General features: G+C 42.0%; 44 protein-coding genes and 1 pseudogene (2 of these 45 cut by a window edge). 35 read left to right on the top strand and 10 right to left on the bottom strand.

The window, feature by feature from the left end; all coding sequences use genetic code 11:
- From B4G81_RS11620 to B4G81_RS11655, 8 genes are all read left to right on the top strand, one after another.
- Positions 1–677, top strand: the 3' portion of a protein-coding gene (locus B4G81_RS11620; RefSeq protein WP_294082692.1) for a FecR family protein. The gene continues 580 nt to the left of window position 1, outside the view; the window shows 677 of its 1,257 coding nt (coding positions 581–1,257); its start codon lies beyond the left edge, outside the window; the stop codon is at positions 675–677.
- A 308-nt stretch (positions 678–985) separates the two neighbouring features.
- On the top strand, positions 986–4,468 hold the full coding sequence (locus B4G81_RS11625; RefSeq protein ID WP_294082694.1) for a TonB-dependent receptor: 3,483 nt from the start codon (positions 986–988) through the stop codon (positions 4,466–4,468).
- A gap of 9 nt (positions 4,469–4,477) precedes the next feature.
- Positions 4,478–6,499: a RagB/SusD family nutrient uptake outer membrane protein gene (locus B4G81_RS11630; protein WP_294082696.1), complete on the top strand. Its 2,022-nt coding sequence runs from the start codon at positions 4,478–4,480 to the stop codon at positions 6,497–6,499.
- 32 nt (positions 6,500–6,531) lie between these two features.
- Positions 6,532–7,887, top strand: a complete 1,356-nt coding sequence (locus B4G81_RS11635; RefSeq protein WP_294082699.1) for a DUF5126 domain-containing protein — start codon at positions 6,532–6,534, stop codon at positions 7,885–7,887.
- 20 nt (positions 7,888–7,907) lie between these two features.
- A complete protein-coding gene (locus tag B4G81_RS11640) occupies positions 7,908–9,533 on the top strand; it encodes a DUF4998 domain-containing protein (RefSeq protein WP_294082701.1) in 1,626 nt (541 codons plus the stop codon).
- A gap of 81 nt (positions 9,534–9,614) precedes the next feature.
- Positions 9,615–10,652 carry an MBL fold metallo-hydrolase gene (locus B4G81_RS11645; protein ID WP_294082702.1) on the top strand — a complete coding sequence of 346 codons (1,038 nt, stop codon included), beginning with the start codon at positions 9,615–9,617 and terminating at the stop codon, positions 10,650–10,652.
- A gap of 38 nt (positions 10,653–10,690) precedes the next feature.
- Positions 10,691–10,918, top strand: coding sequence for a hypothetical protein (locus B4G81_RS11650; protein ID WP_294082703.1), 228 nt, complete (start codon positions 10,691–10,693; stop codon positions 10,916–10,918).
- Positions 10,919–10,945: 27 nt separating this feature from the next.
- Positions 10,946–11,200, top strand: a complete 255-nt coding sequence (locus B4G81_RS11655) for a hypothetical protein (RefSeq protein ID WP_294082704.1) — start codon at positions 10,946–10,948, stop codon at positions 11,198–11,200.
- 93 nt (positions 11,201–11,293) lie between these two features.
- Here B4G81_RS11655 and B4G81_RS11660 read toward each other — a convergent pair whose 3' ends face one another.
- The 3 genes and pseudogenes from B4G81_RS11660 to B4G81_RS11670 all read right to left on the bottom strand — a co-directional run.
- A complete protein-coding gene (locus B4G81_RS11660; RefSeq protein ID WP_294082705.1) occupies positions 11,294–12,163 on the bottom strand; it encodes a nucleotidyl transferase AbiEii/AbiGii toxin family protein in 870 nt (289 codons plus the stop codon).
- Positions 12,154–12,723, bottom strand: coding sequence for a type IV toxin-antitoxin system AbiEi family antitoxin domain-containing protein (locus B4G81_RS11665; RefSeq protein ID WP_294082706.1), 570 nt, complete (start codon positions 12,721–12,723; stop codon positions 12,154–12,156). Before B4G81_RS11665 ends, B4G81_RS11660 begins: the two co-directional genes overlap by 10 nt.
- 57 nt (positions 12,724–12,780) lie before the next feature.
- Positions 12,781–12,882: pseudogene (locus B4G81_RS11670) on the bottom strand (recombinase family protein); the annotation flags it as partial.
- Positions 12,883–12,993: 111 nt separating this feature from the next.
- On the opposite strand from B4G81_RS11670, the gene B4G81_RS11675 reads away from it, so the two are divergent.
- Genes B4G81_RS11675 through B4G81_RS11685 form a run of 4 tightly spaced genes read left to right on the top strand, consistent with a single transcriptional unit; the run spans position 12,994 to position 15,015 of the window.
- Entirely contained in the window at positions 12,994–13,125 is a 132-nt protein-coding gene (locus B4G81_RS11675; RefSeq protein ID WP_294082707.1) for a hypothetical protein, read from the top strand.
- A complete protein-coding gene (locus tag B4G81_RS15355; protein ID WP_414703197.1) occupies positions 13,125–13,241 on the top strand; it encodes a type II toxin-antitoxin system PemK/MazF family toxin in 117 nt (38 codons plus the stop codon). Before B4G81_RS11675 ends, B4G81_RS15355 begins: the two co-directional genes overlap by 1 nt.
- A 16-nt stretch (positions 13,242–13,257) precedes the next feature.
- Positions 13,258–14,127: a phosphodiester glycosidase family protein gene (locus B4G81_RS11680; protein WP_294082708.1), complete on the top strand. Its 870-nt coding sequence runs from the start codon at positions 13,258–13,260 to the stop codon at positions 14,125–14,127.
- 27 nt (positions 14,128–14,154) lie between these two features.
- Positions 14,155–15,015 (top strand): DUF4886 domain-containing protein, encoded by an 861-nt coding sequence (locus B4G81_RS11685; protein ID WP_294082709.1) that lies wholly within the window; start codon positions 14,155–14,157, stop codon positions 15,013–15,015.
- A gap of 159 nt (positions 15,016–15,174) precedes the next feature.
- Here the strand turns inward: B4G81_RS11685 and B4G81_RS11690 are convergent, their stop codons facing one another.
- Positions 15,175–16,233, bottom strand: a complete 1,059-nt coding sequence (locus B4G81_RS11690) for a class I fructose-bisphosphate aldolase (RefSeq protein ID WP_294082710.1) — start codon at positions 16,231–16,233, stop codon at positions 15,175–15,177.
- A gap of 106 nt (positions 16,234–16,339) precedes the next feature.
- Positions 16,340–17,395 carry a hypothetical protein gene (locus B4G81_RS11695; protein WP_294082711.1) on the bottom strand — a complete coding sequence of 352 codons (1,056 nt, stop codon included), beginning with the start codon at positions 17,393–17,395 and terminating at the stop codon, positions 16,340–16,342.
- A gap of 281 nt (positions 17,396–17,676) precedes the next feature.
- Between B4G81_RS11695 and B4G81_RS11700 the strand changes: the two genes are divergently transcribed.
- The 15 genes from B4G81_RS11700 (at position 17,677) to B4G81_RS11770 (ending at position 40,843) form a co-directional block, all read left to right on the top strand.
- On the top strand, positions 17,677–18,240 hold the full coding sequence (locus B4G81_RS11700) for an RNA polymerase sigma-70 factor (protein WP_294082712.1): 564 nt from the start codon (positions 17,677–17,679) through the stop codon (positions 18,238–18,240).
- A 127-nt stretch (positions 18,241–18,367) separates the two neighbouring features.
- Positions 18,368–19,351, top strand: a complete 984-nt coding sequence (locus B4G81_RS11705) for a FecR family protein (RefSeq protein ID WP_294082713.1) — start codon at positions 18,368–18,370, stop codon at positions 19,349–19,351.
- Between the two features lie 158 nt (positions 19,352–19,509).
- Positions 19,510–22,869 carry a SusC/RagA family TonB-linked outer membrane protein gene (locus tag B4G81_RS11710; protein WP_294082714.1) on the top strand — a complete coding sequence of 1,120 codons (3,360 nt, stop codon included), beginning with the start codon at positions 19,510–19,512 and terminating at the stop codon, positions 22,867–22,869.
- 15 nt (positions 22,870–22,884) lie between these two features.
- Positions 22,885–24,471: a RagB/SusD family nutrient uptake outer membrane protein gene (locus B4G81_RS11715; RefSeq protein ID WP_294082791.1), complete on the top strand. Its 1,587-nt coding sequence runs from the start codon at positions 22,885–22,887 to the stop codon at positions 24,469–24,471.
- Positions 24,472–24,490: 19 nt separating this feature from the next.
- Complete coding sequence (locus tag B4G81_RS11720; protein ID WP_294082715.1) at positions 24,491–25,546, top strand: glycoside hydrolase family 18; 1,056 nt, start codon at positions 24,491–24,493, stop codon at positions 25,544–25,546.
- A gap of 4 nt (positions 25,547–25,550) precedes the next feature.
- Positions 25,551–26,684 (top strand): DUF1735 and LamG domain-containing protein, encoded by a 1,134-nt coding sequence (locus B4G81_RS11725; protein ID WP_294082717.1) that lies wholly within the window; start codon positions 25,551–25,553, stop codon positions 26,682–26,684.
- 92 nt (positions 26,685–26,776) lie between these two features.
- The gene (locus B4G81_RS11730) at positions 26,777–28,177 is read left to right on the top strand and encodes a BT_3987 domain-containing protein (protein ID WP_294082718.1); all 1,401 of its coding nucleotides are present in this window, start codon (positions 26,777–26,779) and stop codon (positions 28,175–28,177) included.
- A 47-nt stretch (positions 28,178–28,224) separates the two neighbouring features.
- Positions 28,225–29,202, top strand: coding sequence for a hypothetical protein (locus B4G81_RS11735; RefSeq protein ID WP_294082720.1), 978 nt, complete (start codon positions 28,225–28,227; stop codon positions 29,200–29,202).
- Between the two features lie 275 nt (positions 29,203–29,477).
- Positions 29,478–30,014, top strand: coding sequence for an RNA polymerase sigma-70 factor (locus tag B4G81_RS11740; RefSeq protein WP_294082722.1), 537 nt, complete (start codon positions 29,478–29,480; stop codon positions 30,012–30,014).
- 87 nt (positions 30,015–30,101) lie between these two features.
- Positions 30,102–31,091: a FecR family protein gene (locus B4G81_RS11745; protein ID WP_294082724.1), complete on the top strand. Its 990-nt coding sequence runs from the start codon at positions 30,102–30,104 to the stop codon at positions 31,089–31,091.
- Positions 31,092–31,275: 184 nt separating this feature from the next.
- The gene (locus tag B4G81_RS11750) at positions 31,276–34,554 is read left to right on the top strand and encodes a SusC/RagA family TonB-linked outer membrane protein (protein WP_294082726.1); all 3,279 of its coding nucleotides are present in this window, start codon (positions 31,276–31,278) and stop codon (positions 34,552–34,554) included.
- Positions 34,555–34,568: 14 nt separating this feature from the next.
- The gene (locus tag B4G81_RS11755; RefSeq protein WP_294082728.1) at positions 34,569–36,152 is read left to right on the top strand and encodes a SusD/RagB family nutrient-binding outer membrane lipoprotein; all 1,584 of its coding nucleotides are present in this window, start codon (positions 34,569–34,571) and stop codon (positions 36,150–36,152) included.
- A gap of 26 nt (positions 36,153–36,178) precedes the next feature.
- A complete protein-coding gene (locus B4G81_RS11760) occupies positions 36,179–37,315 on the top strand; it encodes a glycoside hydrolase family 18 (RefSeq protein ID WP_294082730.1) in 1,137 nt (378 codons plus the stop codon).
- Between the two features lie 47 nt (positions 37,316–37,362).
- Positions 37,363–38,502 carry a DUF1735 and LamG domain-containing protein gene (locus B4G81_RS11765; protein WP_294082732.1) on the top strand — a complete coding sequence of 380 codons (1,140 nt, stop codon included), beginning with the start codon at positions 37,363–37,365 and terminating at the stop codon, positions 38,500–38,502.
- Positions 38,503–38,617: 115 nt separating this feature from the next.
- Positions 38,618–40,843 (top strand): DUF4838 domain-containing protein, encoded by a 2,226-nt coding sequence (locus B4G81_RS11770; protein ID WP_294082734.1) that lies wholly within the window; start codon positions 38,618–38,620, stop codon positions 40,841–40,843.
- Positions 40,844–40,976: 133 nt separating this feature from the next.
- Here B4G81_RS11770 and gdhA read toward each other — a convergent pair whose 3' ends face one another.
- The gene (gene gdhA / locus B4G81_RS11775) at positions 40,977–42,314 is read right to left on the bottom strand and encodes an NADP-specific glutamate dehydrogenase (protein WP_294082736.1); all 1,338 of its coding nucleotides are present in this window, start codon (positions 42,312–42,314) and stop codon (positions 40,977–40,979) included.
- Between the two features lie 207 nt (positions 42,315–42,521).
- Here gdhA and trmB point away from each other — a divergent pair, with 207 nt between their 5' ends.
- The 6 genes from trmB to B4G81_RS11805 all read left to right on the top strand — a co-directional run bounded on the left by trmB (position 42,522) and on the right by B4G81_RS11805 (position 52,203).
- Complete coding sequence (gene trmB / locus B4G81_RS11780) at positions 42,522–43,265, top strand: tRNA (guanosine(46)-N7)-methyltransferase TrmB (RefSeq protein WP_294082738.1); 744 nt, start codon at positions 42,522–42,524, stop codon at positions 43,263–43,265.
- A 12-nt stretch (positions 43,266–43,277) separates the two neighbouring features.
- Positions 43,278–44,387, top strand: coding sequence for an Mrp/NBP35 family ATP-binding protein (locus B4G81_RS11785; RefSeq protein WP_294082740.1), 1,110 nt, complete (start codon positions 43,278–43,280; stop codon positions 44,385–44,387).
- Position 44,388: 1 nt separating this feature from the next.
- Positions 44,389–44,922, top strand: a complete 534-nt coding sequence (locus tag B4G81_RS11790) for an NUDIX domain-containing protein (RefSeq protein ID WP_294082742.1) — start codon at positions 44,389–44,391, stop codon at positions 44,920–44,922.
- A 1-nt stretch (position 44,923) separates the two neighbouring features.
- Positions 44,924–47,911 carry a tetratricopeptide repeat protein gene (locus B4G81_RS11795; protein WP_294082744.1) on the top strand — a complete coding sequence of 996 codons (2,988 nt, stop codon included), beginning with the start codon at positions 44,924–44,926 and terminating at the stop codon, positions 47,909–47,911.
- Positions 47,912–47,957: 46 nt separating this feature from the next.
- Positions 47,958–49,664, top strand: a complete 1,707-nt coding sequence (locus B4G81_RS11800; RefSeq protein ID WP_294082746.1) for a hypothetical protein — start codon at positions 47,958–47,960, stop codon at positions 49,662–49,664.
- A gap of 220 nt (positions 49,665–49,884) precedes the next feature.
- Positions 49,885–52,203, top strand: coding sequence for a transglycosylase domain-containing protein (locus B4G81_RS11805; protein WP_294082793.1), 2,319 nt, complete (start codon positions 49,885–49,887; stop codon positions 52,201–52,203).
- Here the strand turns inward: B4G81_RS11805 and B4G81_RS11810 are convergent.
- From B4G81_RS11810 to B4G81_RS11825, 4 genes are all read right to left on the bottom strand, one after another.
- On the bottom strand, positions 52,196–53,887 hold the full coding sequence (locus tag B4G81_RS11810) for a M56 family metallopeptidase (RefSeq protein WP_294082748.1): 1,692 nt from the start codon (positions 53,885–53,887) through the stop codon (positions 52,196–52,198). The genes B4G81_RS11805 and B4G81_RS11810 overlap by 8 nt on opposite strands.
- 34 nt (positions 53,888–53,921) lie before the next feature.
- A complete protein-coding gene (locus B4G81_RS11815) occupies positions 53,922–54,284 on the bottom strand; it encodes a BlaI/MecI/CopY family transcriptional regulator (protein ID WP_294082749.1) in 363 nt (120 codons plus the stop codon).
- A gap of 143 nt (positions 54,285–54,427) precedes the next feature.
- On the bottom strand, positions 54,428–55,507 hold the full coding sequence (gene serC, locus B4G81_RS11820) for a 3-phosphoserine/phosphohydroxythreonine transaminase (RefSeq protein WP_294082751.1): 1,080 nt from the start codon (positions 55,505–55,507) through the stop codon (positions 54,428–54,430).
- 57 nt (positions 55,508–55,564) lie between these two features.
- Entirely contained in the window at positions 55,565–56,494 is a 930-nt protein-coding gene (locus tag B4G81_RS11825) for an NAD(P)-dependent oxidoreductase (protein ID WP_294082752.1), read from the bottom strand.
- 238 nt (positions 56,495–56,732) lie between these two features.
- On the opposite strand from B4G81_RS11825, the gene recR reads away from it, so the two are divergent.
- Together recR and B4G81_RS11835 are read left to right on the top strand one after the other, a co-directional pair.
- Positions 56,733–57,365, top strand: coding sequence for a recombination mediator RecR (gene recR, locus B4G81_RS11830; protein WP_294082753.1), 633 nt, complete (start codon positions 56,733–56,735; stop codon positions 57,363–57,365).
- Positions 57,362–57,671: the 5' portion of a hypothetical protein gene (locus B4G81_RS11835; RefSeq protein WP_294082755.1), read on the top strand. It continues 269 nt past the right edge of the window; 310 of the gene's 579 nt are visible here — the first part of the coding sequence; the start codon lies at positions 57,362–57,364; the stop codon falls past the right edge of the window. Before recR ends, B4G81_RS11835 begins: the two co-directional genes overlap by 4 nt.

A 57,671-nucleotide genomic window follows, 5' to 3' on the forward strand; every position in this document is an offset into this window, starting at 1 on the left:
TTGTCTTGTCTGACGGAACACAAGTATGGTTAAACTCCGGATCTTCCCTTGAGTTTCCTTCTCCTTTTACGCAGGATTCCAGAAAAATCTTCCTGTCAGGAGAAATTTATATTGAAGTGCTCCCCGATAAAAATAAACCGTTTTATGTGCACACTTCTGATTATGATATAAAAGTATACGGAACAAAATTCAATGTATCATCCTATTCCGATGTACCTTCGGCTGTAGTACTGATAGAAGGAAGTGTGAGCCTCCAATCTCCTGATAAAGAAGAGTTATTCCTGTTGCCCAACGAACAGGCGGTTTACTCCGAAACGACCGGAACTTTCTACAAGAAGGAAGTAGATGTGGATCCTTTTATCAGTTGGAAAGAGGGTTACCTCACTTTTGAAGATACCCCTGTAACCGAAGCGCTCAGGCAAATAGAGAGATACTATAACCTTTCATTTAATTACGAAGACGATATTTCTTTCCAAGGGCTTACCTGTACAGGAAAAATTATCCTATCGGACAATCTGGATAACGTAATGATGGCTTTGGCACTTATTTCAGGTACAAAATACAAGAAAGAGGAGAAACTATATACATTTATAAGTAAAAGTAGTCATCTTAAACGAGTTAAGTTAATTTCATATGCTCTCTGTAATCATTTCTTCATAAAATTGAAATCAATTTGAAACATTAATTCTATTTCTTTGCACAAAAAATGAGAATTATAGTATAAATTTTGCGAAATAACTAATTAACAGAAGATAGCATCTAAATATTTTATAATCAAATAAAAAAGATATGCCTATGGGAAAAATATAAAGTTAAAACTAAAAGCCATCTGCCAACTATAAAGTCGAACGGTACTGTGAATACCGTCCGACCAGACAATTCTAATTACCTCATATATCAATAATTAAAATCATACAAAAATATGAATAAATATTCTATTGAAAGGGAAAAACCTGACAATAAATTCAAACATGTTATAAAAATAATGAGAATAACCTTATTCCTACTATTTTTCGGTGTCCTCTTTTCACACGCCGCGACCGGTTATTCACAAGAAGTTGAATTGACTCTCAATTTGAAATCTACATCAATTAAAGAAATCTGTGAAAAGGTTGAAAGCAAAAGTGAATTCCGATTTATATTTGCAGGAAATGCAAAAAAAAGCATTCGAAGAAAAGTAGATCTAAATGTCAATTCACAAAATATTGAAGAGATACTTGACAAGATTCTAACCGATACAGATCTCAAATACAACATATTAGAGAATCAAATAGTAATTTATCGAGATGAAAAAATAATTTCCAAAGAAATAGAAAGTATCCTTTCAGAACAGATTGCACAACCTTCAAATCGTGTAAATATCACAGGAAAAGTTACAGATGCGTTTAATGATGATCCTATTCCGGGAGTCAATGTGGTGATATCCGGCACATCCATTGGAACCACAACAGACCTGGACGGTGTATATGAACTTTTGGTCAATGAGGGAGATACGTTGGTATATTCTTTTATCGGTTTTGAAACACAAAGAATTGAGGTAGGGAAAGTAAGAATAATCAATGTCAGGCTTTCCGAACATTCCGAAATGTTGGAAGAGGCGGTGGTAGTGGCCTTTGGAAAACAATCAAAAGAAAGTGTCGTATCATCTATCACAACCGTTAATACAAAAGATTTAAAAGTGCCCTCAAGTAATTTAACTACTGCCCTTGCGGGTAAGATGGCCGGTTTGGTAGCCTATCAGAGTACCGGTGCGCCGGGGGAGGAAGATGCACAATTCTTCGTAAGAAGTGTCACTTCTTTTGGTAGCGGGCTTACTTCGCCACTTATATTGATTGATAATATTGAGATGACATCAAAGGATCTCTCCAGACTTCACCCTGACGATATAGCCAGCTTCTCCATATTAAAGGATGCGTCGGCTACGGCGCTCTATGGAGCGAGAGGAGCCAATGGAGTAGTTTTGGTGACCACGAAAGAAGGAAAGAAAGGCGAAGTGAAAGTACAAGCCAGAGTAGAATCATCCCTTTCTACTCCAACAACCAAAGTAGATATAGCAGATCCGGTCACTTTTATGGAATATTCCAATATTGCAAGTATGACCCGTCATGGTGAACTCACCTATCCTCAAAGTAAAATTCAAAACACAAAGGATCCCAATAGAAATCCTTATGTGTATCCTGCTGTGGATTGGAAAGATATGTTGACAAGAAATCACTCCTGGAACCATCGGGCTAATCTTAATATTACAGGAGGAGGGAATGCGGCAGCTTATTTCTTGGCTGGGTCCTTTTCGCAAGACAATGGAATATTGGAAGTGGATAAACGCAATCCATTCAACACCAATATAAATTTAAAAAAATACTCGGTACGGTCTAATGTAAATCTCTTTCTTACCAAAACATTAGAAGCAAAAGTGAGAGTGAGCGCCAATTTTGAAGATTACACGGGTCCTATCGGAGAATCCGGGAGTGGAGGTGCCAATACTTATGGGAAAACCCTGCTGGCCAATCCGGTACTATTTCCAGCTTACTATGCACCGGATGCTGCCACTCAACATTTGAACCGTGTCCTTTTTGGTAATTACTCAGGAGATGATTATGGACAGGGTTCCCCCGACTATCTCAATCCATATGCCGAAATAATGAAAGGCTATGAGGACATGAAAAACAGCACTCTCTTGGCACAGATAGAACTGCATCAAGATTTAAAAATGATTACGCAAGGGTTGAAAGCCCGTTTTATTGGTAGTATTACCCGCTACTCAGGTTTTAATATCCAACGTAGCTACAAACCGTTCTATTATCAATACATAAAAGGATCCTACGACCCTCATGCAAGTTATCCTTACGATTTAGCGTCATTAAATCCTGAGGGGGGTGCTGATTTTATTGATTATACAGCAGGAGATAAATTTGTAAAATCCACTTCTTACGCAGAAGGTGCCATTCTTTATAATCGAAAATTTAATCAGATTCACGATGTGGGTGCGCTTTTAGTGGGGTCATTTAAAGAAAACATGAATGGCAGCCCTGTAAATTTAGATTCCTCCTTACCATCAAGAAATGTATCTCTAGCCGGTCGCTTTACGTATGGTTTGGATCAAACTTATTTTGCCGAATTTAATTTTGGGTTAAATGGTTCAGAACGTTTTGACCCTTCTCATCGTTGGGGATTCTTCCCATCTGTAGGTACCGGTTGGCAACTTTCGAATGAAAAATTTTGGGACGGATTAAAAAGAGTGGTTCCTACACTTAAATTAAGAGCCTCTTATGGATTGGTAGGGAATGATGTAATTGTAGATGATTCAGATCGATTTTTTTTCACTTCAAATGTCAACTTGAATGGATCAAGTGCGGGTTATTTTGGGAACAATCCCTATCAGACTTTCACCCGTCCTACAATTAATATTTCAAGATATGCAAATCCAAATATTACCTGGGAAGTGTCTTATAAAACCAATCTGGCGCTGGAATTAGGTCTATTGAATGACGATTTATCTCTGATTGCCGAATTTTATCACGAAAAACGAACAAATATTGTACAGCCTCGCCCGGACGTACCTTCAACCATGGGACTTACCGCCGGTATTAAAACCAACTATGGTGAAGCTGTCGGGAAAGGAATTGATTTGACGCTTGATTATAACAAAGCGCTTAGAAATGGGATGTGGTATATCGTAAGAGGTAATTTCACTTATGGTAAAGCCAAAATCACTAAATACGATGAATTGGATTATTCAGGAATTGCACCTTGGAGATCTATGGTGGGACAAAAAGTGGGTCAAACACGTGGATATGTAGCGGAAAGATTATTTATTGACGACAATGAAGTATTGAACTCGCCGGTACAACAAGTGACTACCGGTAGTGGAATATATCAAGCGGGTGACATTAAATATCGCGATATAAATGGTGATGGCGTTATCAATGAGTTCGATATCGTTCCGATGGGATATCCCAAGAATCCGGAAATACAATATGGCTTTGGAGGCTCGTTTGGATATAAGTCGTTTGATATCTCAGCCTTTTTCCAGGGACAGGCTCGATACTCTTTTTTCTTAAATGCGAGTGCAATGGCGCCTTTTGTTGAAGTTACTTCAGGAGGTCAGAAAGGGAATAGGGCGATGTTGAATTTCATTGCCGAGAGTGTATGGACAGAAACCGACAGAGATGTGTATGCAAAATGGCCCCGATTGTCTCCGGACAAAGGATCTACCGCGTATGGCAATGAGAACAATTTCGTTAACAGCAATTATTGGATGCGTACTCCTTATTTCTTACGTTTAAAATCGCTCGAGGTAGGTTACACCATTCCTCAGTTTAAAGGCGTTATTCCCAGAGTATATTTAAGTGGTACTAACTTATTTACAATATCCAACTTTAAATTATGGGATCCCGAAATGGGAGGTAATGGTCTTTCTTATCCTATACAGCGAGTATTTAATCTAGGCATTCAAGTTAATTTTTAATAGAAGAAGATGATGAAAAAGATATACTTATTATTCATTTTTATTTTTTTGTTTACAATCACCGGGTGTAATGATCTTTTAGATATATTACCTGATGACAAACCTGAATTGAAAGATGCGTTTAAAGACAGGTATAACGCTGAAAAATATCTGTTTACATGTTATAATAATCTTCCCAAGTATGTAGATCCGGCCAACACACTGGGGCTTGGAGCCGGAGGAGACATCATTTATAATGAAAGAAATACAGGTGGAGGATTAGGATCCGGCCCCCCAGCGACTATGATGATTTTCCTAAAAGGGAATAACGCAGCCAATCCTTATATGAACTTCTGGGATGGCTCTAATGGTGCTCCCAAAAATCTCTGGCAAGGGATCAGGCATTGTAATGTGTTCTTGGAAAATATCCAAATAGAAGATGGCGGTCCCCTTGACTTGGATGAAATGCTCAGAGACCAATGGGTAGCTGAGGCAAAAGCGATAAAAGCATATTTGCATTTCTACTTGTTCCAACTTTACGGTCCCATTCCTATTATGGATAAATCAACTCCTATTTCTGCAAAAGGTGATGAGGTGAATGTATATCGTGAACCGGTGGATAAAGTAGTGGATTATATTGTGAATACATTGGACGAAGCTATTGAACATCTACCCTCACTAGACCAATTGGATGTAGTGAGTGAGTATGGGAGAATGACTAAGACAATAGCAAAAAGCATCAAAGCCAAAACTTTAGTATTGGCAGCCAGCCCTCTATTTAACAATAATAATTATTATTCCGGCATCAAGGATAATCGCGGAGTTGAACTTTTTCCAACGGGGGACAGCAAGGCCAGATGGGAGAGAGCTTTAGAAGCATGCGATGAAGCTTGTCGTGCTGCTGAGGCTGATGGCGGAGTTATCCTGATTACCACGGATGGGGGTAATAACGCTATTTTCGGAACAAATATCACCAATATCAATGATACAACGAAAGCAATGGTGAGTATTCGTCAAGCTGTTACAGAACCCTGGAATCATGAAGTAATTTGGGCTACAAATGAAAGTGATACGAAATTGCAAAGATGGAGTACCATGTTGAGTAATGATGAGTGGTTTAACCTGGCAGGTTCAGGAGGGTCAGACCTAGGACAACGCCATGCCCCGACTTTAAACGTGGTTGAAATGTTTTATTCATCTAATGGGATACCAATCGATGAAGATGAAGAATGGGATAGTAAGGGATGGTATAAAAATAGATATAAGACAGAGCTTCCTGATGAAGAACATCAAAAATATTTTATCAAAAAAGGACAAGAAACTGCTATTCTACATTTCAATCGTTCATTGCGATTTTATGCTTCCGTGGGTTTTGATGGTGGAATCTGGGAAGGGAGAGGAAATAGCTTAGCGGAGTCGTCATATCCTAATATGATAAGGCATTTTGGCAGTGGAATGAAACATACTGAAACATATGGAGGATATCCATTTTCAGGTTATTTGGCAAAAAAGTTAAGTCATTTAAAAACAACTTATACCGAGACAAGAGCTACATTAGTAGCCGAACGATATTCGTTTCCTATTATTCGGTTGGCTGATATGTACTTGCTATTGGCTGAATGTTTGAATGAAGTGGGTGGACCGGATCAAACAGATTCTACAGGGCATAATGCGTATTATTACTTGGATCTCATAAGAGCCAGATCCGGCATGGAGGGAATTGTTGAAAGTTGGGAAAAACATGCAATTGTTAGGTATAAGAATAAGCCAAAAGAGGTAAACGGATTAAGAGAAATTATTCAAAGAGAACGTTTGAATGAGTTGGCGTTTGAGGGGCATTTTTATTATGATGTGAGGAGATGGTTGATAGCGGAAGATATGTTTAACAAACCTATCTTGGGATGGAACAAAGATGGTGAGAACAAGCAAGATTTTTATAATATAAGAGTGCTATTACAGCCTCGATTCTCAATGAAGGATTATCTTATGCCCATAAGAGTGAACACCCTGTTGCAAAATAAAAATCTTGTGCAGAATCCAGGATGGAATTAATTTTTAATACCCACCAAAAAAAGTAATAAAAAATGAAGAAATATATCAAATCCCTTTTGATTACATTGACAATCTCCCTATTAATTGTAGGATGTAACGACTCGTATATGGGAGTAGAGCAAGTTAAAACAGATTCAACAAAACCGGAAAAGATTACAGTGAACGAAGTGACACCTATATCCGGAGCCCTTAAAATAATGTTTTCACTGCCAAAAGGCAATCAGAATATCTCTAAAGTGGAAGCTTGGTATTACACTAAAGATAGAGAAAAACGGGAATTTAGCGTATCAAGGTACAGTTCTTTTATTTTGGTTGAAGGTTTTATCGGGACTGATGAAGTAACGGTTGAATTGAGATGCGTAGACAATAGTGGAAATGAATCGGACATAACGGAAGTTCAGGCGACTCCTCTAAAATCACCTTTAGAACTGGCGATGGAAAGTATGAGGCCGGAAGCTGCTTTTGGGGGAGTCAAAATAGAGTGGGAAAATGCAAATGCCAATCCAATTGCCATTCATGTCCTTACAGAAGACACATTGCAGAAAGGAACGGTGACGCTCGCAGAAGATCCTACAAAAACAATTTATACAAGTGATTCTTTAAATACATTTGCTTATATTCGTCAATATCCGGCACTAGAGCAGAAATTCGGCTTTGTTTTATCGGATAAATGGGGAAACAGAACGGATACCTTAATTGCTTCTTTAATTCCTTATAAGGAAGAAAGGATTGATTACAATTTAGTGAAAGAAGTTACCTTTTTTAACCCCACAACCTATGGTGGCAGTAGAGATTATGACACTTGGGCTATTAATAAATCAACAGGAATTCAAAATGATGCCAATGCCCATGGGGCAGCTTATCGAGCACAAGGCCTGTTTGATGGCGTTAAATCCGGGAATGGACCATACCTCTATAAATTTGTGAAAAACCTCTCAGATCCTGATCCAAGTAATAGGATTTTAGTGAATGATGTGTATGCTACATTTGATTTAAATATGCTTGTGCGATTAAGCAGAGTAAAGCTCTTCCCCCGTACTAATATAACATATACATATAATAGATCCAGCCCAAAACGTTTCAGGATATGGGGAACCAACGATGATAATAACGCAAGATGGTCAAAATTTCCAGAAGGCTGGACTTTAATAGGAGAGTACGTAGGTGTAGAACCTGCAAATAGGGATAATCTAACTCCCGAAGAGATTGACTATTTTAACTTAGAGCAAGAGTACACTATCAGCGAAGGAAATGTCAATCCTGAGGCCCATCCTACTGAAGCTTTCCGGTATATGCGGATCCAGTTTATGGAAACATACAATCCTCAGTTAGAATATTACACTGTGAATCAGTTCGAAATGTATGGGGATGTTGTGGAGTATTATTAATCTAACACTTTATTGAAATTATGAAAAGATATATATGTATAATACCTTTTTTGGTGGGGTTATATTTTGTAAGTTGCGACAATGCCAATGATTTATTGAACCAATACATAAAGGATGGTCCAATTATCTATGCGGCAAAAGTGGATACACTGGAAACCCAATCCGGATATAATCGCTTTAGAGTGAATATTTATCCTGCAGAGGATGTCAACCGCTCTCATTGTATATTGAGTTGGAATATTAGTGAAGGAGTCAAAGACTCTGTCCGGATAGATTATATCCAGGATAACTACGATAATGAACGGAAGTGTTATTATTATCTGATAGAATTCCCGTCAGATTCGGAAATTCAAGGGAATGTACCCATCATGGCTCAAAATGTAGATAACTTTGGGAATAAGTCATTAATAGTAGATGGAAGTGCTTATGTGTATGGATTAAAATACACCTCTTTCTTAGTCAATGCTCCTATAAATATTTCTCCTCAAGTGGATAAAGTGACATTTGAAGAAAGAATAGGTATGTTAGGGAACATCATAAGCTATGAACAAAATAATGGAGCTTTCACCGAAGAAGTGTACACCACTGAAAGAAGTTTTCCTCTTGTAGATGCAAAAAGGGGAGGTATTGTTCGTACCAAAACAAAGTATTTAATCAATGAAACAGATATTGATATTCTCGAGGTAGCTGATTTTACAGAAACAACCATACCCACGAACGAAGGTATTGATGTTATGTTACAATTGAATAGCACTTCTCCTTTTGTATTGGATGAGGAAAGATTACAACTATTAAAAAAGATTGAAATCTTATCAGATGAATTTAATAACCCTTCTTATTTCGGCCAATATTTAAATAGTTCGGAAGAAGCCGCCATTGATATGGAATATTCATCTCCGCTTCTATTTTGCTATCGCAATGCATTTGATAAAGTGATTGATGAAGTAAAAAATACGCAAGTCGAAAGTGGATCCGTGGCTATTTGGTTACTCTATAATATGGGTTTTATAGTAAAAACGCCATCAGGTGCTTTTGGTGTGGATGTTGATCATCGTCTGGCAAGTCAATTAGAGCCTTACTTGGATTTTATTTGTGTTACCCACAATCATGTAGATCATGCCAACGTTAAATTGATGGACGCAATGAACAGTAAAGGAAAGCCTGTATTGTCTAACTTTTACACAAAAAGTGCACAATTTTATTCCAAAGTGCCGGCAAATTATACGATTGGAAATTTCACAATTAAAACTGATATTACAGATCATCTCAGGGATCCGGCTTTGCCTGATTTTGTAACGGTATTCAAAATTGATTGTGGACCTGATGCCGGTCATTTCACCATGTTGAATTGTGGGGATTCCGGCTTTAATCCGATTCATTTTACGAATGTGGAAGGTCCGATTGATTTAGCCGTTTTTCGGTGGGGAGCCGCCAGAGAGAATGACATCCTTGGCACCGGTAGTGGACAAGTTCAAACAGACTATATTGTTTTATCTCATCTGATTGAGCAGCGGCATAAACCATACCCTGAAGGACAGGCATCCATTACGCAAACTCTTAAACACCTCCCCGGTGTAAAATGCGACAATACAGTAATTCCTTTTTGGGGTGAAAAAATGATCTGGAAGAATGGACAAATGTCCTAATTTGTATTAGATAAATCATAAAGAAAGGCTCTTATAGGGGGTATCCTTTATAAGAGTTTTTCTTCTAAACTTAGAAATAATATGAAACGAATCAATTTATTCGCTCTAACATTGATATTGCTGGCTGCTATATCTTGTCAGCAAAATTTTCACAAAAAAAGCAATCAGAAAAATATCACCAGTGAAGCTGTTCAAGAAGCCATCCAGGTAATGCAAGAGTTCAGGAAAACATCCCCACTTTTATTAGACGATAAAAGACTGGCGTTTTTAAATGAATTCCAGACATATTCCGATAGCTTGGAGAACACTACATTCAAAAAATATCTTGATAGTCCTAAAGAAGAAGCGTACAGAATGGAAAATACAATACCCATGCTGTACTTTTATCGAGAAGCTTTCGACAAAGTCCTTTATGAAGTAAAGAACACCAAGGTAAAAGATGGAACCGCGCTTGTTTGGTTGCTCTATAATATGGGATTTGTGGTCAAAACACCTTCCGGCTGTTTTGGAATCGACATAGAACATCGTCTGGCAGAGCAATTGGAACCTTACCTGGACTTCCTCGTTGTCACACATAACCACAGAGACCATTATGATCCCAAATTACTGGAAGCTTTGAATAGGAATGGCAAGCCAATTTTATCAAATTTCTATGAGAAAGACCAGAGATACCTGTCAACCACTCCGACGAGTCATATAATTGGAAATTTTACAATCCGTACTGATATCTCAGATCATCTTACTGACCCGAAGTTACCGGACTTTGTGACTCTGTTCCGAATCGATTGTGGTGAAGATTCAGGGAATTTTTCTATACTACACTGTGGGGATTCGGGATTCAATCCCGAGCGTTTCAAAAATGTACAAGGCCCCGTAAGCATGGCTGTTATCAGATGGGGTGCACCCAGGGAAAGCAATATATTCGGCACGGGGGAAGGACAAATTCAAACTGACTATGCCATTCTATCTCATCTGATAGAATTAAGGCATAAGCCGTATCCACATGGACAAGCCTCAATCACCAAAACGCTGGAACACCTGCCTACGGTTAAATGTAAAAACACCCTTCTTCCTTTTTGGGGCGAGAAGTTGACATGGGGAAATGGGGAACTGCATTGATAGATTGATTGTTTAAACAATAATATAATATTAATCGGATGAAAATCTATAAATATATCCTAATATTGGCTCTATTTGTTGCCTGTGGCAATAATTCTGATGATCCGCTCGAACCGGAAAATGGAAATGGTAATGTAAATCCGAAACCGATAGAAGTTATAAGCATAAATTTGAATATAAGCAAAATCACCCTTTACAAAGGAGAAGAATTGTCTCTTGTGGCCACTGTCTTTCCTGCGAATGCAAGTGATAAAAACTTAATATAGGAAAGTAACGCCCCCGAGACAGCCAAAGTGGATGAATCGGGTAAGATTACGGCACAAAAAGGCGGTGAGGCTCTTATCATGGCTAAAACTGTAGATGAAGAGAAGTTTGCATCTTGTATTGTGTATGTTACTGAAACCTATAACGTTTTGCATATCGGAAATAGTTTTACTCAAGATGCTGTAGATAATCATTATGCCGACCTGATTGGCGAATCAGGCTTTGTGGATAAAGTCTCGGTATCGTGTCTACATTATGGAGTAAAAACACTCAACTTCCTGTAGTTGTGCAAATTATAAGAACTTATTTTGCTGTTTTTTAGCATAAAAACCATTTATTCAGCAGCTCCTAAATAAAACAGAGCTTTATATTACATCCTATATAAGATTTTCCCAATAAGGTTTAAGCTCGGTTTGAATGTAGCTCACAACCTTGGGAAATGTCAGTTCTTGTAAAATTCTAAGATTCTTGACAAACGAACTCCACCGTGTATTCAAGTCGGGATTGCTGGTAAAATCAGGACTGAACATAGCATGATTATCCATGTAGGATGTCTGGCGGTTTTCAAATGTGGCTTTTATAGCCTCACTCAAAATCTCTCTGTCATATTTCCCTCCCTGCAATATCGTGTAAAGGTCATAAAAATCTTTCATCCTGCTATTGGCTTCCGCTCTTACAATCATTGTTTGAAACTTTTCGGCAATAACGGTTTCCAATGAATAAGCCAGAATGTTCGTATCAGGAAATCCGTCAATTAAGTTTGGATAATCCAATTCAGAAGGATGTGGAGTTATTACATCCCCAAATCCTATATCCATGGAAACGTCTTGACGAATCATGTCAATAGAAGCGGTCAGTGTAAGTCTCACACCCGGATATTTCTTTTCAATGGCAATGTCATCAGTGCGTAGCGTATTCGTGTGGAATATTACGCCGTCTTGTTCATACGGAATCGCACAAATTCCAGTAAATACCTTTTTGACATTTTCTTTGTCATTGTCAATATGATGCCCCATAAAATCAATATCCAATGTTGGCCTTGCCAAGAAACGCTCATGTGCGTATAGTAATGCTCCTCCTTTTAAGAAAAATCGGTCATGGTACGGGCTTATTGACAAACGATAGAGCAAACGCTCTTGAAGGTATCTTGTTACAAGCATCTGATACCCCTGTGCTTCACTTCGTGAAATGTTCAATAATTTGGCTTTTACCGAACAGCCAAAGTTATGTATTTCTTTTATTGCCATACTTCAAGATATTGATTAAGTGTATTGCGGATTCTTAGTTTTGCTGCATAATCCATCAGTAGGGAAATATTTTTGTCGGGACGTTTTAGGTAAGTCTGAAGAATTTCAGCCATTACATCAATACCAACTTTATTCCTGTATTTGATAGCATCACATACCGAACGCTCCACGTCAAAGATTGGCACATCGTATCCTTGCACATCTTTTTTGGTAACTCCGATAGAAAGCAGTTTGTTGGATTGAAAAACCAGTTGAAACTCCGGATAATCGGGCAAAATTATTTTTCGCGTGCGCTCAATAGCTACATAGTAAGCATTCGGTATCTGTGTGGTCAGATTGTAAATCGACCATGCAGACCAAAGACATAGTATGCCGCCCGGAATTATCATTCTGATATCCACCATTGTGTTTGCCAAGGCATCAATGTCTGCGTATATGCCATTTTTAAGCCGTATAGCTTCACCTTTACGAACAGCAGCCTGCAACTGTTGTTCCTGCCAGTCGCTCAACTCTTTGGTTGAGACAAAGCCATTCTCTTTTAGTTTATCCGTTATATACATACTCTAAATACATTTACCTTGTAAAGGTACTGCAATTGTTTAAATATGCAGTATCTTTTATAGTTTTTTTTCTTCTTTGTTTTTACGTTTACCAAGTGGGCCACTGAACTTAGCACGGTTGAGCGATACTCCGTATTTGTTGAGTATGCGAAATACGGAACAATTCAACCGACCTTCATTTACCAATTAAATGAACAAAATAATTTGTTTTGTTCTCATTTTAGATATACTTTTGGTATATCTAAAATACAATAAAAAGGAGACGATCTTATGAAAAATCTATCTTTAAAGCTCGATGATGCTATTTATCAGGAGACAGAATTGGTATTGAAAGAAATCAAGACTTCCAGAAATCGTTATATCAACGAGGCACTGCAGGAGTTAAAGATGACTGCGATATAATGGTCGACCAGCTAAGGGCTATTGATAACAAACGCTTGACAAAGAAAATAGGGAAACTCCCCAAAGATCTTTCACAAAAGGTCATAAGAAACACACAAATCGTTCTGGGCATTTAACACGTTACAATATCATATGAACAGTAGGAATATTCTCTTTTTATTCGCCTTTTTAATGGGGATAAGTTGCATAACAAGCAGAAATAGCGCAAACTTAACACCCGCTGAACGCCAGATAAAAAACGCCGACTGGCATACAACTACACTATCTGATGGCATCAGGTGGAAACATTTTCATTTTGATACACTTTTTTCGGCTAAACAGTATATAACGCTGTTTGATGTGAATCTAAGCAAAGATATCCGGGTTGATATTCCCTACGTATCCGAAGGATTCATAAAGACCAGTGAGGTCGCGGCCGATTCCAACGCGATAGCTGCCATAAATGGAAGTTTTTTTGATATGTCCAAAGGAGGATCGACTGTTTTCTTCAAAAAAGATGGGAAAGTTATCAACCATACAAAAGAGAGTTTCAATCCCTACAGGGAGAATGCAGGCTTTGCGGTCGATAAATCAGGCAAAGTGTCCATCATCCGACGCCCGTCTGATGATACCGATGGTTGGGAGTCCGTGGAAGCGCAGCACCTATTGACTTCGGGGCCGCTCTTAATTGATGAAGGAAAACCGGTAAAGCAACCGGATCAGCCATTTAATACGAACCGGCATCCACGCACTGCGGTCGGGATCACAAAAGACAAACACCTTATTTTATTGACTGTAGATGGTCGCTCGACCAATTCCTATGGCATGTCAATCGCGGAACTTACAGAAGTAATGCGGGCTTTAGGATGCATACAGGCGATGAATCTGGATGGAGGTGGATCTACTACTGCATGGGCGAAAGGATATGGTGTTGTAAACTATCCTTCCGATAATAAAAAATTCGATCATGATGGCGAAAGAAATGTAGCTAATGCTATTGTGATCATGAAAAGTAAAAAGTGAAGAGTAAAAACTAAAAATAAAATGAAAATGAAACGGCATCTTTTTTTTCTTTGGACATTTTCCATCTTGTTTACAATCAGTGCATCGTCGCAGGACACAATCAGGGTGTTGGCTATCGGGAACAGTTTTTCTCAAAATGCCATAGAGAACTATTTGTACGAACTGGGACAAGAGGAAGGAATTACGTTTATTATCGGGAATCTATATATTGGCGGCTGTTCCCTGGAAAGGCACTGGAACAATGCGACAAACAACAAAGCGGATTATTCATACCGTAAAATAGACAGTAACGGAGAGAAGACGGCAACTCCTGAAACATCACTGTTGCAAGGAATAGCCGATGAGAAATGGGATTATATCAGTTTTCAGCAAAATAGCGGCAATTCGGGGATAATTGACACCTATTTCCCATACTTGCGTCAATTGACGACTTTCGTAAAGGAAAACGCCACCAATCCGAATGTTGAATTTATTTTTCACCAGACCTGGGCATATGCCAAAGATTCGAATCACAATGAATTTCCCAAATACAACAATGATCAGCAACAGATGTATAGAGCCATCGTGAAAACGTCACGGAAAGCCGCACATAAAGTCGGCATAAAAATGATTGTCCCCGCTGGAACGGCTGTCCAGAATGGAAGAAGCAGTTTCATCGGTGATCGTTTTTGTCATGACGGATACCATCTGACTCAGGATTTGGGTTGTTATACTGCCGCCTGCACATGGTTCGAGACTTTAAGCGGTAAATCAGTCGTCGGAAATCCTTTTGCGCCCGCGACAATCACTCCACTGGAAGTACTCACAGTACAACGGGCTGCCCATCAGGCTGTCGCAAAGCCCTTCAAAGTAACTTCAGTAAGATTAACTTCCAATAATAAAAAATAAAGATAGCACCTGTGGATAGGCCTTGGTTCTGAGCGTATAAGAAACAACGTAATCTTACAAAAAACACGGAAGAACCGATTGGTTATCCGTGTTTTTTAATACTTTTTCTGTCCGGCCCCCTTCCGGAAAAAGTATACAATCCGTTAAGAGTACAAATCGCTATGCTAAAGTAATTTCATTGTCCAGATAAACATCCTGAATGGAATGGATCAGTTCCACGCCATCCTTCATTGGTTTTTGGAAAGCTTTGCGACCGCAAATCAATCCTATTCCCCCGGCGCGTTTGTTCACTACGGCGGTATAAACTGCCTCGGACAGGTCGCCCTGACCGTGCGATTCTCCTCCTGAATTGATCAAGCCTATCCGTCCCATATAACCATTAATCACCTGGTACCGGCAAAGATCGATCGGATGCTCCGAACTTAATTGGTCATACATGCCGGGATTCGTTTTGGCAAAGCCAATTGCTTTAAACCCTCCGTTATTGGTCGGCAGTTTCTGCTTGATGATGTCCGCTTTGATTGTCACGCCAATATGATCGGCCTGACCGGTCAGATCCGCCGCACTGTGATAATCCGTACCATCTTTCTTAAAATCATTATTACGGAGATAGCACCATAAGATAGTGCCCATCCCCAATTCATGAGCATACTCAAATACCTCTGCAATTTCCACAATCTGCCGGCGGCTCTCTTCCGACCCGAAATAAATAGTTGCCCCTACTGCGGCAGCTCCTAAATTCCAGGCCTCCTTTACTGTACCAAAAAGAATCTGATTATAAGAATTGGGATATGTCAACAATTCATTGTGATTCATCTTGACTACAAAAGGAATCTTATGAGCATATTTTCGGGCTACCGAAGCCAATACGCCAAAGGTAGAGGCAACTGCGTTACAATTCGCTTCAAGCGCCAGTTTTACAATATTTTCAGGATCAAAATAAATTGGATTGGGCGAAAAAGAAGCACCGGCCGTATGTTCGATTCCCTGATCGACGGGTAATATAGACAGGTATCCTGTATTGGCGAGACGGCCATTTCCAAAAAGGCGTTGCAGATTATTCAGGACGGGGATATTCCGGTCTGAATCAATCCATAGCCTGTCAATAACATCCGGTCCGGTGGAATGGATCATTGACTTATCAACGGTTTTACTTACATGATTGAGAAGATATTCACTTTGATCTCCTAATAACTGGGTAATAGTAGAATGTGCCATAGTTGAATGAATTTATATTGATAATAACTAATATCAATCAAACAAACGGCACAGGGATTGGTTCAATAAATAGGATGATTTTCAGACTATGGCATAACCCGAAAAGTTACTGATACTGGATATAGACGGGATGAGGCTGTAACTTCAGAATTTCAGCCGGCGTAAGCATCCGGTGCGGCGGACGTTTCACATCGTTATCATAAAAGAGTTTAAATCCTGCAAACTGTACCGGTTCCTTGTAAACGTACTGCCTATAGGTATCGTATTTCAACTGGGGTCCTCCCCATCCATCCATATTAATAACGATCTGCACCTCCGGTCTGAGGATGATATCCCGATAGTGGGTCACCATCCCTCGTGTGAACCGGTGTACGATAAGCATCTTTGGGGGTAGACCATGTTTACGCACTAGTTTAGCAAGGTATTCTGTACAGAAATTGATGTCTCCGGCATCGTACGTGCCGATCTTCTTTCCGGGTGGCGTGCCGTCTTTCATTGAAAACTCGGGATCGATGCCCAAATGCACATGCGGCATTTTCAGATATCTTTCTAACAGCGGCACCTCTTCTTCCACCGTGCTGAGTGCTACCTGAATATCGAGGAACAGGAGTGCATCACCCATTTCTGCGATTGCCAATGCAGAATCAATCTGCGCTTCGGGCATACGGTATCGGTATTTACCATCACTCCATGGCGATCCCTGCGCCACTACGGCTATATAATGAATTGCCGGCCGCACGGGTGTATCCGGATCGGCAGACTCCCAGGCATCCACTTCTTCATTCAATTGTTGCCAGACTTCTTTCGGAGGATATTTTCCCAGAATACCCATATTTTTAGAGTATAAATTTCCGTAATATGCCACTACACGATTGTAAGGAAGTACGGCTCCTTTAAGCGGTAATGGCTGGTCATCCACCGGCCATAGTCCGGTTGTATCGCCATTGGCAATGTGCGAGAGCCTTTGCAGGTATCCTGTCTCTTCAACAGTTTCCGGCTCTTCCTTTATGTGTATATTGTCAGTTTGTTCTTCCCCCTCTTCCATCGGAATGTTGTCACACTGGGGCGGTCTCTTGGAACCTGATCCCTCCCCGCGACATGCGATCAACAGGGAAAAACTTACTACAAACAAAATCAGGATACGGATAAAAGAATGTGTCAAAATATCAAATGTTTGGATTTGCGGTTGCAAATGTATATGTTTTTTAGCATACAAAGGATTTTTTTTGAATTTATAGCGAAATTCCACAAACATAGAAGACAAATTCACAATCCCTATAATTATAGATATTATTTTTCTCTTATATGAAGAATTAATAACATGCAAAAGAAAAACGTCAAAATTTACCGGTTTTTTCAATTATTTGTATATTTGCAGATTGCAAATTGTCAATGATTAAATTCATAACTTCATTATGCCACATAATCACGGCTGATACTAGTATGAACCAAAATTTTGCACATAAAGAAGAGAAACTCCTCGAAAAGAAATTTGAAGCGTTTTTTATGCATTACTTTCCCAAGGTGAAGAATTTCGCATGGAAATTAATAAAATCGGAAGAGGATGCAGAAGACGTGGCACAGGAGATTTTTCTGAAACTATGGAAAACACCTGATTTATGGAATAAGGATACCACGGCCTTCGACAGTTATTTGTATAAAATGACGAAAAATAAGGTGATTGACCTGATGCGACAGAGGTACAACGAACCGGATCACTTCATACATGAGCCTCTTGATACAGGCATGACTGAAATTGCACAAGACGGTGTTCCCCTATCCGACATTTACTATAAAGAGATTCGTTTAATGCTTAAGCTGGCACTTGAACAAATGCCGGAGCAACGCCGAAGAATTTTTGAAATGAGCCGCGAGGCCGGGATGACCAACCAACAAATCGCCGATCGGCTTCACCTCTCTATCCGGACAGTAGAACATCATATCTATTTGGCATTATCAGAATTGAAAAAAAAGTTAATTTTTACAGTTTTATTGCCTTTTCTTTAAGTAGTCATTCATTCTTTCACGTAATATAGGGTAGAAGTGTCCCTGAGAAAAAGTGCTCTCCTGAATTTCAGGGCTTATAAGGGGAATTAAAGATAATATAATAGAGGGAATGATATAATAACGGAGGATGGACTATTTTAAACGAATTATAGACTTTTTCACAAGGGGAAAGTTCTCCGAATCAGGTATGCAGGCGTTCTACGAATGGCTTTCCGACGAGGCGTACTCAGAGGAGAAAGACCAAACACTGAAAGCTTTTTGGGATCAGACATATCATAAAGCGGATGCCAAGACACGGGAATCATGGAAGACTTTCAGAAGAAAAGCCGGTATGAAAGATAAAACACCCCATATACGGGTCAGGATATGGCAGTCGGCAGCCGCCGTCCTTCTGGTGATATCCCTCTCCGCAGTATATACGGCCTATAAGTTTCACGAAAATTCATCTTCTATCGATCTTATAGAACAATATGTGCCCGTAGCAACCACAGACCGGGTGGTATTGCCCGACGGAAGTGAGGTACACCTTAATTCCGGGAGTATGCTTCTTTATCCGGAAGAGTTTACGGGCAATAGTAGGAGTGTATACCTTTCCGGAGAAGCCAATTTCAAAGTGAAGCAAAATAAAGAGAAACCCTTTATCATCAAATCGAATGACTTCCGGGTGACGGTGCTGGGTACCGAATTCGATATGCTGGCATATCCGGAAGATTCACTCGTGCGGGTAACCTTATTCACCGGAAGCATAGAGGCATCCTACAACAATCTGGACGAACATACCATTCTTACTCCCAACCAACAGCTGGTTTACAATAAGATATCAGGCGCATCCTATATCCACCATCCCGATATAGAGGATGTTACTGCCTGGCAACGAGGAGAAATTGTTTTCAAGGGCACTACTCTCAACGAAATCATTACCGTATTAAAAAGAAAATATCCTTATGAATTTGTCTACTATCCAGAACAACTCAGTAATGACACATATACATTCAGATTCAAGGATGATGCACCCGTGAAAGAGGTGATGGAAATTATTTCACAAGTGGTGGGTTATATCAGATATCGTATTGTCGACAACACATGCTTTATAGAAAGCATATCAAAATAGTTATTCACATTTAAATTTTATTACATGGATACATCATAAAAAATAAAAAAACCGGAATAAAGCGGCTACTCTATTCCGGACAATCAGCACTAGAGGATAAACTCTCTCATTAAAAAACTAAGTGTCTAACCTAACGCTAAAGAAAAGACATCAAATTTATGAATTTTAATCTAATTATAAACGCAAAAGCAAAGATTTTCTTCCTGTTTTTCTGTTTAATATCAATTCAAACAATTGCTTATGCACAAAATAATGCAACAATAACCCTGACTAGCAAAAGCATATCGGTTATTGATGCACTACGTGAGATAGAAAAACAGTCGAAGCTATCCATCGCTTTTAATGAGTCTCAACTGGCAGACAAGAAAGCGACCAATCTCAATGTAAAGAACGGTTCAGTAGAAGAAGCTCTCACCAGCGTATTGCGCGGGTCAGGTTTTACCTATAGGATCAAGGACGGATATGTAGTAATCATTTCCGATACCGCTCCCCCCTCGGCACAAAAGAAAATCACCGGACAGGTATTGGATGAAAACGATGAACCGATGATAGGGGTAACGGTAATTGTGGAAGGAGACCCTTCAACAGGAACTGCTACCAATATCGATGGTAATTTCACATTACAGGTAGAGGACGGGGCTGTGCTAAACATCTCCTATATAGGTTACGATACCCGGAAGGTGACTATCACAGGGCAAAACAGCTATACCATACATCTGATACCGGATACACAGCTGCTTTCTGAAGTAGTGGTAACGGCTCTCGGCATCAAACGCTCGGAGAAAGCACTCAGTTACAATGTACAACAGATTGCCGGCAACGACCTGGTAGGTATCAAGGATGCCAACTTCATCAATTCACTCTCAGGAAAGATTGCAGGGTTAAATATCAACAGTTCCTCTTCGGGTATCGGGGGAGCAAGTAAAGTGGTTATGCGAGGTACCAAGAGTATTGAACAGACCAGTAATGCCCTGTACGTGATCGACGGTGTACCAATGTACAACTTCAGTGGGGGTGGCGAAACCGTTTTCGGTTCAAAAGGGTCGTCCGAAGGAATTGCGGATATCAACCCGGAGGATATCGAAAACATCTCGGTGCTCACGGGAGCAGCTGCAGCAGCCCTTTATGGTAGCGATGCAGCCAACGGTGCCATCGTGATTACTACCAAAAGCGGACAATCGGGCAAAACCCTGATCAGCGTCTCAAGTAATATGGAGATGATGAATCCCTTTATCCTGCCGAAGTTCCAAAACCGTTACGGTACTTCCGACCAGTACCTCAGCTGGGGATCACGCCTGAACGCCTCGAACTTCATGGGATATGATCCGAAGAAAGATTATTTTCAACGGGGAATGGCCGCTACCGAATCGGTCTCACTCTCCACCGGAACAGAGAAGAACCAGACTTATCTCTCCGCTTCTGCTGTTAATTCCATTGGAATCATTCCCAATAACAAGTATAACCGGTATAATTTTACTTTCCGAAATTCAACAGCGTTCTACGATGACCAGGTGAAACTGGATGTAGGAGCAAGCTATATCCGTCAGGACGACCGCAATATGACCAACCAGGGAATATACCTCAATCCTCTTACATCTGCCTATCTCTTCCCAAGAGGAAACGACTGGGAAGATATCCGGATGTATGAACGTTATAATCCTTCAAGAAAAATCAATGAACAGTACTGGCCTTCGGGTGCTGCCACTTACGTGATGCAGAATCCTTACTGGATCAATTATCGCAACCTGCGCGAGAATAAGAAAGACCGTTATATGGCCAATGCCGGATTGACTTATTTTATCAACGACTGGATCAATATTTCGGCACGTATCAGGATGGACCATTCGGGAAACGATTATACTGAAAAATTGTATGCATCCACCAATACACTGATGACCGAAGGATCGCCAAACGGATTTTATGGATTTACACGCAGTGTGGACAAACAGATGTATGGCGACATATTGCTGAATATCAATAAAGAACTCAGGGATGAACTTACCTTCCAGTTCAATGGTGGTGTTTCGTTCTCCGATATGCGTTCAGATGCGTTTCTGAACAGAGGTCCGATCGCTTATGGACTCGGGGTGGCAGAAGGAGTCAATGAACCGGTAGGAATTCCCAACGTATTTAATATATTCCAGTTAAGCGACACCCAAACCCTTAGAGAACAAAACGGATGGAGGGAAAAAACCAATTCTATTTTCGGAAGTGCCGAATTAGGATATAAAAGTACCTATTACCTGACGCTGACCGGAAGAAACGACTGGCCTTCACAACTGGCCGGACCTAATTCAAAAAGCCGCTCGTTCTTCTATCCTTCGGTAGGAGGATCGGCAGTGATCTCCGAAATAGTGGACTTGCCGAAGCAGATCTCCTATATGAAGGTAAGAGCTTCATGGGCATCGGTGGGACTTCCTTTCCGTCGTTTCTTGGCCAATCCCACCTACTCTTGGGATGCCGGCAACAAAGTGTGGATTACCAAAACCCATTACCCGTTATATAACCTGAAACCGGAACGGACAAATTCGTGGGAGTTTGGGTTAGATACACGTTTCCTGAAAGGGTTTAATTTTGATTTCACCTACTATTATGCCAATACCTATAACCAGACGTTTAACCCCAAGCTTTCGGTATCGTCCGGTTGGTCGGATATCTTCATTCAGACGGGAAGTGTACTCAACCAGGGAATAGAGTTGGGATTGGGCTACAAGAACCAGTGGAACAAATTCTCATGGTCATCCTATTACACCCTGAGCATGAACAGGAACAGGATCCTCGATCTGGCAGATGATGCAATCAACCCGATCACAGGAGAGAAATTCTCCATTGAACACCTCGACGTGGGAGGATTGGGACAAACCCGTTTTATCCTGAAAAAGAAGGGTGGACTCGGGGATATCTATTCTACAACCGATCTGGCACGTGATAGCAAAGGCAATATCTATATCGACGAGAACGGTTCGATCCAGTCGACCAAGATCAACCAGTTAGAAGATTATATCAAACTGGGAAGCGTATTCCCAAAATCAAATATGGGATGGAAAAATGATTTTAAGTATGGCAACTTCAGCTTGGGATTCTTGCTTTCCGCTCGCTTCGGCGGCGTAGTCTTCTCCCGGACACAAGCGGCAATGGACTATTATGGGGTATCGGAAGCATCTGCTAAAGCACGTGATAACGGTGGCGTAATTATAAATGGTGGCGACCATATCTCAGCCGAAAAATGGTATACCACTATAGGCAGTGGTGATGCAGTAGCACCCTATTATATTTATGATGCTACCAATATAAGGCTGCAAGAAGCCAGTATAGGTTATAATTTTCCTCGGGCATGGTTCAGGGGGGTTGCAGATATGACACTTTCACTGACCGGAAGAAACCTGTGGATGATTTACTGCAAAGCTCCTTTCGATCCCGAATCAGTAGCTTCTACTGAAAACTACTACCAGGGAATGGATTATTTTATGACTCCGGCTACAAGAAGCTTTGGCCTGAATCTGAGAGTTACTTTTTAAATTCAATACGTTATGATGAAATATTACAGTCAAATCAGCTTTATGATTGTCGTGATAGCCGGCACTCTCTTATTTACCGGTTGTACGGACGGATTTGAAGATATAAATAAAGACCCGTATGGGGTCAGCAAAGAGGAAGCATCGAGGGATGCTTATGGAGAGAGTGCGGCCATGCAGGCAATACAAAGTTGGGTAGTACCCACTTTCCCCAATGCCAGCCAGTTTACCGAATGTCTGTTGGGAGGTAGTTGGAGCGGTTATTTTGCCGATTCAAATCCGGGATTCAATGGCAAGAATTTCGCTACCTATCGCCCTGAGCCGGACTGGAACAAAGTGTTGTTCACCGATATTATCACCAATGTCTATCCCAATTATACGGCACTAAAAGACGTGACCGAAGATGAGATATTGATTTCAGTGGCAGAAATATGCAAGGTGGCGGCATTGCACCGCGTTACGGATGCGTATGGTCCCATACCCTACTCCAGGATCGGCGAGAATGGCGAACTAAATACCCCGTTTGATTCACAAGAAGATATTTACCGCAAGATGTTTCAAGAACTGACAAATGCTGTAAATATACTGACCGTCCGTCAGACCGAATCGTTCAGTTCCAACGCCGACAGAGTATATAACGGTAATATCCTCTCATGGATAAAATTTGCCAATTCACTCAAGTTACGTCTTGCGATGCGACTTGCTTATGTATCTCCCGCCCTCGCGCAAGAGATGGCAGAAGAGGCAACAGGGCATGAAACAGGTGTAATGGAATCGAATGCCGACAATGCCAAAATCGCGGGATTCGGAAAAGACGGAAATCCTCTTCACCGTATCATGTATCTTTGGAACGATGGCGACTCGAGGGTATCAGCCGACATCACTTCCTATATGAATGGGTTCCGGGATCCGAGAATGGAAAAGTATTTTACATGGTCTACCTTTACCGTAGCGGACGGCACCACACTCAATGGTTATATCGGCTTACGCTCCGGCATTATGATTCCTGCCGCTCAGGAAGCACAGAAATATTCCAATTATAATGTAACACCCAGTACACAAATGCTTTGGATGAACGCTGCTGAAGTGGCATTCCTCAGGGCCGAAGGTGCTTTGCGTGGATGGAACATGGGTGGCGGAAGTGCAGCAGACTTTTACGCAAAAGGTGTGGAACTCTCCTTTGATGAATGGGGAGCCGGCGGAGCAGACAACTATCTGACGGATAATACAAGCACTCCTGCCTCTTATATTGATCCGATGGGAAAAAATACTTATGCGGGAAATATAAGCAGCATCACCATCGCATGGAACGAGAATGCCGGTTTTGAAGAGAATCTGGAGCGTATCATTACCCAGAAATGGATAGCGATCTTTCCTCTGGGACTGGAGGCATGGGCTGAATACCGCAGAACGGGATACCCGAACCTTATGCCGGTTGCAGTGAATAATAGTGGAGGAATGGTAAATACTGCTCGAGGAGCGAGGCGGTTGGCCTATCCGGGTGAAGAAATTACTACCAACGAAGCGAATGTACGTTATGCTATCGAGAATTACCTCAAAGGTGCCGATACCATGGCTACACGTCTCTGGTGGGATGCTAAATAATAAAAAACTGAAGAATCATATGAATAATATAAGATACATAAAAAGAAAACACTGGATGTTCGGCTTGTTGGCTGCACTGGTTTTCACTGCTTGCAGCGACTGGAGAGAGGTGGAACCGGTAACATTAAACGAAGCGGATATTACCAAACAGAATCCCGAACTCTATGCAGCCTACCTTGAGAGCGTGAGGAATTATAAGCAATCCGATCATAAAGTGATGATCTCATGGTTCAATAACAGTAATAAGGTACCTCTGAGTCGGGCTCATCATATCAGTGTTCTTCCTGACAGCATCGATATCGTATCGTTGTCGCACCCTGCCAATCTTGCGCAATATGAACTGGATGAGATGGAAGAAGCAAGACGTGAAAAAGGAACAAAATTTGTGTACGATATGGATTTCGAGGCTATCAAACTGATGTATGAAACCATGGTGGCAGATATGGAAGAAAAAAGGGGGGAAGAACCGCCCCAAATTCCTACATTCGTGAATTTTCTAGTGGATACCGTCAACCAAATCCTGCCTTTGACTAAGGAATACAATTATGACGGTATCATCCTCGGTTATAAAGGTAAAAATACGCTCTATATGACCGAAGCGGAAAAGCAACTCTATACAGCCTACGAAAAAGCTTTTATCGGCATTGCCGAGGACTGGTTTGGCAGGAACAGCGATAAAATAATCCTTTTTGAAGGATATCCTCAGAACCTGCTGAATAAGAGCATCCTTGAAAAAAGCCGCTATATCATTATCCCTTCCTCGGATGCGGGAAATAGTTCGAAACTCACCTATAACATAATGTTAGCCAACGTGGAAGGTGTACCGTCCGACCGCTATATCGTGTCTGTGGAAGCCACCTCCCTGGATAAGAATGATGTGAAGACCGGTTATTGGACCGATGGTGTAACCAGATCTGTTACAGGCGCTTCCCGATGGGTGATATCGCATCATACGGGGTATACTGTTGCCGGAATGGGAATTAAGAATGTCAATAATGATTATTTCAATATTGCCCGTATTTATCCATATACGTGCGATGCTATTGCAAAGATGAATCCTTCTCCAAAAAAATAAGACAATGAAACGATATAGTATATATATAATGTTACTGGCAATGCTCCTGGTGGTAAGTTGTCAAAGTGACAATGACAGTTTTGACAATAAGCTTTATATCAAAAGCAATACGAAAGTGGGGGAAATTCTCTTCACCGGCGGTGATCCGGATCAGGAGAAAGTACTCCAAGCTGAGATGGCGATGCCTGCCGAACAGGATATCAAGATTACATACGGGGTAGATAATTCACTCGTTGATACCTATAATGAGGCATATTATGAGACTGCTGAATTACTCCCTGCCGGAAATTACGAATGGATTGAAACAGAATCGATTATCTATGCCGGCACTGTACTCTCTACCGAATCGCGTATCCTTTTCAAGGAATTCTCACAACTCGACCGGGATAAGGTGTATGTGCTTCCGGTCACCATTTCAGACACCAATATCGCCGTACTAAAGAGTGCTCGTACCTATTATTACGTGGTAAGAGGTGCATCTTTGATCAATGTGGTAGCCGATATCGACGAGAATTACCTGTCGGTAAAGTGGACTAATCCATCCGTGTGTAACAACCTTACACAAGTGACGATGGAAGCGCTGATCCGGGTACGGAATTTCGACAAGATGATTAGTACGATCATGGGAATTGAAGGCTCTTTCCTGATTCGTATCGGAGATGCCAATTTCCCCTCGAACCAGATACAGATTGCCACCAACTTTGGTAATTTCCCCAGTTCCGACGTGAACAAAGGATTGCCGGTAAATGAATGGGTGCATGTGGCATTGACGTTCGACGCCTCATCCAGGACTGCAATCATCTATGTAAATGGCAAGAAACAATCTGAAGACTTTTTATACATATCCACAGTCAATCTGGGAAACAATAATTTCTTCATAGGACGTTCTTATGACGATAACCGCTGGCTTGCAGGCGAGATATCGGAATGCAGGATATGGAATATCATCCGTTCCCAGGAAGAGATTGCCAACAATCCCTACTCTGTAGATCCCGATTCGGAAGGTCTGGTAGCTTATTGGAAGTTTGACGAAGGTGCAGGTAGCACCGTCAAAGACCACTCCGGCAATGGAAATAATGCATTGGCAAACAACACATTAAAATGGACGCCGGTAAAATTACCTGCCCCGGGACAATAATGTCGATTTAATGATTTACTAATTTAACGATTTGAAGATTGAGAATTTGATAGGAAATTTGAAATCCAGAATCTTGAAATTAAAAAAACTATATGAAAAATAATATATTAGCTATTTCGAAATACTTTGCCATACTTCTCCTGTTGGGAGGCTTTTTCAGCGCCTGCGATGAGAGTATCGACCTGGCAAAGCTTGACGAGACTCCTTATGAATTGTCCGATGAAGTGATCGGATATATCAGGAATAATGGAGGGAACCGGAAACAGAGTTTTACCGAGTTCCGGGACAAGGGCGTTGAAGAAATCTATATCGCATTGAACAGTGAAGCACCGGCAGAAGTTACTGTTTCGCTGAAATTTGAACCTTCACTGCTGGAGGCTTATAACAGCACCAACGAAACAGAGTATGAATTATTCCCGGCATCGGCAGTAACCGTTCCCGCACAAGTGACTATCGCAAAAGGAAGTAAATTGTCAGCGAAAGCGGAAGTGGAATTCGAAACAACCGAAATATTGGCACGAGAGGGAACTTACGTGATCCCCGTAAAAGCTGAGCCGGTATCGGGAAATATAAAGCTCTCCGAAACCGAATCGAATTTCCTGATCTTCGTAAAAGACCTGAGTAAATTACCGACCGCCGAAAAATCCACAGGCATAAAAATTATCAGTTGTATGGAGGTGAATGACACCAATCCGCTGAATAATCTCTGCTTTACATTGAAGGGAAGTGGAAAACCGCTGATCGACATGGTAATCCTCTTTTCGGCCAATATCAATTATGATAATTCAACAGAAAAGGTTTTTGTCTTTAACAACCCCAATGTACAGCATCTCCTGGATAACCGCGAAAAATATCTCAAACCTTTACAAGATAGGGGAATAGAAGTGGTCCTCGGAATTCTTGGAAACCACGACCATTCGGGGATAGCCAACCTTGGCACAGAGGCAGCCCGCCAGTTTGCACAAGAATTGAAAACGGTGTGTGATGCTTACCAACTCGATGGGGTATTCTTTGATGATGAGTATTCTAAATACCTGAATCCACCACCTCCCGGATTTGTAACACCATCAAGTGACGCTGCGGCACGGTTGTGTTACGAGACTAAGAAGGTAATGCCCGATAAGATTGTTGCAGTGTATGTCTACAGTCGCACATACAGTCTTCCTGCTGTGGAGGGACAAGATTCCGGCACCTTTATCGATTATGGGATTCATGATTACGGCGGCAGCTTCGATCTGGCTACTAACTATCCAGGATTGCCCAGATCGGGAATGGCGCTTTACTCTCAGGAATATGCCCAGGGACGTATAACTTCGGAAAACAACTTGCGGAGATTACGGAACGAGGGGTATGGTGCCCATATGATTTTCGCCATGGATCCGCTTCGGGCAAATTTCGAATGGTCACAAAAACGGTCTATGGAGAGCATTGCAAGGGTATTATTCGATGACGAGTTGGTCTATGATGGCAAGCCATATAGTAAAGATTGGTAAATTGATTTAATGATGTGATGATTCACAAAAAATAACATTTGAATCGTATGAAAATAAATTATAGAAAATTACCCGGAATATTGCTATTAGCTCTTCCCGGATTTATGTTCCTTTCCTGTAATGACAAGGAGGATCTCACTCCCATCAAAGACACTAATGATCTGGTGATCGGGCAGAAACAGGTAGAGCTAGTCGTAGGTGACAAGACAGAACTGGAGATTGCAGAAGGAAATAACGAGTATAAGGCTCTCGTCTTAAATGAAGAGGTAGCTTCTGTAAAGATTTCCGGCAATAAGCTGCTCATTGACGCGCTTTCATTGGGAAGAACCCCTGTTATTATTTCAGATGGCAGTAGTCAATATTGTTCCATTGATATTGTTTCTTATCATTACAAAACGGTTTCCGTAGAATCCGACGCAACAATAGACATTTTACTGCCACTGGGAGATAACAAAACGAAGAGTATAAAAATACTGGAAGGTAATGGGGGTTATCATGCCAGAAGTAGTGCTCCGGAAATTGTTTCGGCCTCGGTGGAGGGTGAACAACTCCTGATTACCGGAAAGAAAGAGGGTAAAGCGAGTATTGTTCTGTCAGATGGGCTTGATTTTGCTATTACCACTATAGAAGTAAATGTAACCACCACCTCTACAACCCCTTATGACACATCAGAACTCGACGCTATCAAGAAGGATGAAACACTTTGTTACGTTTTCAACAATACTGTTGATAAGAATGAAAATACGTATTATACTCTCCTCAATGGTACTGAAAATGAAAAGAATCTCTATGGATGGGATCTTTCCAATTATTGGTATCTGAAAATTTATTTTGCCGGGGACAAAACGGTAGGAAAGAAGCAAAATGCTTCTCTTGTATATAATCGCCTTTCAGAGAATGTATCTGCCGATAATATTTATTTCGAGATTATCAAGAACGACGGTGAAAAGATATGGGCAGTATACTCTCTTTTGAAGAACGAAAAACTTTATTATGGATATTTTATTCAGGCAATCAATCCGTAGGTATTATTTGATCACCGAAATGAATGTTTGTCTAAGTCGGTAAATATTGAAAGACAATCATCTATGTAAAAAGTTTAATTAAAAATAAAGTAGGAGGAAAATAAAGTAGTTCCTCCTACTTTTTATCGACCTAATGATGATACAAAAGTCAAAACAAATGAATATTTTGACTGAATAATATTATCTTTGTCTGATTTGGCATTTTAAAGATGAAAGCCTCATGAAACACTATAAGGCTGTGACCGGGTAATTGAAATGAATAAACATTTTACTAAATGGATACAGAATTATACAAGAAAGAATTTGAAGAAATCTTTATTCAGCATTTTCCGAAAGTCAGAACGTTTGCGGCCATTCTTCTTAAATCGGAACAGGAAGCTGAAGATATAGCACAGGATATTTTTGTGAAATTATGGGAACAACCTGATTTATGGGAAAAAAATCTTGTGAGAAACTACCTGTATACCATGGTAAAAAATCATATTTTCAATCGTATTAAACGGAAAAATATTGAATCCAAATATCTATATTCTCAAATAAACTCGCATTCATTGACTGAAATGGAGGAATTCAAAGATCCCTTGAATGAAATATATCATGAAGAATTACAACTATTATTGAAATTAGCATTGGAGCAGATGCCCGATAAGCGAAGACAAGTATTCGAGATGAGTCGGTTCATGCATTTAAGCAACCATACTATCGCTGAAAAAATGGATTTATCGATAAGAACAGTGGAACAACATATCTATTTAGCCTTAAAAGATCTCAAGAAAATTATTCTTATTGCACTTTTTTTCATAAAATTTTAAGTAGTCGCCCCTTCTCGATTGTATATTATTATAAACGGCAGAATATGTTGATTGATTGCATAACGCAACTTTTTAGAAGATGTAAGGATGGGGAATTATTTTAACAAGATTATTGATTTATTTGTAAAAACAGATGTGTCCGCGGATTTTCAGGCCGAGTTCCAGAAATGGCTCACCGCAGAGAAATTCTCCGAAGAAAAAGACAGTGCATTAAAAAGCTTATGGCAAAAAACGGAGGAAGGCAATTTTGCCGGAATTTCATCTCAAACACAACAATCGTTGGGAGAAGTCCATAAGAAGATCAAACAACGTCAACGCAAGGTCAATATCAGATTCCTCCATTTCTGGCAGGTATCGGCCGCCTGCTTAACGATTGCCCTGCTCTCTACCCTCTATTTTGCAATAAACAAAAAATCAGTGAATGCCGATCTCATAGAACAATATACTCCTATCGCCGAAATAACCCACCTGACCTTGCCTGACGGGACACAGGTACAGCTGAACTCTACAGCTACCTTATTCTATCCCGAACAGTTTACAGGAGAAACCAGGAGTGTCTATTTAATCGGAGAAGCTAATTTTAAAGTGTCGAAAAATAAGAAGCAACCTTTTATCGTAAAATCCAATGACTTACAGGTAACAGCCTTAGGAACCGAATTCAATATGCAAGTATACCCCGGAAATCCAATCCTTTCCACTACTCTACTCTCAGGAAGTGTAGAAGTGAGATTCAACAACATGACTACAACACACATACTAAAACCTAATGAACAGCTGATATATAACAAACAGACAAAAGAAGATGCAATTAATTATCCCGATATCGGGGATATCACAGCATGGCAAAGAGGCGAATTGGTATTCAAGTCGGTGACCCTGAAAGAGATATTTACAGTACTGGAGCGCAAATATCCATATACCTTTGTCTATGCATTGAATAGCCTGAAAGATGACAAGTACATGTTCCGCTTCAAGGAGAAGACTTCACTGGAAGAGGTGATGGACATTATTATAGGAGTAGCCGGCAATATCAGATATAGCATAGAAGGTGATAAATGCTATATATCCCCTTTATGATAAATAATCACTTTACAATTAAATTTATTTTATGATATGGATACATCTTAATTAAAAGAGGAACCGGAATAAAGTGGCACCTTTATTCCGGAAAAAGAAGCGTTAGAGTTATACTCTTTAAAATAAAGTCAAATTTCTAATCTAACACTACGAAATGAATTTTAAAGTTATGAATTTTTTTCACATGAAAAAGGAAAAACACCTGTTTTTCATCTTTTTTCTCTGTTTTATTGCTTCGCAGACATTGCTGTTTGCCCAAAACGGCACTTTAATAACCATAAAGCAAAACAATATCTCAGTTATTGAAGCACTACAGGCAGTCGAAACTCAGTCCAGGATGTCTGTAGCTTACAATGAATCGCAATTAAAGAACCGGAAGGCTCTGAATCTAAACATCGACAATCAGCAATTAGAAGAAGCCCTGAACCAAATATTGAAAGAAACGGGATTCACCTATCAGTTAAAAGACAATCTTATTGCGATTGTCCCCGCCCGACAAAACATTCAAAGATGGATCAGCGGTACAATTGTCGATGAAAACGAAGACCCTGTTATCGGAGCAAACATCGTAGAAAAAGGTACAACCAATGGGACCATCACCGATATCAATGGGAAATTCTCATTGGAGGTACCCGAAAATGCAACGTTACAAATCTCTTATATCGGCTATCTGGGACAAAATATCAGCGTAAGAGGGAAAACAAATTTCAATATTATCCTGAAAGAAGATACCCAAACATTAGATGAGATTGTTGTGACGGCCCTGGGTTTAAAACGTTCGGAAAAAGCTCTTAGCTACAACCTGCAACAGGTGACAAATGAAGATCTGACTACCGTCAAAAATGCGAACTTCATCAATTCCCTTACAGGAAAAGTAGCCGGTGTACAGATCAATTCGAGCGCTGCAGGACCGGGTTCCGCAGCAAAAGTGGTTATGAGAGGAACAAAATCAATCTCACTTAGCAACAACGCTTTATACGTGATCGATGGCGTCCCGATGAATAACTATATGGTAGGCGGAGGTAATGACCCCATGGCATCACAACCCAATACCGAAAGCGCGGCAGATATCAATCCTGACGATATCGAAAGCATGTCTGTCCTTACAGGTGCATCTGCAGCTGCCCTTTATGGTTATGAAGGAGCAAACGGAGTAGTACTGATTACCACCAAGAAAGGGCGGGCCGGAAAAACAACCTTGTCTTACAGCAATAACACGACATTCTCATCCGCCATGAAGATGCCGGAATTTCAAAACAGGTATGGCAATGTGGAAGGGTCTTCCACAAGTTGGGGAAATGCAACAGACTACAGGTTTAAACCCCGCAACTTCTTCAATACGGGCAGTAATGTAGCCAATACCCTTTCCCTGTCGACTGGAAATGAGCAGAGCCAAAGCTATTTTTCTGTTTCGGCGAACAATGCTTCCGGTATACTCCCCAATAACGATTATGACCGTTATAATTTCACATACCGCAATACAACTTCATTCTTAAATGACCAACTCGTATTGGATGCCAATGTGAATTATATCATTCAGAAAAATAAAAATATGGTTTCCCAGGGACAATATTTCAACCCATTGCCATCTCTCTATCTTTTTCCCCGTGGCGAAGATTTCAGGGAAATACAATTATTTGAGCGCTACGACATGACAAGAGAAGTAAATACCCAGTTCTGGCCTTATGGCGATCAGGGACTTTCATTACAGAATCCCTATTGGATCATGAAGCGAATGAACAGAGAGATGGATAGGAAAAGATACATGCTCTCTGCCAGCCTCGCATATAATATAACAGATTGGCTGAACATTACCGGACGTGTAAACATCGACAACTCTTCTTTCCACAATACCGAGAAGCGTAAAGCAGGTACCTTGGCAACCTTTGCCGGACCAAAAGGACGCTATCGCTCCGAATTGCGCGACGAAAGACAAACCTATGCGGATGTGATTGCCGGCATGGACAAGAGAGTCGATGAATTCACCTTCAATATCAATATAGGGGGATCTGTAAAGGACCGTCGCATGGAAAGCCACCTCACCGAAGGCGACCTGGATAAAATCACCAACTGGTTCACCACAGAAAATATGAGTCGTGCGGTGGGAGTATTCAAACTCGATGATGATGGAATGAAACGACAAACTCAATCAATTTTCGCCAATGCTGAGATCGGATACAACGATTATCTCTATCTTACACTCACAGGACGTAACGACTGGGATTCGGCTTTGGCATGGTCGTTATCGCCGGAGAGATCGTTCTTCTACCCATCCGTAGGGTTATCAGGACTTGTAAGCGAAATGGCTGAACTCCCCGGATGGTTTACCTATCTGAAGGCACGGGCATCTTATGCACGGGTAGGTAATTCGTACGATCCTTATCTGACCAGGGAATTTTATATCTATGACGAGCAGACCGACACGTATGCATTATCCAAAATAAGACCCAATTATAACCTGAAGCCGGAAAGGACCGACTCCTATGAAGCAGGTCTGAATATGAAGTTCTTTCGCAACACACTCTCTCTGGATGCAACTTTCTACATATCAGACACCAAGAACCAAACACATCAGATCATTGAAGCCGCTGATTCTTATGACGGGAAACTAATCCAAGCAGGGAATGTCAGAAACTCCGGTGTAGAATTAGCATTGGGATATTCAAATAAATGGAATGATTTCTCATGGTCTTCCAATTACACTTTCACTTATAATAAAAATAAAATCACCCGCTTGTTGGATGATTCAGAAGAATATTCCGGAATTACCAGTTTCGACAAGGCTACCCTGGGTAGTACAGGCTCCCCTATCGTACGTATAACAAAAGGAGGCACCATGGGTGATATCTATATGACTTCCGATTTCAAACGGGACAATAATGGCTATATTTATCTGGATCACGCCACATTACTTCCCTCGATGATCAGTCTCAATCCTGATGAATATGTGAAATTAGGCTCCCTGCTGCCTAAGTATAATATGGGATGGAGAAATTCATTTTCCTATAAAGGTATTCGACTGAGCGTCTTATTAAGCGGACGCTTTGGAGGACTGGTCGTATCGAACACGCAGGCAATTCTCGATCGTTATGGAGTATCCAAGCAGAGCGCTGACCTTCGTGAATCAGGAGGCGTAACAATCAACGGACGGGAAATTGGTGCCGAGCAGTTTCTCAATGTCATAGGAGAAGGTACGGGAAAGGCCAATTATTATGTATATAAAGCCGATAACCTCCGATTACAGGAAGTTAGTATTGAATATACCATTCCCAGGAGAAAAATGAATAATATAGCCGATGTAACGGTTGGACTTATCGGAAATAATCTGGCGTTACTCTATTGTAAGGCTCCTTTCGACCCTGAAGTAGTTGCCTCTGCGACGAGCACTTATTATACCGGCGTAGACTTCTTTATGCAGCCAAGTTTGAGGAACATGGGATTTAGTCTTAAGTTACAATTTTAAAAAGAGTTGAATCTATGAAACAATATAATTTTAAAACAGTACCGGCCATTATATTAACATCACTGGTCATCCTGTTTATCATTTCATGTACCGGGAACTTTGAGGAACTGAATCTTCACCCGGCAAACCCTACAGAAGAAAACCTGACTGAATCGGAGAGACTCGGAAATCTATTCTCGTCCCTGATTTCAACAATGCATTACGCACAGGAGAATCGTAACCAGATGGTAGACCAGATGATAGGAAACCAATATGGAGGATATATGGTCACTACCAACAACTGGCAAGGGACTAATTTTGGCACATTTAATCCTTCTACCGACTGGGTGGACTACCCATTTAAAACGATCATGGTGGACTTTAACTCCAACTTTATTAAAGTGAAGAAGGTCACAGAGTCCAAGGGCTATATCTATGGATGGGCTTCCATATTAAGGGTAGCCACCATGCTGCGCGTTACCGACATGTATGGACCTATCCCCTATTCTCAAATAGGACTTGTGGAGTCGGATGCCATAGCATATGATAATGTAAAGGATCTTTATCATAATATGATTTCAGATCTGGATAATAGCATTGCACTCCTTATGAGCTATATGGCTGAAGCCACATCGAAAAGCCCCATGGCCGAATTTGATACAGTATACAATGGCGATTTTGAGAAATGGCTGAAATTTGCCAATTCATTAAAATTTCGTATGGCAATACGTATTGCCGAAGTTGATACCGAATATGCAAAGGAGATAATGGCTGAAGCAATTGCAGGAGGCCCCATAGAGAGCAATGGGGACAACGCATTTATTCCTACCGAAGATAATCCGTATTACAAAGCCTCACACTTGTGGAATGATTTAGCGGCAAGTGCCACGTTATCTGCTTTTATGAACGGGTATAATGATCCACGCAGACCGGTTTATATGACTATGGCCACCAGCACCGGCACTTATCAGGGTGTACGCATGGGAATTAACAACATAAATAAGAACCTATATTCAAATAATGCATTTTTTTCTAAACCGGCATTTACGGCCAATTCACCCTTACCGGTATTCTGTGCTGCTGAAACGGCTTTCCTTAAGGCGGAAGCAGCTTTAAGAGGTTGGATACCGGGCGGGGATGCCATGGCCAAGAGTTACTATGAACAAGGAATTACATTGTCTATGGAACAGCATGGCGTAAACATAGGCAACTACCTGAATGGCACAACATCGGCGGCATCCTATAGGGATATGTTTTCCGGCGGAACAGTTTCAGTAGCCACACCTATTACAATAGCATGGTCTGACGCAGGGAGCACGCAAAACACCAAACTGGAAAAAATTATCACCCAAAAATGGTTGGCCAATTACCCTCTTGGTTTTGAGTCCTGGTGCGACCACCGCCGCACAGGATTTCCCCAGTTTTTCCCGGCTGTGAACAATCTCAGTTCCAGTGGATTTATCGGAGCCGTAACCAATATACCATCCCGTATGGCAAGACGTTTACCGTTTCCCCAATCTCAATATCAAGGAAATAACGAAAATGTCCAGAAAGCAATACAAATGCTTGGCGGTGATGATGCAGCATATACAGATCTTTGGTGGGCAAAAAAACAATAAGTGGATATTAAAAAAATATTACGACAATGAATATACTGAATAAATCATTTTTATTTATCTGTATGTCTGTCCTGTTTATTGGATGCAGTGACTGGACTGAAATGGAATCTATTAATGATACCGATCTGAATAAAACAGTAAAGACAGATGAGTATTATACCGCCCTTCGCGAGTGGAAGAATACCCCCGGTTTACCCCAGGTTTTTGTCTGGTTTGACAACTGGACCGGGGTCTCTCCCACAGGAGAGAATAGTCTCCGTGGACTCCCCGATTCGGTCACCATCGCTTCCAACTGGGGAGGGCACCCCAAATTTGAACTGAGCCCCGAACGAAAAGCCGATATGGAATACGTTCAAAAAGTGAAGGGGACAAAGGTAGTAGTAACCCTGTTTTCAGCAAGAGTGGGTGATGATATGCCCGAAGATCCAATCTATGATATAGGGAACAGTTCTGATGAAGCCGTTGTAAGGCCGGCAATCCGCAAATACGCGGAAGCAATTTACGATGCAGTAATTGAAACTGGCTACGATGGTTTTGACTGGGATTATGAACCTTTTTATGGTGGCGAGCCCACGGCCTATCTATGGCGAAACGATGTACAAAGTAGAATTTTTGTTGAAGAACTGGGTTACTGGTTCGGTTCCGGCTCACAAAGAACAGACAGGGATGGGCGAAAACCCGCCAAGCCGGGTCTGCTGTTCCTTATTGACGGAGAGGTTGGAATTGGCAAGAGAATGGGGAAAAACTGGGAATCGCAGTATGTAGATTATTATGTGCTTCAGGCATATGGCTCTACTACCGATGTCAACCGCACCTCCAGGGTCAGAGGGGTAATAGAAGATATGAGCGAACATATTGCTGCCGGAAGAATTACGCCCGAAGAAGTGGTGTATAAAACTATCCTTACCGAAAATTTCGAATCTTATGCCAACAGCGGGGGTGGATTCTTAGGGATGTCCCAATTTATCTATGATCCGGAGGGTATAAACCAACAGATTGGCGGATGTGGGCTCTATCGCTCAGGATTCGATTATACATCCAAAGGGCAGGGAGATTATGACGGTTCTCCCGAATATTACTTCTTGCGGAAAGGTATCACCAATTTATACAGGATTTTTTATGAGAGATTAAATCCCACTCCTCCTGAAACGGAAGAAGAATAGTCTTCACCTTGTATCATTCAATAATTATTAATAGTAAAGATCTATTTATGAGAAAAATATATATTATAAGTTTTGCGATTGTACTACTCGGTATGTTATTTTCCGGATGCGATGATGCAGAGTATGAAATAATCGATAATAGCGTATATCTGGGGGATGCTGCGGGATCAACCAAATCAACAACGCTTACAATGGATGATGGAGTAGATATAATTATCAATGTCCGTCTTGCCAAAAAAGTAGATAGAGATATCCAGGTTGAGATTCAACTGAATCCTTCTTTACTGGATACCCATAATGAAGTCAACAACAGTGAATATCACCCGGTTCCCGATTTTCAACTTCCCACAGGGGCCAAAGTTACCATTCCCGCCGGAGAAATAGGCGCTGTCTACACGATTAGGATTAATGATTTCGATACAGGCGGCAAACAATACGGGCTTGGCGTGGAACTGGGCAATGTCATTGCCGGTAATATAAAAAAGTCGGCCGCTCAGTCACAGTTCATTTACCTGTTAGCCAAGCCGCTCAATGTTTCCGTACCGGTATTAAATGGCTATAGCGGCATGATTACCACTGCTCCTGAGGCCAATTGGGGTATAACTACCGAACAATGGTCTTTAGAATGCTGGACCCGCATGTCGGCATATAGTATAAATAATCAGGCAATTTTCAATACAGGCAGCGGAGATCATGAAATTTACATCCGTTTTGGCGATGCCAACAGGCCCTATAACTACCTGCAAATAAAGACTCTCGGTGGTCAGGTTCAAACTCCTTCGGATCTTCAGGCCAATAAATGGTATCACTGGGCCTTTGTGTATGATGGAACGACGTTGACCATTTTCCAGAATGGAGAAGAAAGGATAAAATTCGATCCTCCCGCACCCAAAGGAGGTTCTGTCCGTTTCGATTATTTGGAGATGATCTCCAGTGGATCATATTTCAGGGATGAGTGCGCCATGAGTCAGGTCCGCCTCTGGAAAACAGCGATCTCACAAACCCAGATTAAGAATAATATGTATTATTCGGTAAATCCAGCCAATCCTGATTTAATCGGATATTGGCCAATGGATGAAGGTGAGGGAAATGAATTTGCCGACATAACCGGAAATGGACACGATGCAACCGCTGCTGCCGCTGTAGTGAAGAGATGGGAACCTAATATCCGTTTCGACCAACAGTAACCGGAAAAGGATTGCACTGACTATCACCATGCCAAACATCGGGCATGTCAATGAAGTTAGTTATGGAGAGCGGCAAACTGTCGCTCTCTTTTAATCATTATTTATATTTGTAATTATGAAACATACGCTGGTACTATCACTCTTTCTGTTATTTTTCTCCGTCATATTGAATGCTCAAATAGCACTGTCCGAGAATGGAAAAGCAGTAGGACGTATTGTCCTCTCCACCGGTGATTCGATAGACCTGCAGGCGGCAGAACTATTGCAAGATTTCATCCGGCAGATAAGTGGTGCCGAACTTCCAATCATTACGCAGGATCATAAAGAAATACGTAAAACAAGAAAGAATGACATTATTATCGGAAACGGAACGCTTAATCAGGATATTATTACTGAAGATATCACAGAAGACGGATTCCGGATAGTAACCCTATCCCACAGGGTACACATTGTGTCCGGAGGTGGTCACGGCTCCGCATATGCTGTCGTAACGCTACTTGAACAATATCTGGGAGTGAGCTATTGGGGTGAAAAAGAGTATTCATTTACTCCCACCGAGACAATCATCCTGCCCAATATAAATATCACAGAAAATCCGGGGTTTCGTTACCGTCAAAGTCAACACTATGCCTTGTCGACTGATCCCATATATAAACTCTGGAACAGATTGAAAAATCCGGATGAAGTTTTCGCAGCAAACTATTGGGTACATACATTCGATAAGTTGCTACCCTCTGCTGTATATGGCACAGATCACCCCGAATACTATTCTTTCTTTAACGGTAAACGCCAGCCGGGCCAAGCCAGTCAATGGTGCCTGACGAATCCGGATGTACTGGAAATTGTTACCGCCCGGTTGGATTCAATTTTTAAAGCAAATCCCGACAAGCATATAATATCTGTCAGTCAAAACGACGGCAACTTCACCAATTGCCAATGCGATCAATGCAAAGCTATTGACGATTACGAAGAGGCTTATTCAGGTAGTCTGATACATTTTATCAATAAGCTGGCCGACAGGTTCCCGGACAAAGAGATATCTACACTCGCCTATCTTTATACAATGAAGCCTCCCAAACATGTAAAACCGCATCCGAATGTAAATATCATGCTGTGCAGTATTAACAGCGACAGGGAAGTATCTTTGACAGAGAATGCCTCCGGTCGTGAGTTTGTAGAAGCACTCGAAGGCTGGAGTAAGATATCGGACAATATTTTTGTGTGGGACTATGGCATCAATTTCGACAATTATCTCGTACCCTTTCCCAATTTTCATATTTTAGGCGACAACATCCGGCTCTTCAAAAAAAACAATGTAACGATGCATTTTTCGCAGATAGCCGGCAGCCGTGGTGGTGATTTTGCTGAGATGCGCACATGGATGGTCTCCAAATTAATGTGGAATCCGGCGGCAGATTCAGATTCCCTGATGCAGGTCTTTCTCAACGGTTATTATGGAGATGCCGCTCCCTATTTATATAGTTATCACAAGATCATGGAAGGAGCACTGATAGGCAGTGGAAAGAGATTATGGATATATGATTCACCGGTTTCCCATAAGGAGGGAATGTTGAAACCCGCACTGATGAGACGCTACAATGCCCTGTTTGACCGTGCCGAGGAAGCAGTTTCGAACGATTCGGTTTATCTCAAAAGGATATGGCGATCACGTCTCCCGCTTCAATACTCCGAGCTGGACATAGCACGTACGGAAAGGGATATGGATGTAAACGCTATTGAAGAGAAGTTGAATTTATTCGAACAACGAGTAAAAATGTTCAAAGTGACCACACTCAACGAAAGATTGAATTCACCCCTCGATTATTGTGCATTATATCATACACGCTATATGCCTACTGAAGAAAAGCCTCTCTCATTGGGAGCCAAAGTGAAATTTCTGGTAGCTCCCACCGGGAAATATGCGGAAATGGGAAAAATAACATTGACAGACGGACTGTACGGTGGAATGACTTTTACCGAAGGCTGGATCGGCTGGGAAGGTATTGACGGCTCTTTTACATTAGATTTAGGGTGTCAGCAGCAATTCACAACAATCACGACCGACTTTCTACACCAGTTAGGGGCATGGATACTTCAGCCTCTCAACGTCACTTATTCAATTTCGGATGATGGCGAAAATTTTCAGGAAGTGAAATCAATCGATAATCCCGAAGACAAAGATTCACAGGTTAAATTTGTGGAAATCACATACGTCAGTGATAAACCGTTGAAAGCACGTTACATAAAAGTAGATGTGACAGGAACCAAAATCTGTCCACACTGGCATTACGGAGTAGGGCATCCCTGCTGGTTTTTTATTGACGAGGTAATTGTCAAGTAAAGGAAAGTAAGCAATTGCCCAACAAATCAAACATGGGGCGCGTACCTTTTAAGGTGCAGCCCCATGTTTTTTATGCAGCCTGCCGGATAATATATCAGTCCGAACAGTTCTATTTCTATCTATTTTTTAATCATTATACGATCCCTTGTGCCATCATGGCGTCGGCCACTTTCATGAAACCGGCGATGTTGGCTCCTTTTACATAGTTGACATACTGGCCGGTTTTGCCATGTGCCACACATTGCCCATGGATGTCCCCCATAATCTGGTGCAACCATTTGTCTACCTCTTCATTACCCCAGGAGATATGCATGGCATTCTGGGTCATCTCTAAACCTGAGCAGGCCACTCCACCGGCATTGACTGCCTTTCCGGGAGCGAAGAGCATTTCATTTTCCTGGAAGAAATCAACCGCTTCGGCGGTACATCCCATATTGGAAACTTCTGCTACCAGCAACACGCCATTCTCTTTCAGCCGCTTGGCATCCTCCAGGTTCAGCTCATTCTGGATAGCGCAGGGTAAAGCGATGTCTACTTTAAGCTCCCAGGGCTTCCTTCCGGGATAGAATGTTGCATTCGGGAATTCCTCGGTATAAGGTGCTACCACATCATTTCCGGAGTTCCGCAACTCCAGCATATACTCAATTTTTTCCGGGGTATTCACTCCATCCGGATCATGAATATAGCCATCCGGTCCCGAGATAGCAACAACTTTGGCTCCCAGTTCGGTCGCTTTCGTCACTGCTCCCCATGCCACGTTACCAAAACCGGAAACAGCCACGGTCTTTCCTTTCAGGTCGATATGATGGGCCTCACACATCTTTTGTACAAAATAAAGCGCGCCAAAGCCGGTAGCTTCCGGACGAAGACGGGACCCACCGAATGACATCCCCTTGCCGGTAAAGGTGCCGGTATGCTCACGAGCCAGTTTCTTGTACATACCGAACATATATCCCACTTCACGTCCGCCCACGCCGATATCTCCTGCCGGCACATCCGTATCGGGACCAATATTGCGCCAGAGTTCCATCACAAATGCCTGGCAGAAACGCATGATCTCCGCCTGTGAGCGCCCCTTAGGCGAGAAATCCGATCCCCCTTTGCCACCTCCCATCGGAAGGGTGGTCAACGCATTCTTGAACGTCTGTTCAAACCCCAAAAATTTAAGGGAGGACAATGTAACCGACGAATGGAAACGAATACCGCCTTTATAAGGGCCTATAGCTCCGTTAAATTGTACACGGTAGCCGATATTCACATGCACTTTTCCGTTGTCGTCCACCCAGGGGACGCGGAAAGTAAATATACGGTCGGGTTCCACTATCCGTTCGATAATACCCGCCTTTTCAAATTCAGGATGTTGGTTGTACACGTCTTCAATCGACACCAATACCTCTCTCACTGCTTGAAGATACTCAGACTCACCCGGGTGTTTTGCCTCGAGTTGTGTCATAATGTCATTCACTCTCATATTAATAAGGTTTATTTAGGATTTCAATTTGACAAAGGTATAGATAATTTTGGAATATTGTTACTTTACTGCAATGAAAATAAAATTAAAAATAAACTTTCATCATCAAATCATCAACCACCTTAAACAGTGGTATAATCCAAAAAAGTTTCGGTTGTTAAAAGTTAAATGCCTATTTTTGTGGTAAATTTCTGAACTATTTTTGAAATGGCAAAGAACAAACTGGCTAAATTTGCCGACATGGCCACCTATCATAATGTGTTTCAGTATAACTTTGAAATGCTGAAAGAAGAAGGATTCCCTTATAAGGGAAAATGGCATACCTATTTTGGGAACAACAATCCGGTTGTACTTGAGCTGGGTTGTGGCAAGGGAGAATACACCGTAGGGTTAGCGCGCAAATTTCCGGAGAAGAACTTTATCGGGATCGACATCAAAGGAGCGCGCATGTGGACAGGAGCCAGGCAGGCGCTGCAAGAGGGCTTGACAAACGCTGCTTTTCTCCGGACCCGTATTGAATTGATTCATTTCTTTTTTTCGCAGGATGAAGTATCAGAGATATGGATTACTTTTCCCGATCCCCAGATGAAAAAAACCAACAAACGGCTTACCTCCACACGATTTATGGATCAATATAGCCGGATACTAAAAGATGGAGGTTTCATTCACCTGAAAACGGACAGCTATTTCCTTTACAGATATACAAAAGAAATGATAGAAAAAAACCAACTTGAGATACTTTTCGATACCGACGACCTCTACCACTCCGGGTTGGATGAGGATATGCTCGAAATTCGTACGTTCTATGAACAACAATGGCTCGCGAGGGGTTTAAACATCAAATATATCCGATTCCTCTGTTCCCAAAAGCATCCATGGACAGAACCGGAGGTTGAGATTGAAAAGGATGCGTATCGAAGTTTTGGACGGGATGCCCGTATAATGATTTGACAAATCAACATTATGACTCTATATCCACAATTAATCATTGATGCACTGAAAAACGTGCGTTATCCAGGAACAGGACAAGACATTGTTTCAGCCGGTATGGTAGCTGACGATATCCGTATCGAGGGAATGAAAGTCAGTTTTTCACTTATCACCGAAAAAGCACATGACCCTTTTATCAAATCAGTCGTAAAAATGGCGGAACAGGCCATCCTTACGTATGCCGACAAAAGCATTGATATACAAGGTAATATATCGGTAAAATCGAAGCAATCTCCACGACCGGAACTCCCCGAATTGCTACCCGGGGTAAAAAATATAATTGCCGTTGCCTCAGGGAAGGGTGGCGTGGGAAAAAGTACTGTATGTACTAATATCGCTGTAGCATTGGCACAAAAAGGATACAAAGTAGGATTGCTGGATGCCGACATTTTCGGCCCTTCGGTTCCCAAGATGCTCGGTGTCGAAGATGAGGGACCGACATTAGAGAATAAAGGTGGACGGGACCTGATTGTACCTATCGAAAATTGGGAAGTAAAAATGCTCTCCATCGGGTTCTTCGTCAAGAAAGAAGATGCCATAGTATGGCGTGGGGCAATGGCCGGGAATGCATTAAAACAGCTGATTGGTGATGCCGATTGGGGTGAACTCGATTATTTCCTGATTGATTTTCCACCGGGGACAAGTGATATCCACCTTACACTGGTACAGACGCTGCCTATTACCGGTGCGGTAATTGTAAGTACTCCACAGGAAGTGGCGCTGGCAGATGCCCGCAAAGGTATCAGCATGTTTACCGGGGATAAGGTGAATGTACCTATTCTTGGATTGGTAGAAAATATGGCCTGGTTCACACCGGCCGAACTGCCGGATAACAAGTATTATATCTTCGGGAAAGAGGGTTGTAAGAAACTGGCAGAAGAGCAAGGCTACGCTTTACTAGGGCAAATCCCCATCGTACAAAGCATCCGTGAAGGAGGTGATGACGGTCGGCCCGTGGCATTACATCAGGAAAGCATCATCGGCATGGCATTCTCCCATCTTGCTGACAATCTGGTTACAGCTGTCGACAAACGGAACCGCGAATTGCCTAAAACGCATATTGTAGAAATCACCCGAAAATAAAATGAAGCACCCCTTACACCAATTTCGGTTTTGCCCCAAATGTGGTTCAAAGCATTTTGTAGAGCATAACGAGAAATCGAAGAAATGTTCCGATTGCGGTTTTACCTATTACTTTAACTCTTCAGCTGCTGTGGTGGCGGTTATTGAAAACAGTTACGGGGAAGTATTGGTTGCCCGCAGGGCAAAGGATCCGGCAAAGGGTACCCTCGATCTTCCGGGCGGATTTATCGATATGCATGAAACGGCGGAGGAGGCTGTTGCTCGTGAGATAAAAGAAGAAACAGGTTTGTCGGTAAATTCAACTAAATATCTGTTCTCTATTCCAAATATTTACTTATATTCGGGGTTTGAAGTGCATACAGTAGACATCTTTTTCAGATGTACGGTAAACGACTTCAATCACCTTATTGCGCAGGATGACGTTTCGGAATTACAGTTTATCGCATTTGACAAGCTCAATGTCGATGAATTCGGGTTGGTGTCTATCCGCAAAGGAGTTGAAAAAATATTGAAATTAGTACTTGAAAATAAATAATATGAAGAAAATCATCTTACTGTTCAGTGTTGTTCTTATCACTCAGCTTTCTGCTGCGCAAAGGACGGCATATCATGCACAGCCGGAACTACTGTTCAATCAGGGTAAAGAGATGTTCCTGAAAGGAAATTGGGAAGGCGCGGAACAATTAATGGAAAAATTCGTTGCCGGAAGTGAGGATGCTTATCTGAAAGAAGAGGCGGCCTACATGATTGCCCTATCGTCATTCCATCGCAACAATGAAAACAGTGGAGAAGTACTGGAGGCTTTTCTCGATACACATCCGGAAACAGTCCACCGCCATCAGGTCAATTTTCTGATCGGTTCTTATCATTTCGACAGGAAAGAGTGGGAAGCTGCCGCAGAACGGTTTTATCTCACCGACCTCGACTATCTTACGCTGTCGGAGCAGGAGGACTATAGTTTCCGTTCAGCCTATACCCAGCTACAATTAGAGAACAAAGGGGGAGCCACCCGCCTCTTCGGCCTGCTCTCAAAAAACAGCAGTAAATATCGGGATGCAGCGGATTTCTACCTTGGATACATCGAATACTCCGATGGAAATTATGCAGAAGCATTACGACGATTTGAACGACTGAAAAATCATCCCGAATATAGCGAAGAGGTGGCTTTCTATACTACCCAAGCTACTTTCTTCGATGGTAAGATTGATGAAGCCATCCGCTTGGCGCAGGATTTTGTAAGCAGATATCCGTCAAACCAACATCTTACCGAAACATACAGGGTGCTCGGAAATGGTTATTACAGACTGGGACAACCCTCCAGAGCCATATCTTATTATGAGAACTACCTCTCCGGCGTGGAGAAGCCGCTTAGGGGCGATGCTTACTTCCTGGGGTTATCTTATTTCGAAACGGCCAATTACAGTAAGGCGGTACAAATGTTTCAATATGCCGTAGGTGAAGCCGATGAACTCTCCCAAAATGCACAATTGCAATTGGGGCAAACTTACCTGAGACTGAATCAGAAACAAGCAGCTCAAATGGCGTTTGAAGCAGCATCCCGTGTTAATTTCAATCCTCAGGTACGCGAAACGGCCATGTTCAATTACGCACTACTGGCCCACGAAACCAACTTCTCCGTCTTTAGCGAATCCATCACCCTGTTTGAGAACTTCCTCAGGGAATTTCCCAATTCGTCCTACAAAAACCAGGTGAACGATATCCTGGCGGAGACTTTCCTTACTACTAAAGATTATAACGCCGCACTAAATGCCATCAACCGGATCAGTAATCCCGGGCGCCGTATACTGGAAGCCAAGCAGATGGTGCTGTTCCAATTGGGCGCACAATCTTTTATCAACGGGAGTATGAATGAGGCTGTGCAACATTTCAACAATAGCATCAATATGGGCAACCAGGATACCAAAGCACGTAATAATGCTTATTTCTGGCGAGGAGAGACCTATTACCGGATGGGTAATTACGCCAATGCAGCCAACGACTTCCGGCAATTTACACAAAATGCCGCGCCGATGGATGAAAACTATTCCCTCGGATGGTATAACCTCGGATATGCCCTGTTTAAACAGCAACAACACAATCAGGCGGTAAACGCTTTCCAGCAATATATCGCAGCAGAAAGGACCAAGACCCGGCCTGAATATGCCGATGCCCTGAACCGTATAGGCGACAGCTACTATTTTAACCGCAATTTCAACGAAGCAGAACGGTATTATGCGCAGGCGGCGGACGTAAACCCCGCTTCTGCCGATTATGCCGCTTACCAACGTGCGTTTGTGATGGGTTTGCAACACAATTACCAGGGAAAGATCACCGCATTGGATAATCTGATGCGTAACTATCCCCATTCGCAATATTTTGATGATGCTCTTTATGAAAAGAGCCGTGCCCTTACGATGCTTAACAGGGAAAAGGAGGCTATTACAGTCTTGCAACGCCTGGTCAATGATTTCACGGGAAGTCCCCTTGCCAGTCAGGGAGGTGTCCAGTTAGGCCAGTTATATTACAATACCGGCAACTACCAGCAAAGTATCGCCGCCTATAAAAACGTAATTACCAATTTCCCCGGCTCCGATGATGCCCGTAATGCGTTGATTTCCCTGGAAACGGTTTACCGTGAAATGAACGATATCGACAATTATGTGAAATATGCTAACTCATTGCCGGGAGGAATGCGCATCACACCCTCCAGGCAAGACTCACTTACCTATCTGGCTGCCGAAAGTGTATATATGCGTGGTAACCGGTCGGATGCCGAATCAGCCATGACAAAGTATATTCAATCATATCCGAATGGAGCATACAGTAGTGATGCCCATTATTACCTCGGAGTAATTGCCGATGAAAGAAAGAACCAGGACCTGGCGTTATCACACTTTAGAAAAGTAATTGATGCAGGTAATATCAAATTCCTGGACAATGCGCTTATCTATGTAGCGCAGACAGAATACAAGAATGCCAATTACCGCCAGGCGCTTGCCGATTATTCTAGATTGGCCAATTCAGCCCGCAATACCACCAACCAGCAATTGGGACAAATGGGAGTTGTCCGTACGCAATCACAACTCGGGGGGTATCACGAAGCAGCCCGTGCCGCCAGTGATCTCCTCTCCAATAGCAAACTCTCTCCGGAAACGGTAATAGAAGCCCGGTATTTACGGGGGAAAGCATATCAAGAGACCAAAGAAACAGACAATGCCATGGCTGATTTCCAATTCGTGGCCAATGATACCCGCAGCATCTTCGGGGCCGAAGCGCAATTTATCCTTGCCGATACCTACTATCGGTGGAAATCGTATGATCGCGCCGAAGCGCAGGTCAAAGAATTCATGCAGAAGGGAACTCCTCATCAATATTGGATGGCACGGGCACTGATCGTTCTCTCGGATACTTACCTTGCCAAAGGTGATGAATTCCAGGCACGCCAATACCTGGAAAGCCTTAAATCCAATTACAAGGGTGATGAGGCCGATATCCAACAGATGATCAAAGAGAGAATTAAATGATTTGATGATTTAATGATTTGATGATTCAACAAACTAAATATACAAAATGAAGAAAATATATATCGTTATAACAGCCTTTATTGTATGTACCGGGAGTTATGCCCAAACATCAGACTCTTTGCTGAGACGACAGATGGAACTGGAACGCGATTTCAACCCCACCCTGCTTGATGCCGACAAAATCAATTCCCTGCCGGCATTGCAACAGCCCGTAGTACAAAAAGCCAATACCAACTATTCCACTTGGGCAGGGCGCACAACTCCTCCGCTGGAGATAGCTTTGCCCCGACCGGGAAATATTATGACAGAGATACCTTACAGTAGGAAAAGGGGATATCTTTCATTCAACGCGGGCAACTATGCAAACATGGACGGGATATTCGGCTATCGGTTAGTGGAAAACGAAGCGAATAATCTTACTTTTTCTTTTCTGCACAACTCCACAAACGGGGACATAGACTATGTACAGGAGGTGAAGCCGTCGAGTAATAAAGCTAAGTTCATGGACAATGAAGGAAGACTTGGCTACCGGCATAAAGCTGATGTACTTACCCTCAATATGGATCTCTCCTACCTTCATTCACTCTTCAACTATTATGGGAACAGGTTCGGGAACACACCTCTTTATGACGATGAAAACCAACGTTTATCCATCTTAAATGCAAAGATAGGTGTCGCATCAAATAAATCCGACGTATGGAATTACAGGGGATATATCCATTTCAACAACTTTTCCACTAAATTTGGAGAATCACCTGCTGCGGAAGGAATAAAGGGAAACGACGTGAATGTGATGGTTGGACTCGACAAACCTTTCGGTGTATCTGACAGTAAACTGGGTGTCGACGGAAGGCTCTTCTCAACATTCTATAACGGAGACCTGAGTAATTACGCCCTAATCAATGCTGCCCCCTACGTTGCGTTCGGAGGAAACAACACCTATGCCCGGTTAGGTGCCGACCTGCTCATCATGACTTCCGGAGATACTGAGTTTCGTGTGGCCCCCCATGTACAACTGAAATGGGCGGTTACTGGCCATTCTTCACTTTATGCTAATATTCTTGGAGGATTCAGCAATAACACCTTTCTCGAGATGATACAGGAATCCCGGTATATCCATCCTTATGGGAATGTAACCCCCTCCTACTCCATTATAGATATTGAAGCAGGAGCCAGGATCGGGGAGGTCAGCGGATTCCGGTTTGATATTTTTGGAGGATTCAAAAAAACAGAGGATGAACACTTCCTTATACTGAATGGACAAGACGTAATTGGTGAAGATGCACCGGAAGTTTACAGCGAAGTGCTCAAACCGGTGTACGGGGATCTGTCGCACGCCCATATCGGCGGGATGATCCAAGCCAATATATGGGCGCCACTCGACATATCACTGCGGTTGAAAAAGAATTTCTATAGTGCAGATTATATCAGTATAAATGGGATAGAAATCGATAATCCCAAAGCCTTCAATAAACCCGGTATTGAAGTAGACCTCCGTGGTGCAGTCGATCTGAATGCCAACCTGAAGTTGACTGCCAACTACTATTTTGCGGGTGAGAGATGGTCTTATTATGGAAAAAATGTAAAGATGGATAATATCAATGACCTCAATGCCGGTGCGATCTACCAAATCAATGACGCCTTTTCGGTCAACCTGAGGGCAAACAACCTGCTTGCCCAAAAATATGATATCTGGTATGGTTATCCGGCACAAGGGCTCAATATCTCCGGAGGATTTTCTTTCCGCTTCTAAGAGATAGTTTTTTTTAATATATCTCACTTCCCGGTTACAATGCTTTTATGTACTTTTGTAGAAAGTAAGATGCGTTCAACTTTCATTACTTTTGTTGCGTCTTTCAGCGACAAGAAATATTACACTGCAGAATAGCGAATGTATGAGTAAGCAAACAAAGAGTCAGAAGAAAAAACCACAAGCCAAAGATAAACCGGACAAGAGTAAAATCATCAAAGCCATGTGGGGTCTCTTTGGTCTGGTAGCAGGGGGTATTGTCCTTTTTTTCGTACTTGTTTCGGCGGGGATGGTTGGGTATTTGCCAAAAATAGACGAGTTGGAAAACCCAATCGATAAATATGCTTCGCAGGTAATCTCAACAGATAACAAACTACTCTTCACTTATTCCCAAAGTGATGATAACCGCATCTTCGTTGATTATTCCGATCTCTCCCCGCACTTGATCGATGCACTGGTCGCTACTGAAGATATACGCTATTATTCGCACTCCGGCATAGACATGATCGGACTGGGAAGAGTTATCTTTAAAACACTGATACTCAGTCATGGCGAAAGCGGAGGAGGAAGTACTATTACTCAACAATTGGCAAAACTGCTCTATTCCCCCAAGGCGAACAATAAACTACAACGTGCATTCCAAAAACCGGTGGAATGGGTGATTGCAGCCAAGCTGGAGCGCTTCTATTCGAAAGATGAGATCATTAACCTCTATCTGAATAAGTACGATTTCAATTATAATGCAGTAGGAATCGAGTCTGCTGCCCGTACCTATTTCAACAAAACGCCCAATGAGTTGACTATTGAAGAGTCAGCCATGCTCATCGGAATGTTGAAGAATTCATCCCTTTACAATCCGGTACGCCGTCCAGAATTAACTAAAGACCGTCGTGATGTAGTAATCACCCAGATGCGGAAGGCCGGACATCTCACCAAACATGAAGCGGATTCGTTGAAACAACGCCCCATTGAACTCGATTTTAACCGTTCCGACCATATCGATATTATTGCTCCTTACTACCGCCAACATCTGGCTAAAATGATGATGGCAAAAAAACCGGAAAGGAAAAATTATGCCTCCTGGCAAAAACAGCAGTTTGTAGAAGACTCGATTTCCTGGATGGAAGATCCCCTTTTCGGATGGTGCCACAAAAATAAAAAGCCGGATGGCTCGCATTACAATATTTATACCGACGGCCTAAAGATTTACTCTACCCTCGACTATCGGATGCAACGGTACGCTGAAGCAGCCGTTAAAGAACATTTGGGAGGTTATCTCCAGGACCAGTTTTTCCGTGAAAAGAAAGGAAAATCCTATGCTCCTTACTCCCGTGATGTAAGCGATAAGGTAGACAACCTGATGATGGCCTCTGTGAGACAGAGCGAGCGTTACCGTGTCCTTAAGCAAGGTGGCCTCACCGAGGCTGAGATTATCCGTAACTTTAAGGAAAAACCGGTGGAGATGAAGGTCTTTTCCTGGGAGCATCGGGAGATTGACACGGTGATGACTCCCTGGGACTCCATTCGTTATCATAAGAATTTCCTGCGCACCGGCTTTATGGCGATGGATCCCCTGACAGGACATGTGAAGGCCTACGTGGGAGGTCCCGACTTCAAGTTCTTCAAATATGACAGTTCTACCGGTAAACGGCAGATCGGCTCCACCATCAAACCCTATCTCTACACACTGGCGATGGAAGAAGGGATGAGTCCCTGCGATGGCATGATCCATGAACAGGTAACACTGATGGATGAGAATGGAATACCATGGGAACCGCGAAATACACGTCCGGCAAGCAGAGAATTTGTATCCATCAAATGGGGATTGCAAAACTCCGATAACTGGGTAACCGCCTGGCTGATGAAACAATTCTCACCCTACGCCTTTGCCCGGATGCTCCAGTCTTTCGGATTAAAAACTCCGGCTGATCCTGTGGTATCATTGGCATTAGGACCTAATGACGCTTCCGTTTATGAAATGGTCGGTGCCTATAGTGCTTTTGTCAACAAGGGAATACGCATAGAACCATTATTGGTAACACGGATTGAAGACCCTCATGGGACAGAAATAGCGTCCTTTGTTCCACGAACAAAGGAAATCTTTAGCGAAAACACTTCTTACAAGATGCTCGATATGCTGAAAGGAGTCGTGGATGGTGGAACCGCAGGTCGTTTACGCCGGATCTATAACCTGAAAGGGCAAATGGGGGCCAAAACAGGCACGACCAACAATAATTCCGACGGATGGTTCATGTCATTCACGCCAAACCTTGTCGCAGGGTGTTGGGTGGGAGGTGAAGAACCCACTATCCATTTCGACCGGATGGCCTATGGACAGGGTGCCAGCATGGCATTGCCCATCCATGGCATCTTTTACCAGAAAGTATATGCCGATTCAACATTAAATTACAAGGATAACGGCATGTTTGAAATCCCCTCGGATTTCGATCCATGTCATGATATGCAACGGTATTCACCCGATTTTTACCGTAACGAAGATCCGGTAATCGAAAGTGAGGGGATTGACGATATATTCAATTGAAACCTACCACAACTACCGCATCGTCCGGTACCGGCCCGTGATAGGTAGATATACCCTCTCCCTGGAGACGAAAGACAAAGTGCGCACCGGTTGTCATACTGGTTGCTTCACCACCGATCTTTGCCGGTGTCCAATCCGGCATTTTTTCGATTACTCTTTTTACTTCTGCCTCCAAAGAGGGATCCACACCTTTCTCAAACTTGACAAAAGTAACTTTCCCCTTACTGTTGATACTGAACACAGCTGAGACAAGTCCCTGAATACCGTTTTCCTGTGCGATAACCGGATACCTGATATTATCCGCAAGATATGTCATAAAAGCTTTTTCGCCACCGGCAAATTCTGCTTTTTCAAAATCCTTCATTTTTTCCTGAAAAGCTTCTTTCTCTTCTTCTGTAGGTTTATTACGATCCAAATTGAAGACAATAGGTACGGTAAACCGCACATTGACCTCTTCTCCACGCTGTTTCCCCGGTACCCATTGAGGCATTGATTGAAGTACACGTACCGCCTCTGCATCTAACAGCGGATCCACGCCACGTACCACCTTCACACTATCAATAGAGCCATCTTTCATGACCAGAAAATTACAAATCACCCGTCCTTGAATACCGCTCTTTTGCGCTTCAACCGGATAACGGATATTTTCACCCAAAAACTGCATCATGGCGTTGACTCCCCCTGGAAATTCAGGTTGCTCATCCACTACCACAAAGATTTCGCCCACTTCAGCTTTCTTCTCGGGAGGAGGCTCAGGCAAATCATTACTTACTACAGGATTCTCTTCGTGTAGGGCTGCATAAACGCTATTCGCTGTTACAAACAGGAAAAACAGCGGTACTATCAGGAGATATTTTGCTACTTTCATTGTAGACGATTTTGCTTTGTTCATCATCATAATTCGTTGTTTTAATTGTGATACATTAAAATTATTTACTATCTGGACTGCAGTTTCATGATAAGTCAATCGTAAAAGATGGTATTGGTATTCACGGCTGTCAATGCCTTCCCTCAATACCCCGTTATCGGCCAGGTATTCCAGATTCATGGCCATTTCACGCTTCATCAGCCAGACAAACGGATTCCACCAGGAAAACAGGCACACTAATTCAATAAGCATGATGTCGAAAGAGTGACACTGCCGTGCATGGGTATGTTCATGCAACAGAATCTGGAACAATTCTTCCCCGGAGTGTTTGCCGGGATGGATAAAAATCAGATTGAAAAAAGAGAAGGGAGTAATATCCTCCTTCAATTGATATATGGGAATCCCCTTCACAATCTGGTTCTTACTCCTTAGCCGAATACGATAAATGGAGAAGAGTTGAAACAGAAACCGTAAAATAAATACAACCGTAATGGCTATATAAAGAAGGATAAGCATTTCTCTCCACGGAACCGGTGCGGTTGTGGCAGCTTCACCCCCGGGCGTCACATCCATCCTCGGCTCTCCCAAAAATACGGTTGCAGTCCCTTCCTGTAGGCTGGAAGAAGGGAAAGGCCATATATCACATAAGCCGGAAATGGCACAAAAAGGATAGAGGAGTGAAAAAACTATCACTGACAGAAAATAAAAACGTCTCATCCGTAAAAAAGTATCCCTTTTCAGTAAAATTACGTATAAGAGATAGAACAATACCAGCGCGATATTGACTTGTAACAGGTATGTAAGAATCGGCAACATGATCTATTCAATTGAAATGAAATAATTCTTTACTTTACTTCTGATTCTTTTCAATCAGGCGAATAATTTCCGCCAATTCGTCTGCGGTAATTTTTTGTTCCTTCGCAAAAAAAGAAACCAACTCTTTGTAGGAGTTATCAAAGTAACTCTGCACCACTCCCGATAAAAAATGCCTTTTATAAGCCGATTCCGAAATCACCGGTTTGAATACCTTCACATTTCCAAATCTCCGCTTTGTCAGGTATCCCTTATTCTCAAGATTATTAAAAATGGATGCCACTGTAGTATAGGGAGGCTTCGGATCTTCCATCTTGTCTACCACATCCTTGATAGCACATTCTTTCAGTTGCCATACATGCAACATTATATTTTCTTCCTGATGAGTTAACCGTTCCATATCTTTTCATCTGTATTTTTATAATGCAAACTTACGATTTTATCGTAACAAATAGTCATTTTCGTAATAATATTACAGTTAAATAATTATAAAGAAAGCCGTCCCTTTTCAGAGACGGCTTCCAATGACCTATTGAATAGTTTTCAGATCTGTTTTTCGAAATCCTGCATACATTGAACCAGGGCTTCTACTGCTTCTTTAGGACAAGCATTATAGATAGAAGCACGAAATCCGCCTACGGAACGGTGTCCTTTGATACCCACCATGCCTTTTTCAGTAGCAAATTGTAAGAAAGCAGCTTCTTTATCCTTGTATTCTTCGCTCATCACAAAGCAGACGTTCATGATGGAGCGGTCTTCCCTGGCGGCTGTTCCCACGAAAAGTTTATTGCGGTCAATTTCATCATAGAGAAGTGCCGCCTTCTCCTTGTTGAGTTTGTGCATCACTTCCAAGCCTCCCAGTTCTTTCACCCATTTCAGTGTTTCATGCATGACGAAGATAGAAAATACCGGAGGAGTATTGAACATCGAACGGTTCTTTTCAGAATCGCTGATATGTGTACGATAATCCACCATAGTTTGTAATGGCCGGTCGATCTGTCCGAGGACATCCTCACGGACAATTACAAAAGCCACACCTGCAGGTCCCACATTCTTTTGTGCGCCTCCATAAATGAGAGCATATTTCGAAATATCTACCGGTCGGCTCATAATATCGGACGACATATCTGCCACTAATGGAACCGGACTATCGATATCTTCATGTATTTCAGTACCGAAAATGGTATTATTACTCGTGATATGAAAATAATCAGCATCAACGGGAATGGTATATCCTTTGGGGATATAAGAATAATTCTTGTCATCTGAAGAAGCCACCACTTCCACTTCACCATAGAACTTGGCTTCTTTAATTGCCTTTTTTGCCCAAGTACCGGTTTGCAGATAAGCGGCTTTCTTTTTCATCAGATTGGCAGGAACCATAAAGAATTGGGTACTGGCTCCTCCGCCAAGCAGGAGTACCCGATAATTATCGGGGATATTGAGTAGTTCTTTCCACAGATCCGCCGTCTCTTTCATGATCCGTTCCCATCCTGGAGTACGGTGCGATATTTCCAGAATACCTATTCCGGTATTATCGAAATTGCGTATCGCCTCAATGGCTGACTCAACTGCCGGCCGGGGAAGTACACACGGCCCGGCATTAAAATTATACTTCTGCATAGGATTGTATTTTTAAATTACAAATTATTAATTACCAATTACCTTTTCCATTTTACTTCACCGATTTACCCTAAAACGTTCATCTCCATTCTGAAAATATGCTACGATCTGATTAGCCGCAGCCAATCCTGCATTTTTATTGGCATCGGTTGTTTGTGCACCCAACTTTTTCGGTGTAGCAAAATAACGCCTCGGAAATTTTGTCAGAAATTCTTCATGCTTATCCGGTTTTACGTCGGCCACATATTGAAAATCCGGACGTTCCTCCATGATACGGATCAAATCTTCTTCCACAACCAGCTCTTTCCGTGCCGTGTTAATGAGCATCCCATCCTGAGGCAACAGCGACAGAAGGGAATAATTTACGCAATAACGTGTCTCTTCCAGTAATGGCATGTGTAAAGAAACAAAATCACTATTCTGAAACAGCTCTTCGTTGGTATATGCCGTGATTACACCATATTCACCCTCTTTACGCAGGTCGTCATGGGTGAGTGTGGGTGAAAAAGCATATACCGGCATATCAAAACCTCTCGCAATCTTGGCCACCATCTTTGCAACATTCCCAAAGGCATATAATCCTAACCGTCTGCGACTCAATTCCCGGCCGACGGAACCATCAAAATGATTACGCTGCGCATAAATCATCATGCCCAAAACCAATTCAGCCACGGCATTGGCATTCTGTCCGGGAGTATTCATTACACAAACACCACATTCAGTTGCTGCCTCCAGATCCACATTATCATAACCAGCTCCTGCTCTGACAACAATCTTCAGGTTGGGAGCTGCTTTCATTATCTCCCTGGTGATATTATCACTCCGTATGATCAAAGCATCCACATTTTTCACCGCTTCAAGCAACTGACTTGCCCCTTCATATTTTTCCAACTTCACGAATTGATGACCCGCAGATTCAATAATATGTTGAATCCCCTGCACCGCAGGTAAAGCAAATGGCTTACTCGTTGCCAAAAGTACTTTCATATCATTTTCCCTTTTATAAAAAATTCATCGGATACTCGACCGATTCGAAACAGATCAAGATTTTTTTATATTCTTTATCACTTTGTAAATAGAATTGCAAATTTACAAACTTATATCCAACAAAAGGCGAAATCGGAATAAAAAAAATCCGCGACAATTTTATTTTACAGTATTTAAAAGTTATTTGTCCGATAAATTGAATCATCGTATCTTTGCATTACTCGAAAATATTAGATCAATGAACAGTCCATATCCCTCTGCCCTACTCGAAAATGCAGTCAATGAATTCGCCAATCTCCCGGGAATAGGAAGGAAGTCGGCATTACGGCTTGTACTCCATCTCTTGCGGCAAGATGAAGAGCGAGTGGCCAATTTTGCGGACACTATATTGAAATTAAAGAGGGAAATCAAATATTGTGCTGTGTGTCATAACATTTCTGATACAGAAGTATGCAATATATGTGCCGATAAGTCGCGTGACAATTCTTTACTCTGTGTAGTAGAAAATGTGAAAGAAGTGATGGCTATAGAAAAGACGGTACAATTCAATGGGCTTTATCACGTATTGGGAGGAATTATCTCCCCTATTGACGGTATTGGTCCGTCGGATCTGGAAATTGCCAGCCTCGAAGAGAGAGTGAAGTCCGGCGTGGTCAGAGAGGTGATCCTTGCCCTGAGCGCCACTATGGAAGGCGATACGACCAATTTCTACATCTACCGTAAACTGCAATCATACGGAGTAAAAGTCAGTATCATATCCAGAGGCGTTTCCATTGGTGACGAGATTGAATATGCCGACGAGGTAACCCTTGGCCGTTCCATCTTAAACCGGACACCATTTGATGAAACCTATAAACTTGTATCGAAATGAAAAATACAAATATTACAGACAAGACCATCAATCTACTGAAAAGACATTATTATATTCATATCATTGTATTGGCTGCCCTTTTCCTTCTGATCCTGTTCCGGATTACACCCCTCTTTACAGATAAAGGGACCGTAAGTATCACAGCGGAAAGATATGCTGTCATGATCACTATTATTATCATTCCTGTTTCGCTGAGATTTTTTGCCAACCGGTTGAAAAAAATTCCCCGTCCGCAGGAAGAAGAAAAAGCCTCGGAAAAGTATAAAAGCGCTTCATTCCTGCGTCTCTACCCGATAAGTGCGGTGA

Source organism: Proteiniphilum sp. UBA5384 (genome assembly GCF_002410825.1).
Taxonomy (GTDB): domain Bacteria; phylum Bacteroidota; class Bacteroidia; order Bacteroidales; family Dysgonomonadaceae; genus Proteiniphilum.

Coding starts and splice junctions, on each gene's coding strand:
- B4G81_RS11625 (WP_294082694.1), top strand. CDS start 986: ATGAGAATAACCTTATTCCTACTATTTTTCGGTGTCCTCTTTTCACAC.
- B4G81_RS11630 (WP_294082696.1), top strand. CDS start 4,478: ATGATGAAAAAGATATACTTATTATTCATTTTTATTTTTTTGTTTACA.
- B4G81_RS11635 (WP_294082699.1), top strand. CDS start 6,532: ATGAAGAAATATATCAAATCCCTTTTGATTACATTGACAATCTCCCTA.
- B4G81_RS11640 (WP_294082701.1), top strand. CDS start 7,908: ATGAAAAGATATATATGTATAATACCTTTTTTGGTGGGGTTATATTTT.
- B4G81_RS11645 (WP_294082702.1), top strand. CDS start 9,615: ATGAAACGAATCAATTTATTCGCTCTAACATTGATATTGCTGGCTGCT.
- B4G81_RS11650 (WP_294082703.1), top strand. CDS start 10,691: ATGAAAATCTATAAATATATCCTAATATTGGCTCTATTTGTTGCCTGT.
- B4G81_RS11660 (WP_294082705.1), bottom strand. CDS start 12,163: ATGGCAATAAAAGAAATACATAACTTTGGCTGTTCGGTAAAAGCCAAA.
- B4G81_RS11665 (WP_294082706.1), bottom strand. CDS start 12,723: ATGTATATAACGGATAAACTAAAAGAGAATGGCTTTGTCTCAACCAAA.
- B4G81_RS11675 (WP_294082707.1), top strand. CDS start 12,994: ATGAAAAATCTATCTTTAAAGCTCGATGATGCTATTTATCAGGAGACA.
- B4G81_RS15355 (WP_414703197.1), top strand. CDS start 13,125: ATGGTCGACCAGCTAAGGGCTATTGATAACAAACGCTTGACAAAGAAA.
- B4G81_RS11680 (WP_294082708.1), top strand. CDS start 13,258: ATGAACAGTAGGAATATTCTCTTTTTATTCGCCTTTTTAATGGGGATA.
- B4G81_RS11685 (WP_294082709.1), top strand. CDS start 14,155: ATGAAACGGCATCTTTTTTTTCTTTGGACATTTTCCATCTTGTTTACA.
- B4G81_RS11690 (WP_294082710.1), bottom strand. CDS start 16,233: ATGGCACATTCTACTATTACCCAGTTATTAGGAGATCAAAGTGAATAT.
- B4G81_RS11700 (WP_294082712.1), top strand. CDS start 17,677: ATGAACCAAAATTTTGCACATAAAGAAGAGAAACTCCTCGAAAAGAAA.
- B4G81_RS11705 (WP_294082713.1), top strand. CDS start 18,368: ATGGACTATTTTAAACGAATTATAGACTTTTTCACAAGGGGAAAGTTC.
- B4G81_RS11710 (WP_294082714.1), top strand. CDS start 19,510: ATGAATTTTAATCTAATTATAAACGCAAAAGCAAAGATTTTCTTCCTG.
- B4G81_RS11715 (WP_294082791.1), top strand. CDS start 22,885: ATGAAATATTACAGTCAAATCAGCTTTATGATTGTCGTGATAGCCGGC.
- B4G81_RS11720 (WP_294082715.1), top strand. CDS start 24,491: ATGAATAATATAAGATACATAAAAAGAAAACACTGGATGTTCGGCTTG.
- B4G81_RS11725 (WP_294082717.1), top strand. CDS start 25,551: ATGAAACGATATAGTATATATATAATGTTACTGGCAATGCTCCTGGTG.
- B4G81_RS11730 (WP_294082718.1), top strand. CDS start 26,777: ATGAAAAATAATATATTAGCTATTTCGAAATACTTTGCCATACTTCTC.
- B4G81_RS11735 (WP_294082720.1), top strand. CDS start 28,225: ATGAAAATAAATTATAGAAAATTACCCGGAATATTGCTATTAGCTCTT.
- B4G81_RS11740 (WP_294082722.1), top strand. CDS start 29,478: ATGGATACAGAATTATACAAGAAAGAATTTGAAGAAATCTTTATTCAG.
- B4G81_RS11745 (WP_294082724.1), top strand. CDS start 30,102: ATGGGGAATTATTTTAACAAGATTATTGATTTATTTGTAAAAACAGAT.
- B4G81_RS11750 (WP_294082726.1), top strand. CDS start 31,276: ATGAAAAAGGAAAAACACCTGTTTTTCATCTTTTTTCTCTGTTTTATT.
- B4G81_RS11755 (WP_294082728.1), top strand. CDS start 34,569: ATGAAACAATATAATTTTAAAACAGTACCGGCCATTATATTAACATCA.
- B4G81_RS11760 (WP_294082730.1), top strand. CDS start 36,179: ATGAATATACTGAATAAATCATTTTTATTTATCTGTATGTCTGTCCTG.
- B4G81_RS11765 (WP_294082732.1), top strand. CDS start 37,363: ATGAGAAAAATATATATTATAAGTTTTGCGATTGTACTACTCGGTATG.
- B4G81_RS11770 (WP_294082734.1), top strand. CDS start 38,618: ATGAAACATACGCTGGTACTATCACTCTTTCTGTTATTTTTCTCCGTC.
- gdhA (WP_294082736.1), bottom strand. CDS start 42,314: ATGAGAGTGAATGACATTATGACACAACTCGAGGCAAAACACCCGGGT.
- trmB (WP_294082738.1), top strand. CDS start 42,522: ATGGCAAAGAACAAACTGGCTAAATTTGCCGACATGGCCACCTATCAT.
- B4G81_RS11785 (WP_294082740.1), top strand. CDS start 43,278: ATGACTCTATATCCACAATTAATCATTGATGCACTGAAAAACGTGCGT.
- B4G81_RS11790 (WP_294082742.1), top strand. CDS start 44,389: ATGAAGCACCCCTTACACCAATTTCGGTTTTGCCCCAAATGTGGTTCA.
- B4G81_RS11795 (WP_294082744.1), top strand. CDS start 44,924: ATGAAGAAAATCATCTTACTGTTCAGTGTTGTTCTTATCACTCAGCTT.
- B4G81_RS11800 (WP_294082746.1), top strand. CDS start 47,958: ATGAAGAAAATATATATCGTTATAACAGCCTTTATTGTATGTACCGGG.
- B4G81_RS11805 (WP_294082793.1), top strand. CDS start 49,885: ATGTGGGGTCTCTTTGGTCTGGTAGCAGGGGGTATTGTCCTTTTTTTC.
- B4G81_RS11810 (WP_294082748.1), bottom strand. CDS start 53,887: ATGTTGCCGATTCTTACATACCTGTTACAAGTCAATATCGCGCTGGTA.
- B4G81_RS11815 (WP_294082749.1), bottom strand. CDS start 54,284: ATGGAACGGTTAACTCATCAGGAAGAAAATATAATGTTGCATGTATGG.
- serC (WP_294082751.1), bottom strand. CDS start 55,507: ATGCAGAAGTATAATTTTAATGCCGGGCCGTGTGTACTTCCCCGGCCG.
- B4G81_RS11825 (WP_294082752.1), bottom strand. CDS start 56,494: ATGAAAGTACTTTTGGCAACGAGTAAGCCATTTGCTTTACCTGCGGTG.
- recR (WP_294082753.1), top strand. CDS start 56,733: ATGAACAGTCCATATCCCTCTGCCCTACTCGAAAATGCAGTCAATGAA.